The organism is Streptomyces sp. NPDC058239, assembly GCF_042882185.1.
Classification (GTDB): Bacteria; Actinomycetota; Actinomycetes; order Streptomycetales; family Streptomycetaceae; genus Streptomyces.
The window spans coordinates 56,853-113,127 of sequence record NZ_JBHVWS010000006.1 but is presented as its reverse complement, the minus strand read 5'-3'; the positions used below and the strand labels follow the sequence as shown (position 1 = coordinate 113,127).

The following is a 56,275-nucleotide window of genomic DNA, read 5'->3' as shown; positions in this document are numbered from 1 at the left end:
CCGGGGCCGGGTTCGTGTTCGTCTGTGTGCTCCTGCCGATCCTCGGAAGGGACGGCAATGACGAGCCCACAGGCATCGACAACGTCCTCATACCGCTGCTGTTGCTGGCGATGGCGGCCGCTTCCGCCTACTACCTGGTCGGGGACATCCGTCACTACGAACAGCTCACGAAGCAGAACCTCATGGGCGGTTACGCGCCCTCGGTGCCGGGGTACGGTTACGCGCCCACGGCGCCGATGCGTGTGCCCGCCCCCGCGCCCGTGCCCGTACAACAGCCGCCGCTGCGTCAGCCGATGCAGGCAAGGCAGCCGATGCAGCCGCCCGCCGCACCGCCTCAGCAGTACCAGCAGCCCCAGCCGCATCCTTCGGTTCACCCTCAACCGAGCCCCCAACCGCACTCCCAGCCGCACTCCCAACCGCACTCCCAACCGCACCCCCAGCCGCACCCCCAGCCCCAGCGCATCGACCAGGTCCGCGCCGAGCTCGACGAGTTGAGCGACTACCTCCGCAAGGAGGAGGGACGGTGAGCGGACGCCTCATCGGCGGGCGGTACCAGCTGGCGACCATCCTCGGCCAGGGCGGCATGGGCCAGGTCTGGACGGCCTACGACCAGCGCCTGGACCGCCGGGTCGCGGTGAAGCTGCTCCGCCCCGACCGGGTCACCGGCCCCATCGGCAGCGAGGCCGCGGGCGAGCTGCGCCGCCGCTTCGTCCGCGAGTGCCGGGTCACCGCCCAGGTCGACCATCCGGGCCTGGTCACCGTCCACGACGCGGGCAGCGACGGCGACGACCTGTACCTCGTCATGCAGTACGTGGAGGGCGCCGACCTCGCCGACCATCTCGCCGAGCACGACCCGTACCCCTGGCAGTGGTCCGTCGCGGTCGCCGCCCAGCTCTGTGCCGTCCTCTGTGCCGTGCACGCGGTGCCGATCGTCCACCGCGACCTCAAGCCCCGCAATGTGATGGTGCGTCCGGACGGCACCGTCACCGTCCTCGACCTGGGCGTCGCCTCCGTCCTGGACACCGACACCACCCGTCTCACCCACACCGGTTCGCCGATCGGCTCCCCGGCCTACATGGCTCCCGAGCAGGCGATGGGCGGTGCCGTCGGCCCGTACACCGATCTGTACGCACTCGGTGTGCTCCTTCATGAACTGCTCAGCGGCGACGTGCCGTTCGCGGGGTCGACCGCCCTCGGTGTGCTGCACCGCCACCTCTACGAGCCACCGCTCCCGGTCCGCCGGATCCGGCCCGACATCCCCGAACCGCTCGAAACGCTGGTGCTGCGGCTGCTGGCCAAGGACCCGCAGCATCGCCCGTCCGGCGCCCAGGAGGTGTACGAACACCTCGCCCCGCTGCTGCCCACCCGGGGCACAGGGCTCCCGACAGGACCTCTCGACCCGACCCGCCCCTTCCTGCGCCCGCACGCCCCGTGGCCCGACCGCGCGACCACCCCGCCCCCGCCTCCGGCCCCGCCCGCCCGGGCCGCAGCCCGGCCCGATGTCGCCGCCGCCGTCGACGACGTCAAGAAGCTGCTCGGCGAGGGCCGCATCACCCAGGCCGTGGACATCCTCGGCTCCATCCTCCCGGTCGCGGCCGAACAGCACGGTGAGGATTCCGCCGTGGTCCGCATCCTGCGCAAGCAGTACGCGGCGACGCTGATGGACGACGGCCAGTACCGCCGCGCCCTGCCCGAACTGCGCCGCCTCGCCGACGACCGCGCGGCGGAGGCCGGCCCGGCCGACGCCCAGACGCTCCAGTTCCGCTACGACGCGGCCCAGTGCCTGGAGCAGCTCGGCGAACCGGCCGCCGCGCTCGCCGAGTACCGCGCGGTTCTCCCGTACTACGAGAATCACCACGCCATGGGCAACGACCCGGCCCGCTCCTTCGAGATCCGCAACCGCATCGGGCACCTGCTGCTCGCGGTCGGCGACCATGTGGCGGCGCGCGTACAGCTGCAGGGGCTGCTGTACGACACGGAGCGGGCATACGGACCGCACCATCCGCTGCCGGTGGAGCTGCGCCGCCGCCTCGACCGCCAGGTGGAGGTGCACGGCGGCTGACGGGGCGGCGGAGCCGGCGACGGTCGCGACGAGGGCGAGTAATGGACACGCCAAGCTTCCGCAATGGATTGTCGTGGAGACCGCGGCCGGGGGCGAAGGCCGGCTCCGGCGTGAGACCGTGATCTGCCGCCGGGGCGGCTGACGACTCGCCTGCCCCGTCGGCCTCTCACTTCTTTCGAGCACTGTTGAGGTCTCTGTGCCTTCTCACCGCATATCCAAGAAGCACCGCCGCATCTCCATGGCCGTGGCAGGCGTGGCCGTTCTCGCCGGTGGCGCGTTCGCCGCCGAGGCCGCCACCGCCACCACGGTCTCCAGGCCCGCGCCGAAGATCTACACCGGGCATGTCTTCGACACCTGCACCGCACCGTCGCTGACCACCATGAAGGGCTGGTACAGCTCCTCCGTCTACCACGGTGCCGCCGTGTACGTCGGCGGGAAGAACCGCGGCTGCGCTCAGCCCAACCTCACCGCCTCCTGGGTGAAGTCCGTCAGCGCCACCGGATGGAAACTGGTCCCGCTGTACGTCGGCGCGCAGCCGCCGTGCCAGACGAGCGCCAACCCCGAGAAGATGACCGCCGCCAACGCCACCTCGCTGGCCGTCACCGATGCCAACGACGCGGTGGCGAAGGAGGCCGCGCTCGGGATGAAGCCGGGCAGCCCGGTCTACCTCGACATGGAGTACTTCGACCCGAAGAACACCTCCTGCGTGAACACGGTGCTCTCCTACATCCGGTCGTTCGACAAGACGGTCAAGGCCAAGGGGTACTGGTCCGGCTTCTACGGCTTCAGCAACTCCAGCGCCGCCGTCGTGGCCAGCGCCACGAACCGTACGGACCTGCCGGAGATCCTCTGGTACGCCCGCTACGACGACGTGTACTCCACCACCAAGGGCTTCCCGTACGCCTCGACGCTGTACACCGGGCACCGCCGAGGTCACCAGTACGCCGTCAACAAGAAGGTGACGCACACCGGGGGCACGCTCACGATCGACCGGAACGCCTGGGACGCCCCGGTCGCGATCGTGGGCTAGTTCCCTCAGGCCGGACCCCGCCGTCGCCGCCGCGCCCCCCACACCCCGGCCCCCAGCAGGACGAGCACCGCGCCCGCGCCCACCGTCGCACCCGCCCGCAGGCCCGGGGCCGGAACGTGCAGTCGACGGAGGTGCCGCGGGCGGGGGGCCGGGGTGGCAACCAGTCCGGACAGCACTGCGGGTTCATATAGATTTCTGTATTGTCGCTTCCGTGAGTGGTCCTTGGCGGCTTGAGATCGAGCCGGAAGTCCGACGTTGGCTGGAACTCCTTTCGGATGCCCAGTACGACAAGGCCGAACGGGCGGCCGACATGCTCGCCGCCCAGCCAACGACTCTGGGGGAGCCGTACTCGCGCCACCTCGGCGGCAAAGTACGCGAGCTGCGTTTCACCATGGACGGCAACGCCGTGCGCATCACGTACTGGCTGGCTCCTGACCGGCACATCGTGCTGCTGACGGTGTTCCGTAAGACCAGGCAGCGCGAGACGACCGAGGTCGAGCGCGCGCCAGGCACAGAAATCGTGCGAGGCGGACCACGGTCCTGCGGAGCACAGCTACGACCGGATCAAGGAGGAGAATCCGTGAACCACTCCCAGTGGAAGACCCGCCGGACGAGGAAGCTCCTGGGAGACTCGGTCGAGGAGTCCCCGGCCTACCGGGAAGCCGGGTATGCGTTCGCACTCGGCCAGGCCGTCTACGACCGCCGTGTCGAACTCGGTCTGTCGCAGACCGAACTGGCGCGGCGCGCAGGCATGACCCAGCCGCAGATCTCTCACATCGAGGGCGGCGACTCCGTGCCTACCCTGCAACTGCTCACTCGCCTCGCCAAGGCCCTGGACGCGTCGCTGACCATCGACCTCGACGGCGATACCTCAGCTTTCGTCTTCACCCCGCACGACGGCCGCGATCCTGACGAAGCGCCCCCGGGCAACCGCTCCACAGCGGCTTGACGTGTGACCAACCAGCGCCCGTAGAAGCCGCTGCCGCCTCGCATGACGTGGGAACCCCTGAGCGGGCGGGGACACCACCGGGGGCACGCTCACGATCGACCGGAACGCCTGGGACGCCCCGGTCGCGATCGTGGGCTGGTTCCCTCAGGCCGGACCCCGCCGTCGCCGCCGCGCCCCCCACACCCCGGCCCCCAGCAGGACGAGCACCGCGCCCGTGCCCACCGTCGCACCCGCCCGCAGGCCCGGGGGCCGGAACGTGCAGTCGACGGAGGTGCCGCGGGCGGGGACCGGTGCGGAGACCAGGCCCAGATAGCTGTCGGCGGGCCGCCCCTGGCAGCTCCAGCCCGCGATCCGGGGCGCGGCGATCACGACCGTTCCGGTGCTGCCGGGCGGCAGTTCGGCCCGTATGCCGTCGGCGGTGACATGGACGGCGGTCGCACCTGTGCGCTTCAGACCGGCGATCGCCGAGGCCAGCCGGGACCGGTCCAGGCAGCCGATCGCCTCGTGCGGCACGGTCCCTTCGCGCACGGAGGTCAGCGTGACCACCACCGGCGCGCTCCCGCCCGCCGTCCCCAGGCGCTCCATCGGGGCGCGGCGGGCCGGGAGCTGCCCCTTGAGTTCGACCTCCGGGCCCTTGCCGAGCCGTGCAGAGCCGAACAGGTCGGGCGTCCACAGATATGCCTCCGAGGCGGCCGGACAGTGGGCGGTCAGCGTGTACGTACCGCGTCCCACCCGGTAGTCGTACGCACCCCGGTCCGTCACCGCGCCACCCGCCGCCGCGCGCAGCACCGTCTTCGGGACCGTGTAGACCGCCGAGCCGAGCAGCTCCTCCTGGTTCCGGAACGGCGACCGGCCGAAGGGCACGGGCCCGCCCGGCCGTCGTACCGTCACCAGTGGCGGCGCCTCCTCGCGGCTCACCGTCACCGGCCGGTCGTCCGGGGCGTTCCACACCTGATACGGATCGCGCGGCCCGCGCACCCGCGCACCGACCGAGAAGATCGCGTCCGTGACGGGGTTGTCGAGGCTCTGCACGGCCCGGCCGTTCGACGTCCACCCGCCGCCCAGCGCCCGCAGCGTGCGGGTCAGCACGGCCGGGGTGTGGCTGCTGTAGTACGCGGCGCCCTGCCCGCCCACCAGCAGCGGATCGTTCGCGGTGGTCTGCTCCCGGCCGGGGTCCGTGCGATAGCGCGGCCAGCCGTCGGCGCCCGCTACTGCCGCCGCCTGTATCCGCTGCCGCTCGCCCCAGGGCGCGTAGTGGTCGAGCCGGTTCAGCTTCTGCCGGTCGGCGAACGCGGTGGTCGCGGCGGCCTGCCCGGCCTGTGCGCCGATCAGCAGCACGGCGGCGAGCACCGCGAACCTCCGGCCGCGCCCGACCAGCAGGAGCGCACCCACCGCCGCCACCAGACCGGCCGCGAACAGCGGATACGTCCAACGCGTGACCAGACCGCTGATGCCGGCTCCGGCCGCGAGCAGCACCAGCACCGTGCCGCCGCCGAGCAGCGCCCGCCATTTTGGCCAGTCGTACGCGACCGAGATCCAGGCGGCGATCACCACCAGTCCGGCCAGTACGAACGTCTGCCGGTACGGACTGCCGTTGGGTGTGGCGAACGCATGCCAGAGCAGATGCGTCGGCCCCCACTGCAACGACAGCGCGACCCCTGCCACCAGCCCCGCCCACGCCCACCGTTCGCGCCGCGGCACGGACCGCTGGAAGGCCAGCGCACAGGCCAGGAGCAGGGTGCCCGTGCCGAGGAAGAGAGCCGGGGTGAAGAAGCTGTACGTGTTGGGCAGCAGCCGGGCGAGCACATCGGGCCAGGCAGCGGGCGCGAACGTCCGGTCCCAGCCCGGGTAGGCATGCTTCGTCCCCAGATAGACGGGAATCAGGACGGGCGCCGCGAGACCGACGCCGACCCCGACCGTGCAGACCGCACGCACCAGCCCCCGGCCCACCGCCCGCCGGTCCTCCCGCTCCGTGAAGAGCCGGACCGCAAGGACCAGAGCGGCCCCGAGCGTCGCCATGTAGGCCGTGTAGAAGTTGGCCGCCCACACCACCGCGACGAGCAACGGCGCGGCGATGCGGTGCCGCCCCGTCCGGGCCCACTCGGCGGCCAGACAGAGCAGCGGCAGGGCGACCAGACCGTCCAGCCACATCGGGTTGTACGACGCCTCGACGACCGACCAGCCGCACAGCGCGTACGAACCACCGAGCACGCCCGCCGCCCACCAGCGACCGCCGCGCAGCGTCAGCAGCAACAGGGCCATGAGCGCCGCGGCCGACGCCATTTTCAGGACCGTCACCACATAGACCGCGAGGTCCATCCGGTCACGCGGGAAGACCCCGACGAGCAGGGCGAACGGGCTGGTCAGATAGGTGCCGAGATCCGGCAGAAAGCTGGTCCCGTACCCGGACGACCAGTTGAGCAGCACTCCGCCGTCGGCGCTCCCGTGCAGCAGGTCCCACAGCCGGGCGTGGAACGGCACGAACTGATTGCCCAGGTCGTTGACGCTCCGGGTGCGCGGCCCGAACGGAAAGCTGCGCGCCCAGGCATCACCCGCACAGACGGCGGCGACGGTGAGCAGCGCGGCGAGCGAGCCCGCGCGCAGGCGGGGACGGAGAGTCGGCATACGCAGGAATATGCCAGCCTCGAACGTATAAACCCCTGTCTAAATGGGTCAGTTCACTTGATGGACGCCCATCGGTCATATGAAGCATCGGATTCCGACATGTGGACGGGTTGATGTACATCCGTGCTGATCTCGCTGGTGGTGCCTTGTTTCAACGAGGAAGAGATCCTCGAACGTTTCCATGAACGCGTCACGGATGAAATGACCAGACTGGGACATGAATTCCAGCTGGTCTATGTCGACGACGGCAGCGCGGACCGGACCCTGGTGATCCTCCAGGAGCTGGCCGCCGCCGACCCGCGGGCCCGCTATGTCTCCTTCAGCCGGAACTTCGGCAAGGAGGCCGCCATGCTGGCCGGCCTCCAGCACGCCGAGGGCGACGCGGTCGTCATCATGGACGCCGACCTCCAGCACCCGCCGGAGCTCGTGGGCCGGATGATCCAGGAGCACGAGGACGGCTACGACCAGGTGATCGCCCGCCGCACCCGCAAGGGCGACCGCGTCACCCGCACCGTCAGCGCCCGCGCCTACTACTGGCTGATCAACCGCCTGGTGGACGTGGAACTGGTCGACGGCGTCGGCGACTTCAGGCTGCTGTCCCGCCGCACCGTCGATGCCGTGCTGGAACTCACCGAATACAACCGGTTCTCCAAAGGCCTTTTCGCCTGGGTGGGATTCCGCACCACGACCTTCAGTTACGAGAATGCCGTCCGCGAGCAGGGCCGTTCCGCCTGGACCTTCGGAAAGCTTCTCAACTACGGTCTCGACGGGCTTCTCTCCTTCAACAACAAGCCACTGCGCGCAGCGCTCTATCTGGGCATGCTGCTGCTGTCCGTCGCCTTCGCCTACGCAGCGTGGATCGTCGGCGTCGCGCTGGTGCGAGGCGTCGACACCCCCGGCTATGTCACCCTGCTCGTCGTGGTCACCGCCCTTGCCGGGGTCCAGATGGTGATGGTCGGGGTGGTCGGTGAGTATGTCGGCCGTATCTACTACGAGGTGAAGCGGCGCCCGCACTTCCTGGTGAAGGCCACGAACACCCAAGCGGCGCCGCAGCCGATACGGAAGCCCCAGGAGTTCGTACGCCGATGACGGTCAAGGCACAGATGGCCCGATTCGCCCTCGTGGGAGTCGTGAACACCGGCACCTACTACGGCTGCTACCTCGTCCTGCTGACCTGGCTGCCGTACATCGCCGCCCATGTGGTCGCTTTTGCGCTGAGCATGACCGGCTCCTTCTTCCTGAACTCCTACTTCACCTACAGGACCCGTCCGACCTGGCGGAAGTTCCTGCTCTTCCCGCTCACCAACGCCGCCAACTTCGTCATCACGACCGGCGGTGTCTATCTGCTGGTCGACCTCGCCGGGTTCAGCAGCCGGTACGCGCCGCTGGTCGCGGCCGCGGCGGCCATCCCGATCACATTCGTCGTCTCGCGCACGATCATGCTGCGCCCGGACAGCAAGGTCCCGGCGGCCGAACGCGTGTCCTGAGCGTCGCCGGGCACCCCTGAGAGGGCCCACATCCCCAACTCCTTCCGAATCGTTGGTCGAACCAGTGGCCCCAACCACATCCACTGCCTAACATCGATCACCGCAAGGTCTTGTGCACTGATGCACAAACTCTCCCCGGGAGGTTCCTTTGCACCGCCGCCGTCGCACCGCGCTCACCGTCTCCGCCGCCCTGCTCGCCGGCGCCCCACTTCTGACCGCCTGCGGCGGCCAGGCCCACCCGGGCGCCGCGGCCCTCGTGGGCGGGGACCGGATCGAGGTGTCCACGCTCCAGGGCCAGGTGGCGGCCGTACGCGAGGCCCAGCGTGATTCGAAGGACGCGTCCCAGCTCATCGACAAGTCCGGGCAGCTCAGCCGGGCCAAGCTGCACGGCATGATCTTCGACCGGGTCCTGGACCGGGCCGCGCAGGACGCGGGCGTGACCGTCAGCCGCAACGAGATCCAGCAGATGCGGAAGGCGGCGGCCGCCCAGTCCGGCGGAGAGGCGCAGCTGCGGACGGCGATGCTCCAGCAGAGCTGGGTCGCCCCCGGCCAGATCGATGCCGTCCTGCGCGAGCAGGTCCAGCTGACGAAGCTGGCCCAGGCGCTCGGCGCCGACCTGCAGCAGCCCGAGGGGCAGCAGGCCGTCGGCGATGCGCTCAGCAAGGCGTCGAAGGCACTGAAGGTCGACGTCAATCCGCGCTACGGCACCTGGGACAACAAGCAGACCCAGCTCGCCAACTACAAGGCTCCCTGGATCACCCAGGTCACCAAGCCCGCGGAGACGGGTGTCGGGGCCGGCGCCTAGAAGGCTGCGGAAAACGACGAGCGGACCGACCGGGGTAGATTCGAACGGTGAACGCTGAAGACCCCGGCCGTATCGTCCTGCTCACCGCCAGCCACCGCGTCGCGCCCGGACTTCTGTCCTGGCCCGCCTGGCAGACGCTGCACGCCGCCGACCGGGTGCTCTGCGCCGAGCAGGACCACCCGCAGCTGCCGTATCTGCGCGAGGCGGGCGTCGGCGTCGAGCATTCCGCGCCCACCGCGCAGGAGCTCGTCGACGCCTGCGCGGGCGGCCGGACCGTCGTGGTCGTCACCGGCGGCGAGGGCAACCAGCCGCTGACGGACGGGCTGGCCCGGCTCGCCGGTTCGGGCCGGGTGCAGATGCCGGACCTGGAGCTGCTGCCCGGTTCGTACGATCTGCCGGGCGCCCGGCTCCTCGATCTGGTCCAGGTCATGGACCGGATCCGGATCGAATGCCCCTGGACCTCGCAGAAGACCCACAAGGGCCTCGCCAAGTACGCCATCGAGGAGGCGTACGAACTCGTCGAGGCGATCGAGGACGGTGACCGCGACGAGCTGCGCGAGGAGCTCGGGGACGTACTCCTGCAGGTCGTCTTCCACGCCCGGATCGCCGAGGAGGCCGAGGACGAGCCGTTCTCCGTCGACGACGTGGCCGCGACCCTCGTCGAGAAGCTGATCCACCGCCACCCGCACGTCTTCGGCGACGAGAGTGCCGAGACCCCGGAGGACGTTCACGCCCACTGGCTGCGGACCAAGGCCATCGAGAAGCAGCGGGACTCGGTCACCGACGGAGTCCCGCTCGGCCAGCCCGGGCTGGCGCTCGCGGCGAAACTGGCCGGCCGGGTCCGTACCGCAGGACTCGATGTGCCGCTCCCCACGGGCGACGGCATCGGTTACGAGCTCCTCGCCCTCGCCGTACGCGCCGAACGGGACGGCGTCGACCCCGAAGCCGCACTGCGGGCCGCGGGCCGCGCCTACCGGGACGCCATCCGGGCGGCGGAGGGCAACGGATAACGTCGGGGGGTGAACCACAGCCCCGCCGACCGCCCAGCCGATCACCCCGCCGCCTGCCCCGCCGGCGCCCCCGAACTCTTCACCTGGGAGTTCGCCACCGACCCGTACCCGGCCTACGCCTGGTTGCGCGAGCACAGTCCCGTGCACCGGACCGCGCTGCCCAGCGGTGTCGAGGCCTGGCTCGTGACCCGGTACGCCGACGCCCGGCAGGCGCTCGCCGACACCCGGCTCTCCAAGAACCCGGCGCACCACGCCGAGCCGGCGCACGCGAAGGGCAAGACGGGCATCCCGGGCGAGCGCAAGGCGGAGCTGATGACGCATCTGCTGAACATCGACCCGCCCGATCACACCCGGCTGCGCCGCCTCGTCTCCAAGGCGTTCACCCCGCGCCGGGTCGCCGAGTTCGCGCCGCGGGTGCAGGAACTGACGGACCACCTCATCGACCGCTTCATCGCGGAGGGGAAGGCGGACCTCATCCACGACTTCGCGTTCCCGCTGCCCATCTACGCGATCTGCGATCTGCTCGGCGTCCCGCGCGAGGACCAGGACGACTTCCGGGACTGGGCGGGCATGATGATCCGCCACGGCGGCGGCCCGCGCGGCGGGGTGGCCAGGTCGGTGAAGAAGATGCGCGGCTATCTCGCCGAACTGATCCACCGCAAGCGGGAGAACCCGGGGGACGACCTGATCTCGGGGCTGATCCGGGCCAGCGACCACGGCGAGCACCTCACCGAGAACGAGGCCGCGGCCATGGCCTTCATCCTGCTCTTCGCCGGCTTCGAGACGACGGTCAACCTCATCGGCAACGGGGTGTACGCCCTGCTGCGCAACCCCGCGCAGCGCGAGCGGCTGCAGCACTCCCTCGACGCGCAGGAGAGCGATCTGCTGGAGACCGGGATCGAGGAACTGCTGCGGTACGACGGCCCGGTGGAGCTGGCGACCTGGCGGTTCGCCACCGAGCCGCTGACGCTCGGCGGGCAGGACATCGCGGCCGGCGACCCCGTACTCGTCGTACTCGCCGCAGCCGACCGCGACCCGGAGCGCTTCGAGGACCCCGACACGCTCGACCTCGCACGGCGTGACAATCAGCACCTCGGATACGGGCACGGCATCCACTACTGCCTGGGAGCACCGCTCGCCCGACTGGAGGGACAGACCGCGCTCGCGACGCTCATGAGGCGCCTTCCGGATCTGCGGCTTGCGGTGGAACCTACCGATTTGCGGTGGCGTGGTGGGCTCATCATGCGTGGACTGCGCACTCTGCCTGTGGAGTTCGCGCCGGGGTCCGCCCCGACGCAAAGTGACACTTCGTCAACTCTGTGACTTTCACGTGATCTGCGCTGCATCGACTTGTGACACACGTTCGAGTCCCGCTAGGTTCACCGTTCGACTCACCAGTCACTCGTCAGTCACACGGAAGGCAACCCCATGGGCTCCGCGAACGGCAGACACCGTCGCCCTCGTCAGGCACCCGCCATCGTCGTCGCCGCGGGCGTGACCGGATCGGCCATCGCCATCCCGCTGCTCGGCGCGGCCGGTGCGCACGCGGCCGAGGCCACGACCTGGGACCGGGTGGCGGAGTGCGAGAGCGGCGGCATGTGGAGCGCCGACCTCGGCAACGGCTTCTACGGCGGGCTGCAGTTCTCGCAGGAGACCTGGAAGTCGTACGGCGGCGAGGCGTACGCCCCGCGTGCCGACCTCGCCAGCCGCGCGCAGCAGATAGCCGTGGCCCAGAAGGTCCTGGACGACAAGGGCCCGCAGGCGTGGCCCAGCTGTGCGGTCATCTCCGGCCTCGCGGTGGACGGGACGCTGCCGGGTGTCGACCCGGGGTCCGCGCCCTCCTCCGAGCCGACGCAGAGCGCGGAGGAGGCTGACGGTGCGTCGGCGGCCCCGTCCGATGACGCCACGCCGTCGGACAGCGCCTCGGACGCTACGGGCGGCTCGAAGGGTTCGAAGAGCGCCGACAAGTCGGCCGGCAAGGCCAAGACGTCCGCGAAGCCTTCCGCCACCGCGTCGGCCACTCCGTCCACCAAGATGCCCGATTCATCCGGCTCATCCGATTCATCCGATGGTGTCGGTGGCAAGCACCGTGGCGCACCGGCTCCCGAAGCGAGTCAGGACGCGAACGGCGCCGACCGCGAGTCGGGCCGCCATGCCTCCCGCGGTGACGCCGACGCGCGCGACGCGGGCGCTTCGGCCGCCGACGGTACGTACACCGTGCACCCCGGCGACAACCTCTGGGCGATTGCTGACGCACAGAAGGTTGCCGGTGGCTGGCCCGCGCTCTATGAGGCCAACAAGGATGCCGTCGGCTCCGATCCGGACCTCATCCTCCCTGGCCAGAGCCTCGATCTCGATGTGAAGGCCGAGTGAGGACAGTCTGAAAATCGGTTAAAAGAGCCTCGAAAACTGGGGTAGTTCAGGGACCTATGTCCGCTTATGTGTAAGTGAGACATGGGTCTCTTTGCGTCAACTGGCGTGTCGCGCCTGGGGAACCCTTCCGCACCGCCCCCACCTGCGAAAACGACGGTTCCTCAGATGCAAGTAGGGGAAGATTGTCCGATGTGTCCGTCTTTGAATGTGAGGGTTGCGTATGTTTACGGTCGGAACCGCTCGCACCGCGGGCCCCGTCGACCGTCACGCCGAATCCTGCCGTCGGTCGAAGGGAACAGACGCGTAAAGCGCCGTAGGCAGGAGCGGGGGACCCAGGTAAGCGCCGGGCCCGATCGTCGAGAGACGCATCAGGACCGGCTTGGGGTGAAGTCGCGTGCTAGGACGTGCGACCGGGCAACTCACTTGGCCCGAACCCGACAGCTCACCTCGTAGGCGTCGGTGAGGAGAAGTTCCATGCTGTTTTCCAGCAAGGGCAAGCACCGCCGCCCGTCCAAGGCCGTCCGTATCGCCACGCTCGCCGGTGTCGCCGGTACCGCTGTCGCCGTACCGCTGATGGGCGCGACCGGCGCCTCCGCCGCCTCCGTCGCCACCTGGGACGCCGTCGCCCAGTGCGAGTCCGGTGGCAACTGGTCCATCAACACCGGCAACGGCTACTACGGCGGTCTGCAGTTCTCGCAGTCCAGCTGGGCGGCCGCCGGTGGTACGCAGTACGCCCCCCGTGCCGACCTGGCCACCAAGGCTCAGCAGATCACCGTCGCCGAGAAGCTCCTCGACATGCAGGGGCCGGGTGCCTGGGGCTGCGCCGGTGCCGGCAACCTGACCAATGACGGTGTCGACCCGGGCGTCGACGCCGGCTCCTCCTCGAACTCCACCTCCAGCTCCAACGCCACCGAGCAGAAGAGCACCCCGGCCGCGCCGAAGCAGGCCCAGCCGGAGAAGGCCGAGCGCACCGAGGCCCCGGCCGCCTCCCGCTCGGACCGCTCCGCCGCCCCGCAGGCCGAGTCGAAGAAGACCGTCACCACCCCGACCGGCGAGAAGGTCAAGAGGGGCGACGGCGAGTACAAGGTCGCCGCCGGCGACTCCCTGAGCGAGATCGCCGCCGACCACAAGGTCAAGGGCGGCTGGCAGCAGCTGTTCGAGCTGAACAAGGACATCGTCAAGGACGCCGACCTGATCTACCCGGGTCAGCAGCTCCACCTGACGAAGTAGTCCGGGCTCTCCCCCTGAGCACCCCGGCCCGGCGCGCAATCCCCCGTATGCGCCGGGCCGGGGTTTCCGCGTGACGCGTCACCTCTGTGTCGTCTGTCGAACAGGGACGCCGACTATGGGTGATCGTTCAACTGTTGTAGTTACTGACCAGTAAAATTCTGACCGTTTGTCAGGCAATGTGCGTTCTTGGGTCCTTTTTCGTCCCAGGGGGCGGGCGGTCGTCCGGCTGAGCGGGCCGGGCCGGTTAGGCTCTTGTCGCAAGGCCAAAGTGACCCTGCACAATCAGTGTCATATCCCAGAAGGAGATGCCTCGTGCCGTCCATCGACGTCGTCGTAGCCCGGGAAATCCTCGACTCCCGGGGGAACCCCACGGTCGAGGTCGAGGTTGGCCTCGACGACGGCAGCACGGGTCGTGCTGCTGTGCCGTCCGGCGCCTCCACCGGTGCGTTCGAGGCCATTGAGCTTCGCGACGGTGACCCCAACCGTTACCAGGGCAAGGGCGTCGAGAAGGCCGTCCTCGCCGTGATCGAGCAGATCGGCCCGGAGCTCGTCGGCTACGACGCGACCGAGCAGCGGCTGATCGACCAGGCGATGTTCGACCTGGACGCCACCGAGAACAAGGGTTCGCTCGGCGCCAACGCCATCCTCGGCGTCTCGCTGGCCGTCGCCCACGCCGCCTCCGAGGCCTCGGACCTGCCGCTGTTCCGCTACCTCGGTGGCCCGAACGCGCACCTGCTGCCCGTCCCGATGATGAACATCCTCAACGGTGGGTCGCACGCCGACTCCAACGTGGACATCCAGGAGTTCATGATCGCCCCGATCGGCGCGGAGTCCTTCTCCGAGGCCCTGCGCTGGGGCGCCGAGGTCTACCACACGCTGAAGAAGGTCCTGAAGACCAAGGGTCTTTCGACCGGTCTCGGCGACGAGGGCGGCTTCGCGCCGAACCTGGAGTCGAACCGCGCCGCCCTCGACCTCATCCTCGAGGCCATCAAGGAAGCCGGCTACGCCCCGGGCAAGGACATCGCGCTCGCGCTCGACGTCGCCGCGTCCGAGTTCTACAAGGACGGCAAGTACGAGTTCGAGGGCAAGTCCCGCTCGGCCGCCGAGATGACCGAGTACTACGAGGAGCTCGTCTCCGCGTACCCGCTGGTCTCCATCGAGGACCCGCTGTACGAGGACGACTGGGCCGGCTGGAACGTCATCACCCAGAAGCTCGGCGCCAAGGTGCAGATCGTCGGCGACGACCTGTTCGTCACCAACCCGGAGCGTCTGGCCCGCGGCATCGAGGAGGGCTCCGCCAACGCCCTGCTCGTCAAGGTCAACCAGATCGGTTCGCTGACCGAGACCCTGGACGCCGTCGAGCTGGCCCAGCGCAACGGCTTCAAGTGCATGATGTCCCACCGCTCCGGCGAGACCGAGGACGTCACCATCGCCGACCTCGCCGTCGCGGTGAACTGCGGTCAGATCAAGACCGGCGCCCCGGCCCGCTCGGACCGCGTCGCCAAGTACAACCAGCTGCTGCGCATCGAGGAGATCCTCGACGACGCCGCGGTGTACGCGGGCCGCTCGGCGTTCCCGCGCTTCAAGGGCTGAGCACCGGCCCTTCGAGGGCAGAAGTCCCCGGCCTCCGTCCGTCCCCGCACTCGGTCCCGTACCGTGTGCGGGGACGGACGTGCGTAATGGGGAGGCGGAGACATGGCCGCGAAGGACCGGGACCGGTTCTCCACCGCGACCCGGCTGCGGCTGCTCGGCGAGCAGACCGCCGCCCGCGTCTACCGGTCGCAGAGCCGCCGTCAGGCCCGCCGCTCCCGGCTCACCGGCCGGGCGGCCTTCCTCGCTCTCGTCGTCTGTTCCCTGGTGGTCGCCCTCGCGTACCCGATGCGGCAGTACGTGTCGCAGCGGGACGAGATCGCCGAACAGGAGCGTATGGCGCAGGAGGCCGCGGCCCGCACCGAGGAGCTGCGCGACGAGAAGGCGCGCCTCCAGGACGATGCGTACATCAGGCAGCTGGCCCGCAAGCACCTGCACTACCTTCTCCCCGGGGAGACCGGTTACACGGTGATCGACCCCGACGCGGTCAAGGAGCGCAACGGCAAGACGGACGAGTCCGGTCGGCCGTGGCACTCCAATCTCTGGGACGGCGTCGACAGCGCCGACCGCGACTGACTCTCTTCATCCATCTGCAGAACCGCAGTTCGAGCAGCCCGATCAGAACCTAGGCAGGCATGGAAACCCCCCCTCCGCAGACCGAGTCCACCGCGCCCACCGAGGCGGACATCGCCGCGTTCCAGCAGCAGCTGGGCCGCCCGCCGCGCGGGCTGCGCGCGATCGCGCACCGCTGCCCGTGCGGCAACCCGGACGTGGTCGAGACGCAGCCCCGGCTGGAGGACGGTACGCCGTTCCCGACGACGTACTACCTGACGTGTCCGCGTGCCGCTTCCGCGATCGGCACGCTGGAGGCGAACGGCGTCATGAAGGAGATGACCGAGCGCCTCGGTACGGACCCCGAGCTGGCCGCCGCGTACCGGGCCGCGCACGAGGACTACATCGCCCGGCGCGATGCCATCGAGGTCCTCGAGGGCTTCCCGAGCGCGGGGGGCATGCCGGACCGGGTGAAGTGCCTGCACGTGCTGGTCGGGCACTCGCTGGCCGCGGGGCCCGGGGTGAACCCGCTCGGCGACGAGGCGATCGCGATGCTGCCGGAGTGGTGGCGCAAGGGGCCGTGCGTGACGCCCTGCCAGTTGGCGGACGCGGGCGACGAGGCCTGACCGTTCCCGGGGGCTCCGGCCCCCGGCCCCCGCTCCTCGATCGCCGGAGGGGCTTGATTCCACAGGAGCATCCATGACTCGCGTGGCCGCCATCGACTGCGGTACCAACTCCATCCGTCTGCTCGTCGCCGACGCGGACCCGTCCACCGGTGAGCTCGTCGAGCTCGACCGCCGGATGGAGATCGTCCGCCTCGGCCAGGGCGTCGACCGCACCGGCCGGCTCGCGCCCGAGGCCCTGGAGCGGACGTTCGCCGCGTGCCGCCAGTACGCGGAGGTGATCAAGGAGCACGGGGCGCAGAAGGTGCGCTTCGTCGCCACCTCCGCTTCCCGCGACGCGGAGAACAGGGACGAGTTCGTCCGCGGCGTGCTGGACATCCTGGGCGTCGAGCCCGAGGTGATCAGCGGCGACCAGGAGGCGGAGTTCTCCTTCACCGGCGCCACCAAGGAGCTCGCGGGCCGAGATCACCTCGCGAAGCCGTATCTCGTCGTGGACATCGGCGGCGGCTCCACCGAGTTCGTCGTCGGCGACGACCATGTGCGGGCCGCGCGCTCCGTGGACATCGGCTGCGTACGGATGACCGAGCGGCATCTCGTGCACGACGGTGTCGTGAGCGATCCGCCGACCCTCGGTCAGATCACCGCGATCCGCGCCGACATCGACGCCGCCCTCGATCTCGCCGAGGAGAGCGTCCCGCTCACCGGGGCCGCCACTCTCGTCGGCCTCGCCGGGACGGTCACCACGGTCGCCGCGATCGCCCTGGGGCTCGACGTGTACGACTCCGAGGCGATCCACCACTCCCGGATCTCCCTCGGCCAGGTCCAGGAGATCACCGGACGGCTCGTCACCTCCACCCATGCCGAGCGTGCCGCGATCGGTGCGATGCATCCGGGACGGGTCGATGTGATCACCTCGGGAGCGCTGATCCTGCTCGCAGTGATGAAGCGGACCGGGGCACAGGAGATCGTCGTCAGCGAGCACGACATCCTCGACGGAATCGGCTGGTCGATCGCGTAGGTCCGCTCGTGCGCGGGAGGCGTGCGGCGGGCCTTCCGCAGGGTGGGAGAACAGTGCTCATGCGCACTCCGGCCTGCACTTTTGAGCCTTCGTGGGCCACTCGGGGGGCGCCTCGCGAGACACGTCGCAACGAAGTTCGTGAACTTCTTCACAAGGAATTCGGCCCCGCGGGGGGCAGTTCTGGTCCGTATGGGCATCCAGGGCCGCTCGCGGGGTCGTTCCGTGTCGATACGGGACTGTTCCGGACGCGTTGCCGGCGTGTGAATCGGGGCGGTGGTTCACCCGGCCCGGAGGCTCAAGGGCCAGCTCACAGGCGGTGAACAACGTTCGCCGCTGCACCGTGGTTCCCCTCCGGCGCCATGACCTCGGTCACGCGGGCGGCGAAGTGTAGCAGAGGGTGGGCCATACCTTGTGAAGGGGCTCACGAGCATGCCCTCCGAGGGGGGTGGATACTCGATGGCATGAGCACCACGGAGCGTCCCAGGATCCTCGTAGTAGGCGGTGGGTACGTAGGCCTGTACGCAGCTCGGCGCATTCTGAAGAAGATGCGCTACGGCGAGGCGACCGTCACGGTCGTCGACCCCCGGTCGTACATGACCTACCAGCCCTTCCTCCCCGAAGCCGCCGCCGGCAGCATCTCGCCTCGGCATGTCGTCGTCCCGCTGCGACGCGTACTGCCTAAGGCCGAGGTTCTCACCGGCCGCGTCACGACCATCGATCAGGACCGCAAGGTCGCCACGGTCGCGCCGCTCGTCGGCGAGGCCTACGAGCTGCCCTTCGACTACCTGGTCATCGCGATGGGCGCGGTCTCCCGCACCTTCCCGATCCCCGGCCTTGCCGAACAGGGCATCGGCATGAAGGGCATCGAGGAGGCCATCGGCCTGCGCAACCACGTCCTCGAGCAGCTGGACAAGGCCGACTCGACGACCGATGAGGACGTCCGCCGCCGGGCGTTGACGTTCGTCTTCGTGGGCGGCGGGTTCGCCGGTGCGGAGACCATCGGCGAGGTCGAGGACATGGCCCGCGACGCGGCGAAGTACTACACGAGCGTGAAGCGCGAGGACATGCGCTTCATCCTCGTCGACGCCGCCGACAAGATCCTTCCCGAGGTCGGCCCGAAGCTGGGCACCTGGGGCCGGGAGCACCTGGAGTCCCGTGGCGTCGAGGTCTTCCTCTCGACCTCCATGGACTCCTGCGTCGACGGTCATGTCGTGCTGAAGAACGGCCTCGAGGTCGACTCCAACACGATCGTGTGGACGGCCGGCGTGAAGCCGAACCCGGCGCTGGCCCGCTTCGGTCTGCCGCTCGGTCCGCGCGGTCACGTGGACACCTCCGAGAAGCTCCAGGTGCAGGGCACCGACTACATCTGGGCCGCGGGCGACAACGCCCAGGTTCCGGACATGGTCGGCCGCAAGGCCGGCAACCCGAACGCCTGGTGCCCGCCGAACGCCCAGCACGCGCTGCGTCAGGCCAAGGTCCTCGGTGACAACGTCATCTCCGGGATGCGCGGCTTCCCGCAGAAGGACTACAGCCACGCCAACAAGGGTGCGGTCGCCGGTCTGGGTCTGCACAAGGGCGTCGCGATGATCGTCATGGGCAAGATGAAGATCAAGCTCAAGGGCCGTCTCGCCTGGTACATGCACCGTGGGTACCACGGCATGGCGATGCCGACCTGGAACCGTAAGATCCGGATCTTCGCCGACTGGACCCTTGCGATGTTCCTCAAGCGCGAGGTCGTCTCGCTCGGCGCCATGGAGACGCCGCGCGAGGAGTTCTACGAGGCCGCCAAGCCGGCCCCGGCACCGGCCGTCGCCAAGGCCGAGGGCGAGAAGGCCAAGGCCTCCTAGTCCGCCCGCGGGTCCACTCGCCCGCGCAGTACGTGCACAACGCCCGAAGGGGCCGTCCGCCATCCGTGGTGCGGGCGGCCCCTTCGGTGTGTCGGGCCGCCGCGTGACGAGGCACGGTGCGGGGGCCCGATGGCGGCGCACCAAGTGATACATGTGCCATACAGGTATTTTGCCGTTCCATTGCGCTGTAGCGGGATGGTGCGTGCTCCGGCGACTGTTGACGGTGTAGTACCTCGTCGTGGCGCCGCGGGTGCTCGGCGTGGTTGCAGGCATGTTTGGACATGTTTGGGCACATTGGGAACACCATCACGGAGGTGTGCGCCATGGCAGACGCCGCATTGCGGCTGACCGCTCTCGCGGAGGAGTTGCTGGGAGAAAGGCTGCCGGTCCGTATCCGGGCCTGGGACGGCAGCGAATCCGGACCGCCCGGTGCCCCCGTCCTCGTCATCCACAGCCGCCGCGCGCTGCGCCGGCTGCTCTGGAAGCCCGGTGAACTGGGCCTGGCCCGCGCCTGGGTGGCGGGCGAACTCGACATCGAAGGTGATCTGTACGAGGCCCTGGATCTGATGGCCTCGCTGATCTGGGACCGGGGCGTGGAGGCCAAGGACAGCGTCCACCCGGTCCGCGACCCGAAGGTGCGGGCCTTCGCCAAAGGGCTGTTGCAGCTCGCCGGCCCCTGGCTCCCGCCGCCCCCGCCGCCCGAGGAGGTACGCCGCCGCACCGGCACCCTCCACACCAAGCGCCGCGACAAGGAGGCCATCAGCCACCACTACGACGTGGGCAATGACTTCTACGAACTGGTCCTCGGCCCGTCCATGGTCTACTCCTGCGCCTACTGGGAGGACGACGGGAATCTTGAGGACGCCCAGCGCGACAAGCTCGACCTGGTCTGCCGCAAGCTCGCGCTGAAGGAGGGCGACCGCCTTCTCGACGTCGGCTGCGGCTGGGGCTCCATGGCCATCCATGCGGCCCGCGAGTACGGTGCCCGGGTCACCGGAGTGACCCTCTCCGTCGAACAGGCCGCCTACGCCAGGAAGCGCATCGCGGAAAAGGGCCTGACCGACCGGATCGAGATCCGGGTCCAGGACTACCGGGACGTCAGGGACGGCCCGTACGACGCCATCTCGTCCATCGGCATGGCGGAACACGTCGGCTCGGTCCGCTTCCGCGAATACGCCGACGACCTCTACGCGCTCCTCAAGCCCGGCGGCCGGCTGCTCAACCACCAGATCGCCCGCCGCCCCGAGAAGGACGAGTCCGCGTACCACGTGGACGAGTTCATCGACGCCTATGTCTTCCCGGACGGCGAACTGGCCCCGGTGGGACGGACCGTGGCCACCCTCGAGGAAGCCGGCTTCGAGGCACGTGACGTCGAGTCGATCCGCGAGCACTACGCACTGACCCTGCGCAGCTGGGTCACCAACCTGGAGGAGAACTGGGACCGTGCGGTCCGGATGGCCTCGCCGGGACGGGCCAGGGTCTGGCGCCTCTACATGGCCGCCTCCGCCCTCTCCTTCGAACACAACAAGATCGGCGTCAACCAGATCCTCGTGGTGCGCCCGGCGGAGGGCGGGGCCGCCCGCATGCCGCTGCGGGCCCGCGACTGGAGGGCGTCGGCGACCGGCTGACACCGGCACCGGGAGACACCGGAAACGGCTGACACCGGCACCGGCACCGGGACGGACCGAGGGCCGGTACCCGCAGCTCCGTGCTGCGGGTACCGGCCCTCGGGCGCGTCCGGCGAAATGCCGCCCGGTTCGCTACTCGGTCTTGATCGCCGTCAGCATGTTCAGCTTCGCGGCGCTGCGGGCCGGCCAGAGCGCGGCCAGCACACCCACGACCCCTGCCAGCACCAGGAAGACCGCGATCCGGTCCCACGGGATGACCAGCGCGTACTCCGGGATCTCCGACGCCAGGGTCTGCCCGATCGCCCAGCCGAGGAACATGCCGAGCACGACACCGACCACCGCACCGAAGAGCGAGATGACCACGGCCTCCAGCCGGATCATGCGCTTCACCCTGCGCCGGTCCAGGCCGATCGCCCGCAGCATGCCGATCTCCTGCTGGCGCTCGAAGACCGACATCGCCAAGGTGTTGATGACCCCGAGCACCGCGATGATCAGGGCCATCGCCAACAGCCCGTACATGATGTTCATCGCGAGGTTGACCGAGCCGCCGAACATGTCGCGGATGTCCTGGCGGTCCATGATGCTCATCCCCGGGTTGTCACCCAGCGCCTTCACCAGGGCCTGCTCGTTGGCCTCGCTCGCGCCGCCGTCCATCTTCAGCCAGATCTCGCGGATGTCCGACATGCTGCCGTGCGCATCGGCGACGTTCTTCGGGACCAGGACCGGGGAGAGGAGCTCGTTCCCCTCGAAGACCGCCCCGACCTTCAGCTCGCCCTTCTTGTCGTCGTCGAACTTCACTCGGAGGGTGTCGCCGGTCTTCCAGCCGTTGGACTTGGCCGTCTTCTCGTCGACGGCGATCTCGCCCTTGTCCAGCGCGTCGATCGAGCCGGAGACGGTCGGCAGCGCGAAGAGCTTCTGCACATCGCCGGGGACGACGGCGGACGCGGAGTGGTACTCGCCCTTGACCTCGAGCGAGGTGGCCTGCTGCGGCGAGATCGCCGAGACCCCGTCGGCCTTCTGCAGGGCGGTGAGCGCCGACTCGTCGAGCGGACCGCCGCTCGCCATCGTCACCATGTAGTCGGCCTTGATGTTGTCCGTGGTCATCCGGTCGACCGCCTGGCCGAGGGTGACGCCGAGGACCGAGATGCCGGTGACCAGGGTGAGGCCGATCGCCAGCGCGGAGGCGGTGGCACCGGTACGGCGCGGGTTGCGGACCGCGTTCTGCGCGGCCAGCTTGCCGGAGACCCCGAACAGCCGCGTCAGCAGCGGGCGGACCAGTGCGATCACCGGCCGCGACAGCAGCGGGATCAGCACGATGACACCGATCAGCGTGAGGAAGGCACCCACGGCGATGACGGTCCGGCCGGTCGATCCGGACTTGGACGCGCCCGCCACGATCGCCGCGCCGCCCAGCAGGGTGAGCACCGCGCCGATCGAGTTGCGCAGCACCAGGGACTTGACGGTGGCCGTCGCGTGCACGCTGCTCATCGCCGCGACCGGCGGGATCTTGGCGGCCCGGCGGGCGGGCAGCCAGGCGGCCAGCACGGTGATCAGGACACCGACGGCGAACGCGGCGATGACCGCGGTGGGCGAGATGATCAGCGGTCCGGCCGGGATCTTTCCGCCGAACAGGCCCATCGCGGAGCGCAGTCCGGTGGCGAGGCCGAGGCCGAGGGCGAAGCCGACGACCGAGGCGATCACGCCGACGACGGCCGCTTCGAGGAGCACCGAGCGCTTGACCTGGCGGCGGGAGGCGCCGACGGCGCGCATCAGTGCCAGCTCCTTGGTGCGCTGGGCCACCAGCATGGTGAAGGTGTTGGCGATCAGGAAGACACCGACGAACAGGGCGATGCCGGCGAAGGCGAGCAGCATCCCGTTGAGACCGCTCAGACCGCTCTCGATCTGCTTGGCCTGATCGTCCGCGAGCGCCTGGCCGGTCTTGGCCTCGGCGTCCTTGGGCAGCAGCGGCTTCACTCCGGCCAGCAGCTTCTCGGCGGAGACGCCGGGCGCGGCGGACACGTTGGCGTCCCTGAACACGCCGGGCCTGAGGTAGAGCTTCTGGGCGACCTCGGTGTCGAAGAGGACCAGGCTGCCGCCCGCGTTGACCGCGCCGTCCTCGGTGGTGAAGACACCGGAGAGGGTGTACTCCTTCACCGGCCCGTTCGTGGCGACCCGGACCCGGTCACCGACGTGGTACTCGCCCCGCTTCGCGGTCTCCTTGTCGAGCGCGATCCGGTCGGCCGCGACCGGGCCCGTACCGTCGACGAAGGTGTACGCGGAGTCCTTGCCGTTCTTGCCGGGGGAGTAGTTCCCGCCGGTGTTCGACCAGCCGTTGCCGATCAGCTTGCCGTCGGGGTCGGCGACCCCGGCGAAGCCGGAGACCCGGCCGGTGGCGGTGTCGACGCCGTCCAGGCCCTGGATCTTCTTCAGGGTGGCGGCGGTGATGCCGGGCGTCTTCTCGTCGCGCTGGTCGGCGTAGGTGGTGACGGCCACGGCGACGCCGTCGTAACTCTTCGCCGACTGGTTACGGAGGGCGTTGCCGAGGGTGTCGGTGAAGACCAGGGTGCCGGATACGAAGGCCACGCCGAGCATCACGGCGAGGACGGTCATCAGCAGCCTGGCCTTGTGCGCGAGCACATTGCGCAGGGCAGTACGGAACATGTCTGTCAGTCCTGGGATGGGGAGGGGTTCCGGAGGAGGGCGCGGGGGAGGGCGGGTTTCAGCTGGTGCGGCCCTTGGCGTCGAACGCCTTCATCCGGTCGAGAACCCCGTCCGCGGTGGGGTGCATCATCTGGTCGACGATCCGGCCGTCCGCGAGGAAGATGACCCGGTCCGCGTAGGAGGCGGCCGCCGGGTCGTGGGTCACCATCACCACGGTCTGCCCCAGCTCGCGCACCGAGTTGCGCAGGAAGCCGAGGACCTCGGCGCCGGAGCGGGAGTCCAGGTTTCCGGTCGGCTCGTCGCCGAAGATGATCTCCGGCTGCGAGGCCAGGGCGCGGGCCACGGCGACGCGCTGCTGCTGGCCGCCGGAGAGTTCGGTCGGCCGGTGGGTCAGCCGGTCGGAGAGGCCCACCATGTCGATGACCTTGCGCACCCACTCGGCGTCGGGCTTGCGGCCCGCGATGTCCATGGGAAGCGTGATGTTCTCCAGCGCGGTCAGGGTCGGCAGCAGGTTGAACGCCTGGAAGATGAAGCCGATCTTGTCCCGGCGGAGCTGGGTGAGCTGCTTGTCCTTGAGGGAGCCCAGTTCCGTCTCGCCGATCCGTACCGAACCGCTGCTGAAGCTGTCGAGGCCGGCCACGCAGTGCATCAGCGTGGACTTGCCGGAGCCGGACGGGCCCATGATCGCGGTGAACTCGCCCCGCGGGAAGTCCACGGAGACCCGGTCCAGGGCCGTGACCCTGGTCTCGCCCTCTCCGTAGACCTTCGACAGATCCGTGGCGCGGGCAGCCACCGTGGTGACGCGGTGTGCGGTGGAAGTGGTGGTCACGGGAATCTCCTGATTCGGGGCTCCGGCCGAGGGCTTCGTCCGGGCTGCGTTCGGTTGTCTTTGGAACCCCTCCATCGTCACCGCCGTATTGCCTCAGGTCGTCAGACCCCGTGCCCGTTCCAGGGGCCGTCTTGAGTCGCACCGGGGAACCCCTGTGTCCTCCTGCGGTATGACACCGACCCTGAGGACATCGGCGCGACCCCCGTTGCCCGGCCGGGAGGGCGTGCCCATGGCGATCACTGGCGCGCGCCCGGCGAATGCGCCGTCCGGGTGCGGCGACTTTACGTCAATCCGGATTAGCGGTCGCCGCGCCCGCTACCCCGCCCAGGCATGTGGCGATGCCCCTCCGCAAGTGCTGACGACCCCTCAAACGGTCAATAAAATAAGACAACATCGCGCCACTGATCCGCTGATCGGGGGAAGCCCCCGGATAGGGTCATGTGCCAACGCGGAGCCGCGCGCCAGGCCCGGATGGTGGAATGCAGACACGGCGAGCTTAAACCTCGCTGCCCCTCGGGGGCGTACCGGTTCGAGTCCGGTTCCGGGCACCACTTCGCGCATGAGGCTGAGCGGGCGGGAGGGCGTGGCGGTCGCGTGCCGGATGCGGTCTTCGAGGTTTCGTCACGGTCAGGCGTTTGAAGCCGACCTCTTCGTGCAGCCGCTCCGGGACCGGGTACCCGCACCCGGCCGGTCCGCAGCTCCGGGCAGGCCGTGGGCCACCGGCTCCGGTGGCGATCTTGCTGGGCGATTCGTTCGGGTCGTTCGGATCACCCTGTCCGGGGTCCTCGCCGGCCGGGCCGCACTCCTGGCCGACCTGCGCGCCACCGACCCGGACAGACCAAAGGCCGCGTCCGGGTCGGGGTGCAGGGCGGGCGGCGCTCCGGCCGCCGGTTTCCATAAAGATCCTCCCCAAGCACTAGCCTGATTGTTTTGCCTACCCATTACTCTTGTGGGAAGGCCGCGCAGGGTGGCCATGGAGGAGTGAGATGAGGAGCAGCAACCCGGTCTTCTCGCGACGGGGCTTCAGCCGCGACAACGGATATGCGGGCTTCAACGCGGCGCCGCAGGCCGGGGCCCCCGCAGCGGGTGCCAACCCGTACGCGCAGGGCACCGCCGCCAACCCGTACGCCACCAACCCCTACGCCCAGCAGGACACCCAGTACGGCGTCCCGCAGGCACCGGCGCGTTCCGGTGCGATGACGATCGACGATGTCGTCACGCGCACGGCGCTCACGCTCGGCACCGTGGTCCTCGGCGCCGTGCTCGCCTGGGCCCTGCTGCCGGTCGACGAGGCCAACCTCGGCAAGTCCTACGGCATCGCGATCGGCGCCGCCCTGGTGGCGTTCGTCCTGTCGCTCGTCCAGTCCTTCAAGCGCAAGCCGGTCCCGGCGCTGATCATCGCGTACGCGGCCTTCGAGGGTGTCTTCCTCGGAGTGATCTCCAGCGCGGTCAGCACGTACATCGGGCCGGGCGTCGTGATGCAGGCGGTGATGGGCACCATGTGTGTCTTCGCCGGTGTGCTTCTCGCGTACAAGATGCGCTGGATCCGCGTCACCCGCCGCTTCTACGGCTTCGTGATGGCCGCCGCCATGGGCTTCATGCTCCTGATGGTGGTCAACCTGCTGTTCGCCGTCTTCGGCGGCGGTGACGGCCTGGGCTTCCGCAGCGGCGGCCTCGGCATCCTCTTCGGCGTCATCGGGATCGTCCTCGGTGCATGCTTCCTGGCTCTCGACTTCAAGCAGGTCGAGGACGGCATCGCGTTCGGCGCCCCGCGCGAGGAGTCCTGGCTGGCGGCCTTCGGCCTCACCATGACCCTGGTGTGGATCTACCTGGAGATGCTGCGTCTGCTCTCCATCCTCAGCGGCGACGACTGACGCACCACCCCGCAACGGGAACGGAACGGCCCGCAGGCACTGTGCCTGCGGGCCGTTCCCCTTTCTCACGTGCGCCTAGAGCAGCTTGCGCGCGGCCCTTCTGAGGTCGTACTCGTGGATGAGCGCCTTTGCGTGTCCGTAGGCGAGGTCGTGTTCGCTCCGCAGCCAGCTGACCTTCTCCTCGAAGCGGAGAGCGGGGCCTTCCTCCACGGTGCGGAGCCAGTCGGAGACTTCACGACCGGTGCAGCGGGGGATTCGGGAGAGCAGATTGCGATGGGTCTCTTCGGAGAAGACTTGGGACATCGGCGCCTCCGACGCATTGCGCGTTGCTGGTCCTTCCCGACACCGTGCCCGAGCATCGGCCCGTTGGCAACCATCCCGGGAGGGCGCGTAGGGTCGCGGAGTGCTCGATACGACCCCGCTGATCACCGCCGTGGACCGATTCGCCGACCGGCTGCGCGCCGCGCCGCAGAGCCGTCTGCAGCGCGGCGCGGCTGCCGAAGGACTGGCCACGGCCAGGGAATTGGCTCTGCGGGCCCAGCGCATCGAGGCGCCGGACCGGGAACCGCGGATCATGCCGGACGCCGGGATCTTCGCGATCGGCGACCAACTTGCCGTCGCGGGGCGCGACTTGGCGGTGGCACTGGAAACGGCCCCGTCGGCTGAGCTGGACGAGGCCGTGCAATTCGTGACGGAGGCCGCTGCGCGGGCGTTCGCGTAGCGGCGGGCGGGCGCCGGCCCGGGGGCAGGGGCCGGCGAGAGCCGCTCTGCCCGGATGCGCGGGGAGCTAGAACGAGGCGATGACGCGGTCGGCGAGGATGTAGACGTTCTCCTTGCCGCAGGAGAAGGTCAGGGCGTACGCGCCGGAGACGCCGGAGCCGCCCAGCAGTACCGGGTGCTCACCCGCGAGCAGCGACTTGGCGAGGCGCTCGGCCGTCTCGCGGTGGCCGGGGGTCATACAGAGCGTGGTGCCGTCGGCGAAGACATAGACGTCGAGAGTGCCGAGCGGGCCGGGGCGCACATCGGCGAGTTCCGTACGGCTGTCGGCAAGCTCTTCGAGGCGGTTCACGGTGCGCTCGTGGTCGGTGACGACCGGAGTCTGCACCGGAACGAAGTCGGGGTGCGAGGGGTGACGGCGACGGGCCGCGGCCAGCTCGGGGGAGTCCTCGGCGAACTCCGCCGTCTCGGGCAGCTCGGTCATGTCCGTCAGTTCGGCCAGCTCGGCCAGCTCCGTCAGCTCTTCGAGCGCCTCGGTGGCGTCGAGGTCCATCGCCTCAAGGCCCGCGAAGTCGGCCTGACGCGGCATGAAGAACGGCACGTCCTCGCCGATCCCGGTCAGTCCGCCCAGCAGGGACGGGGCGTCGGCGGCATCGCGCGCTTCCTGGGTGGCCCAGAAGGCGCGGGCCTCGGCGAGCTCGCGCTCCCGCTCCTCGGCGAGTGCTTCGGCCACGGCCGCGCGTATCTCGGCGGCCGGGGTCACGTCGTTGCGGCTCTGCGCGGGCACGGCGGCACCGTGGGCGCGGGCCACGGTCAGCTCCGTACGAAGGGCCGTGATCTGCTTGCGCAGCCCGTGAGCGGCGTGCAGAGCGGCAGCGCCGACGGCCGTGGCAGCGGCGGTGGTCAGCAACAGGGCAAGAGGCATGACGCTCACTGACATACTCCCGGTTTCAATCGATCCTCCGACTTCCTACCTCAGCTTGTCCTCTACCTGCGCCCGGTGTCAGTGCATTACGTCACGAATTGGACAGGTCTTTGTGCCTGGGGTTTAACCCTGTTACGGGTGTGACCTGCGGGAATGACTCTCCCCCAGGAGATAGGTCACATCCTGGGGGAGATTCGGTCACGGTCGGGGCTCGGAACCGGCCATGCCGTCGGCCGGGAACCGGCTGACGGCATGGCCGGGGGCCGCTGCGGCTCGGCTCAGTCGCTGGGGTTTGTGGTCGCGTTCGCTTCGCTTCCGCTGCGGGCAGGTGCCGCCTTCGTACCTCAGGCGACCCCTACCCTCCGCTACAGCTCAGCTCAGCCGCTCGATGACCATCGCCATGCCCTGGCCGCCGCCCACGCACATGGTCTCCAGGCCGAACTGCTTGTCGTGGAACTGCAGGCTGTTGATCAGCGTGCCGGTGATCCGGGCGCCGGTCATGCCGAAGGGGTGGCCGACGGCGATGGCGCCGCCGTTGACGTTGACCTTCTCCAGCGGGAGGCCGAGGTCGCGGTAGGAGGGGATCACCTGGGCGGCGAACGCCTCGTTGATCTCGGCCAGGTCGATGTCGTCGATGGTCAGCCCGGCGCGCTTCAGCGCCTGCTTGCTGGCCTCCACCGGTCCGTATCCCATGATCTCGGGGGAGAGGCCGGAGACGCCGGTCGAGACGATCCGGGCCAGCGGGGTCAGGCCCAGCTCGCGCGCCTTGGTGTCGGACATGATCACGAGCGCGGCGGCGCCGTCGTTGAGCGGGCAGCAGTTGCCCGCGGTGACCAGGCCGTCGGGGCGGAAGACCGGCTTCAGGCCCTGCACGCCCTCCAGGGTGACGCCCGCGCGCGGGCCGTCGTCCTTCGAGACGACCGTGCCGTCCGGGGTGGTGACCGGGGTGATCTCGCGCTCCCAGAAGCCGTTCTTGAGGGCTTCCTCGGCGAGGTTCTGCGAGCGGACGCCGAACTCGTCCATGTCCTGGCGGGTGACGCCCTTGAGCCGCGCCAGGTTCTCCGCGGTCTGCCCCATCGCGATGTACGCGTCCGGGACCAGGCCGTCCTCGCGCGGGTCGTGCCAGTCGTCGCCGCCCCGCTCGGCGCGGGCCGCGGTGCGGGCCTCGGCGTCGGCGAACAGCGGGTTGTGCGTGTCCGGGAGGCTGTCGGAGTTGCCCTTCGTGAAGCGGGACACCATCTCGACACCGGCCGAGATGAAGACGTCGCCCTCGCCGGCCTTGATGGCGTGCAGCGCCATCCGGCTGGTCTGGAGGGAGGACGAGCAGTAGCGGGTGACCGTACAGCCGGGAAGGTGGTCCATCCCCATCCGTACGGCGATGATGCGGCCCAGGTTGTTGCCCTGCTCGCCGCCGGGGAGGCCGCAGCCGAGCATCAGGTCGTCGATGTCCTTCGGGTCCAGCTCGGGCACCTTGGCCAGCGCGGTCTGGATGATCGTGGCGGTCAGGTCGTCCGCGCGCAGGTCCTTCAGCGAACCCTTGAAGGCCCGGCCGATGGGGGAACGGGCAGCAGAGACGATCACGGCTTCGGGCATCACGCGGCTCCATGAGGGCTGGAAGGCGGGTTCTGGCAGGTGCTGACTTGGAAGTTACCTGTACGTAGGTGCTGGGTCACCGGGCAGCGCATGTGACGCCGACCTCTTTTCTAAGCGACCGCTCAGTCAATCAATTGGCGGGCAGGTTGTGCGACTCCCCGTGCGACTCCCCGTACGTCTCCTTGTGTGTGTCCTTGTGTGCCTCCTCGTGCGAGTCCCCCTGTGGTTCCCCGCGCGTCTCCGGGGGGGCCTCCCCGGGCGTCTCCGGGTGCGGATGGGGCTCCGTGGCCGCGGGCAGGCGCCGCCGCCTGCGGTGCTTGAGGAGTGCCCAGGGCGCCCGTGCCCCCGTGACCTCCGTACCGGCCTCCCTGGCCGCCTGGGAGGCCGCCTTGGCCACCGGCAGCATGTCCTCGCGCCGGGCCCCGTCCAGACGGTCGGACTCCGGCCACAGTCCCAGCACCGCACAGAGCGTGGGCAGGACCGCCATCGCCGCCGTGGCGTACCCCTCCGCCGACGGGTGGTAGTTGTCCGGACCGAAGAGCTCCCGCGGATTCGCCTCGAACTCCGGCCCCAGCAGGTCGCCCAGCGACACCGTCCGCCCGCCCTGCTCCACCGAACCGATCGTCTGGGCCGCCGCCAGCTGCCGGCTCACCCGCCGGGCCAGCCAGCGCAGCGGCTGGTAGACCGGCTCGATCGTGCCGAGATCCGGGCACGTGCCGACCACCACCTCCGCACCCGCCGTACGCAGCCTGCGCACGGCGGTGGTCAGACAGCGCACCGACTGGGTGGCGGGCATCCGATGCGTCACATCGTTCGCCCCGATCATGATCACGCACACGTCGGGCGTACGGGACGGGTCGGCGAGCAGCAGCGACACCTGCCGCTCCAGATCGTCCGACCGGGCGCCCGGCTGCGCCACATTGCGCAGATCCACCGGCCGCTCGGACACCGCCGCGAGCCCCGATGCGAGCAGCGCCCCCGGTGTCTGCCCGGACCGGCGCACCCCCTGCCCGGCCGCCGTCGAATCACCGAGCAACCCCAGCCGCAACGGCTCCGCAGGGCCGGTGAACGCTACCCCGTACCGCCCGTCGGCGCTCGGCGGAACCGGTGCGATACCGCCGCCCACCTGCCGTTTCGCCAGCTGGACCTCCGCCAGCAGTACGCCTACCGCCGCCGCGCCGAGCAGCCCGATGCTGCCGCCGCCGTAGGCCGCGCCCGCTGCGATCCGCCGTGCCACCCTTGCCCTCGACACAGTCCGGTCCACCTCCTCGTTGCCGTACCGCCGTACATACAGCTAACTGCCCCGCAGCGACCGTTGCTCAATCGCTTCGCCCAATCCCGTGCCCGTACGCATACGCTTGCCGCACCATCTCGGAGACCCCGGAGTACACGGTGCAATTCCACGATTCGATGATCAGTCTCGTAGGCAATACCCCGCTGGTGAGGCTGCGCAGTGTTACGGCCGGCATCCAGGCGACGGTCCTGGCCAAGGTCGAGTACTTCAATCCCGGCGGTTCGGTCAAGGACCGCATCGCCCTGCGCATGATCGAGGCCGCCGAACAGAGCGGCGAGCTGCAGCCCGGCGGCACGATCGTCGAGCCGACCAGCGGCAACACGGGCGTCGGCCTGGCGATCGTCGCCCAGCAGAAGGGATACAAGTGCATCTTCGTCTGCCCCGACAAGGTGTCCACGGACAAGATCAATGTGCTGCGCGCCTACGGTGCCGAGGTCGTCGTCTGCCCGACGGCCGTTGACCCCGAGCACCCCGACTCGTACTACAACGTCTCGGACCGGCTGGTCCGCGAGACACCGGGAGCCTGGAAGCCCGACCAGTACTCCAACCCGAACAACCCGCGCTCGCACTACGAGACCACCGGTCCGGAGCTGTGGGAGCAGACGGACGGGAAGATCACCCATTTCGTCGCGGGTGTCGGCACCGGCGGCACGATCAGCGGCACCGGCCGCTATCTGAAGGAGACCAGCGGCGGCTCGGTCAAGATCGTCGGCGCGGACCCGGAGGGCTCTGTCTACTCCGGCGGCTCCGGACGCCCGTACCTCGTCGAGGGTGTCGGCGAGGACTTCTGGCCGAGCGCGTACGACCGTACGGTCACGGACGAGATCGTCGCCGTGTCCGACAAGGACTCCTTCCAGATGACCCGCCGCCTCGCCAAGGAGGAGGGCCTGCTGGTCGGCGGTTCCTGCGGCATGGCGGTCGTCGCCGCCCTGGAGGTCGCGAAGCGACTGGGCCCGGACGACGTGGTCGTCGTCCTGCTTCCCGACAGCGGCCGCGGGTACCTCAGCAAGATTTTCAACGACGAGTGGATGGCCGACTACGGTTTCCTGGAGGACACCGGCCCGTCCGCACGAGTCGGGGACGTACTCGACCACAAGGACGGCCCGATCCCGACGCTCGTCCACATGCATCCCGAGGAGACCGTCGGCGAGGCGATCGACGTCCTGCGCGAGTACGGCGTCTCGCAGATGCCGATCGTGAAGCCGGGCGCGGGCCACCCCGACGTGATGGCCGCCGAGGTCATCGGTTCGGTGGTGGAGCGGGAGCTGCTGAACGCGCTGTTCGCGCAGCACGCCTCGCTCTCCGACCCGCTGGAGAAGCACATGTCGCCGCCGCTGCCGCAGGTCGGTTCCGGCGAACCGGTCGCGGACCTGATGGCGGTGCTCGGCGGCACGAACGCGGCGGATGCGGCGATCGTGCTGGTGGAGGGCAAGCCGAAGGGCGTGGTCAGCCGGCAGGACCTGCTGGCGTTCCTCGCCAAGGACGCGGCGGCCGGCAAGCCGTAGCCGGCCGGGAGGGCCGGGCTTCGCGAAAACGGTACGAGCGCGACACGTACGCGCAGCACCGGCTTAACACGAGTCCGGCAGATTGATGGGTGTCGGCAGGGAAACCCGCCGACACCCGATACGGCGACACGGACTACGGAGCGGCTCCCGGACCTCCACCGTCGCCAGGACGCGGTGACCGGCCCTGACCCGGACCGTGTCCCTCGCGGGGACCGCCGTCGTCCCGCCCCCTGGGAAACCGGGGGTGCGGCGGTCCCCGCGATACATCCATGTGCGGCGGTCATCTGCGCGGACGTGTGCGACGGACAAGTGTCTGGACCGCCAGGGGCGCCGTTCGCTCACCCGGCGGCGCTCACCCGGCCGGTGCGGCCGCCCAGCTCGCCAGCAGCGCGATGCGTTCCGCGGTCTCGCTGCCGGGCTCCGGGGTGTAGACCACCAGGGACTGGCCGGGGTCGCCGGGCACACCGAGCGTCTCGTACGGGAGGGTCAGCTCGCCCGCGACCGGGTGGTCGATGCGCTTGACGCCGTAGGTCTTCGCCTTCACCTGGTGATCCGCCCACAGCCGGCGGAAGTCCTCGCTCTTCATGGACAACTCGCCCACCAGTGTGGCCAGTTGCTTGTCATCGGGGTGCAGCCCGGCGTCCAGCCGCAGATGTGCGACCGTCTCCGCCGCCACCGCGGCCCACTCCGGATAGAGCTCGCGCGCCACCGGGTCGAGGAAGACCTGGCGCGGGATGTTCAGTTCTGCCGGGGGCATCCGCGAGTAGCCGATTACCGCGTCCCCCAGCGCGTTCCACGCCAGTACGTCCATCCGGCGGCCCAGGATGAACGCCGGGGCCCCGCCGAGCGTGTCCAGCAGCAGGCGCAGGCCGGGGCGGACCCGCTGGGTTGCGGCCGGGGCCGAGGCGCGCGGCCCCGGGCGTGCCACCGTACGCAGATACGTGTGCTCCGTCTCGTCCAGCTGGAGCACCCGGGCGATCGCGTCGAGCACGGCGTCCGAGACGCTCGGGCCGCGCCCCTGCTCCAGCCGGATGTAGTAGTCGACGCTCACCCCCGCGAGCTGCGCGACCTCCTCGCGCCGGAGTCCGGGAACCCGCCGTCGGCCGCCGTACGCGTTCAGCCCCACGTCCTCTGGCTGTATGCGGGCTCGCCGTGAGCGGAGGAAATCACCGAGGTCGCCGTCCATGACACCGATCGTAGAAGAAGCGCGGGCTTTGAACCTGGTACTGGCAGACCCAGGAACAACGCATCCCTGGGTAGCCGGGCGGCAGCCGCGCAGAGTGGGACCAGGCCCGGGGAAACGCCCCGGTCCTGAGAACGCAAGGAGTACGGACATGTCGTACGGGACCCTCGCAGGCCGCACCGCCGTCATCACCGGAGCCGCCAGCGGCATGGGCGCCGCGACCGCCCGGCTGCTCGCCGCCCAGGGCGTCAGGGTCGCACTGCTGGCCCGGCGCGCGGAGCGGCTGGAGGAGCTGGCCGCCATGATCGAGTCGAAGGGCGGTGAGGCGCTCGTCGTCACTGCCGATGTCACCGACCAGGCGTCCGTGGACGCCGCGGCCGAGCGGGTGCACAGCACGTTCGGGCAGGTGGACCTGGTGGTCAACGCGGCCGGTGTGATGCTGCCGAACCCGGTGGACGAGGGCCGGAAGGACGAGTGGCAGCGGATGATCGACACCAATGTGACGGGCGCCCTGCGGATCATCCGGGCCTTCACGTCCGACCTGGTGGCGGTGGCCGCCGACGGCCGCACCGCGGACCTGGTGAACATCTCGTCCATCGGCGCGCACGTCGCGTTCCCCAACTACGCGGTGTACGGGGCGACGAAGGCCGCGCTCACCTACCTGTCGTCGTCGCTGCGCACGGAGTTCGGACCGCGCGACGTCCGCGTCACGAACATCGAACCGGGTCTCACCGACACGGAACTGGGTGGCCACATCGACAACGCCGAGCTGAGCGGGCAGCTCGACGGCATGTTCGACGCGATCGGGGCACTGTCGAGCGAGGAGATCGCCGATCTCGTGGCCTACGCCACCAGTCGCGCACGTCACATCAACCTGCGCCAGCTGATCGTGCTGCCCACCCGCCAGGCGTAGCGCCCCGTTTCCTCGGGCCCGGCCCGCGGCCCTCAGTCCTCCCAGTCGGACTCGGTGCGCCCGGAACGGTGCCGGAACCAGGGCCAGTTGCGGGCGGCGTGCACGGCATTGACGGCGACGATCCCGAGCCAGGCGACGACCAGGCCCCCGGTATGGGCGGCCGCAGCGCCGATCGCCGACAGCGGGATGGCCAGGATCAGCGAGATGATCCCGAAGCCGTAGCGCTCGCCGAAGTTCCCCATGGGCTGCGACGGCCGTGCACCCCTGGCGACGCTCACCTGCTGCTCGGCGAGATGGCGCCGGACACGACGGTCGAGCGTGGTGTCGAGACGCTGCTCGACCTTCTCCAGGAATGACTCGACGAGCGCGGACTCGTAATCCGAACCCAGCTCACTACGGGCATGCAGGGTGGCGTCGAGCTCGCTCTTGAGCTCAGGGTCACGGGTTTCCATGTCCTTTACGGTACGAATCGGGAGCGCCCCGGTCAGTGGGGCTACCCCCCCTCTTTCCGCCGGACACGGTGGAGCCGATGGTGCCGGGCCACGACGGCCCGTTGCGGGTTTCCCCGCACCACGGCCGTTGCGGCTACGCGCGGGCGGACGCCGTGCCGGCCCCGTTGTTCTCGCCTGCCGGTACCTGGGCGGGGAGGATCGTATGTTCCGGGATGTGCGTGGTGTCGCGGCGGGCGAGCAGCCAGTACAGCAGTGCCGGTACGACCAGGCCGACCACCCACGAGATGTCGGCGCCGCCCAGCGGCCCGACCAGCGGGCCGGTGTAGAAGTGCGTCACCAGGAACGGCAGCTGGGCGACCAGCCCGATCCCGTACACCGCCAGCGCGTCCCAGCGCCATGCGCCGTACCGTCCGCGCGGATCGGCAAGGGCCGGGATGTCGTACCGCTCCCGCGAGATCAGGTAGTAGTCGACCAGGTTGATCGCCGACCACGGGGTGAAGAAGGTCAGCAGGAAGAGCAGGAAGTCCTTGAAGGAGGCGAGGAAGCTGTCCTTGCCGAGCAGGGCCACGACGGTGCCGACAAGCATGATGCCCGTGATGTAGAGAGCCCGGCCGCGCGGGGAAAGGGTCTTTTGACCGCGGAAGCCGCTGATGCTGGTCACCAACGACATGAAGCCGCCGTAGGTGTTGAGGACATTGATGGTCAGCTTGCCGAGCGCGATCACGAAGTACAGGAACGAGGCGATCAGGCCGGTTCCGCCCAGGGCGACGACATAGCCGACCTGGCCCGCCAGGAAGGCGTCCCCGGCGGTGGCCGCGACCAGTACGCCGAAGACCATGGACCACTGGGAGCCGAGTGCCGAGCCGGAGAGCGTCCACCAGAAGGTGGCGCGGGCGCTGGTCGTACGCGGCAGATAGCGGGAGTAGTCGGCGACGTACGGGCCGAACGCCAGCTGCCAGGAGGCGGCGAGCGAGACCGCGAGCAGGAACATCGGCAGATCGAAGGCGCGGTCGGCGAGGACGGCTCCGAGATCGATGCGGTCGAGCAGCCGGATGCCGAGATAGACGAAGGCGACCGCGCAGATCACGCCGGCGACCCGGCCGAGCATATGGATGACGCGATAGCCGATCGCTGCCATCAGGGCGGTGACCAGCGCGAAGATGACGATGCCGGGCGTCTCGCCGAGGTGGGTGAGCTCCCCGACCGCCTGACCGGCCAGCACACTGCCGCTGGCGAAGAAGCCGACGTACATCACGATCACGAGGGCCAGCGGGACCACTGCGCCCTTGACCCCGAACTGCGCTCGGGACTGGATCATCTGCGGCAGTCCCAGGCGCGGGCCCTGCGCGGAGTGCAGGGCCATCACGGCTCCGCCGAGCAGATTGCCCAGCGCCAGGCCGATGACCGACCAGAACGGGCCGCCGCCGAAGACGACCGCGAGCGCGCCGGTGACCACGGCGGTGATCTGGAGGTTCGCGCCGAGCCAGAGCGTGAACTGGCTGAATGCGGTGCCGTGACGTTCGTTGTCCGGCACGACATCGATGGAACGCTGTTCGAGCAGGCCTGCCATCGGTCAGCTTCCCTTCTTGACGATGCCGTGCTGTTTCGCCCAGTCGTGTGCGACGTCCTCGGGGTCCTTCTTGTCCTTGTCGACCAGGCGGTTGAGCTCGGTGAGGTCCTCGGTGGTGAGTGCGGCGCCCAGCCGGGCCAGGGCCTTTCGGACCGTGGAGTCCGCGGCCCGGTCGGCGATCAGCGGGACGACATGCTGGCCGGGGACCAGGTTCTTGGGGTCGGAGAGGACCACCCAGCCCTCGGCCGCGATGTCGGTGTCCGTGGTGAAGAGGTTGGCGACATCGACATCGCCCTTCCGCAGGGCTCCCTTCACCAAGGGCCCGGAGGAGTCCAGCGACTTGAACTCCTTGAAGGTGACGCCGTACACGTCCTTCAGGCCCACGGCCCCGACGGTCCGCTTCTTGACCTCGGGGGCCGCGCCGATGACCAGCTTTCCGTTGTGCCTCGCCAGATCGGCGAGGGAGGACAGGCCGTACTTCCGGGCGGTCTCGCGGGTGACGGCGAAGGCGTCGGAGTCCTCGGCCATGCCGTACGGGAGGATCTGCAGACCGGCGGGCAGGGCAACGGCGAGTGCGTTCTGCATCTCGCCCTCCTCGGTGGCGCTCGCCTTCGGGTCGAGGTAGTGGAGCAGGGCGCCCTGGTACTCGGGCAGGAGGTCGATGTCGCCGCCCTTCAGCGCGGGGATGAGGATCTCGCGGGTCCCCAGGTTGGCGCGGACCGTCGTCTTCACACCGGCGGCGCCGAGGGCCGCGGCGTACAGATGGCCGAGGATCTGGTTCTCGGTGAAATTGGCGGTGCCGATGGTGATGCCGCCGGAGCTCGAACCGCCACCGCCGCTGCCGCCGCCATGTCCGTCGAGCGAGGTGATTCCGCTGCTGCAGGCGGCGAGTGCAGGGACGGAGGCCGCGGCGAGGAGTCCGCCGAGCAGGGTCCTTCGGTTCATGGGGGATGTGCGGGACATGCGAGTCATCGGTGGTTCTCCTCAGGCGGAGCGGTGGCGGAAGAGGACGCGCTGGAGCCCGGACAGCGCCAGATCGAGTACGACGGCGACGACCGCGACGAGGACCGCGCCGCCCAGCACCTGAACGAGGTCGCGCTGTGCGAGACCGTCGAAGACATAGCGGCCGAGACCGCCGAAGCTGACATAGGCGGCGATGGTGGCGGTGGCCACGACCTGGATCAGCGCCAGCCGCAGCCCGGTCATGATCAGCGGGAGGGCGAGCGGGAGTTCGACGTGCCACAGCACCTGGGGACCGCGCATGCCCTGGCCGCGTGCGGCGTCCTTCACATCGGGGTCGACGGCGGTCATCCCGGCGTAGGTGTTGGTGACGATCGAGGGGACGGCGAGGGCGACCAGCGCCACGTACACCGGGGTCATGGACAGGCCGCCGGCCAGGAAGACCAGCACCACCAGACCGACGGTCGGCAGGGCCCGGCCGAAGGACGACAGATTGATGGCGAGGAAGGCACCGCGTCCGGTGTGCCCGATGAGCAGGCCGATCGGGAGTGCGATCGCCGTGGCGATCAGCGTGGCGATCAGCGAGTACTGGAGGTGCTCGGCGAGGCGATGGGCGATGCCGTCCTGGCCGGTCCACTGCTCGCTGCCGGTCAGCCAGCGGCCGAGGTCCGCGAAGAGTTCGTACATGTCAGGCCCTCTGCTTCCGTGTCCACGGGGTGAGCGCGTACTGCACCGCGACCAGCGCCGCGTCCGCTACCAGCGCGAGGAGCAGGGTCAGGACCACACCGACGATCACCGGGGTGGGGAAGTTCCGCTGGAAGCCGTCGGTGAAGAGCTGGCCCAGACCGCCGTCGCCGATGTACGTGGCGACACTGACCAGCGAGATCGACATGACGGTGGCGATGCGTACACCCGCCATGATCACCGGGAGGGCGAGCGGCAGCTCGACCGTCAGCAGGATCCGCAGCGGGCGGGCCCCCATCGCCCTGGCGGCCTCACGCGTCTTCACGGGTACGGAGTCCAGTCCCTCGACGGTGTTCCGCAACAGCACGACCAGCGTGTAGATGGTCAGGCCGATGACGGTGGTGGTGCGGGTCAGCCCCGAGACCGGCAGCAGCAGGACGAAGACCGCGATGGAGGGGATGGTGAACAGGACGTTCGAGAGGCCGAGCAGGGCTCCGCGCAGCGGGCGCACGCGATGGGCGAGCACGGCCAGCGGCAGGGAGATCAGCAGCCCGAGGAGCACGGCACTCAGCGCGGCTTGGAGGTGGGAGACGGTGAGGGTGAACAGGTCGTTCGCGTGGTCGGATATCCACGCCCACTCGATGGTCATGAGCTGCCGTCCGCGGCCGGTGCCGCGACGGCCGACTTCTCTGTGCCGGCCTTCTGTACGGCGGCCGTGGTGTGGGCCGCGCCCGCAAGGTCGTGGATGGCCTCGCGCGCGGTGACCCCGGTAAGTACGCCGTCGGTGTCGACGCGGGCGATCAGACCGGTCGGTGAGGCGATCGACTCATTGAGCGCCGAGAGCAGCGAGTCCGTGTCGCGCAGAGGGCGTACGGGGAGCAGCGGGGCGTCGCCCGCAGGGCCCGCCGGTGCGGTCCGGCGCTCGAGCCATCCGAGCGGCTCACCCCTGGCGGAGACGACCAGCAGCCAGTCGGAGCCGTTGCCCCCGGCGGCGGCCGGTTCGCCGGCCCGCACCGTCGCCGGGGGCCGTTGAGGCAGAGCCGCGAGCGTGCTCAGCGACAGCAGCTTCAGTCCGCGCTCGGCACCCAGGAAGTCGGCGACGAAGTCGTCGGCCGGGCGGGCGAGCAGCTCGGCGGGCGGTGCGCACTGCACCAGATGGCCGCCGGTACGGAAGACGGCGATCCGGTCGCCGAGCCGTACCGCCTCGTCGATGTCATGGGTGACGAAGACGATGGTCTTGCCGAGCTCCTTCTGGAGACGCAGCAGCTCGTCCTGGAGCTGGGTCCGTACGACGGGGTCGACTGCGCCGAACGGCTCGTCCATGAGCAGCACCGGAGGGTCCGCGGCGAGCGCGCGGGCCACGCCGACCCGCTGCTGCTGGCCGCCGGAGAGCTGGTGCGGATAGCGCTTGGCGGCCTCGGCGGGCAGGCCGACCGTCTCCAGGAGTTCGGCGGCCCTGGCCCGGGAGGCCCTGCGCCCGTGGCCGAGCAGCAGGGGCACCGTCGCGATGTTGTCGAGCACCGTGCGGTGCGGGAAGAGGCCGGCCTGCTGGATGACGTATCCGATGCCTCGCCGCAGCTCCGCGGCGTCCGCTTCGAGGATGTCCTTGCCGCCGAGACGGATGGTGCCGGAGGTCGGCTCGACCATCCGGTTGATCATTCTCAGGGTGGTGGTCTTACCGCAGCCGGAAGAGCCGACGAGGACGGTGATACCGCCCTCCGGCATGGTGAGGCTGAGGTCGTGAACTGCCGTGGTGCCGTTCGGGAAGCGCTTGTTCACTGCGTCGAATTTGATCATCAGTCGTCCCTTGCCCCGGCTGCATATAGTCATGCAGAGTTCTTCGTTACTGAATAGGTTGTCAATGCCTCGGGGTAAAACACTGGTTACAGAGACCCGAAGAGCGAGACAAGGTGTCCGGATAGGAGGAGTTTGCGCATGATGTCGTCCCACCTGGTGGACTCCGAGGACTCCGTGTCAGGGACCGCCGGCTCTTCCGGAGCTCCCGGCTCCGTCGGCGTCGTCGTGCTCGACGGCCAGACCCTGCCGGTCTCCGACGTCGTCCGGCTCGCCCGCGGCACCGCCCGCCCCGTCCCCACCGACGAAGCGATGAAGCGCGTCGACCGCTCTTGGAGCGCCGCCCGGGAGCTGGCCGCCACCGGACGGGTCTACGGACGCTCCACCGGCGTCGGCGCCAACCGCAACGAGGATGTTCCCACCGAGGCGGCAGCCGGCCACGGGCTGCGGCTGCTGCGCAGCCACGCCGGAGCGATCGGCGAAGTGCTGCCCGCCCGCGAGGTCAGGGCCATGCTCGCCGTGCGAGCCAACCAGCTGCTCGCGGGCGGCGCCGGGCTGCGGCCGACCGTCGTCACCGCGCTCTGCGAGGCGCTGGAGGCCGGGGCGCACCCGGTCGTCAATGAATTCGGCTCGGTCGGCACCGGCGACATCGCGGCCCTCGCCCAGGCCGGCCTCGCCCTCGCCGGGGAACACCCCTGGCAGGGCCCCGGCGCCGCCCCCGAGCCCCAGCCGCTCGACAACAACGACGCCCTCGCCCTGATCAGCAGCAACGCCCTCACCCTCGGACAGGCCACGCTCGCTCTCGACGAGCTGCGCCGTCTGGTCACCGCCACCCAGGTCGTCGCCGCGCTCTCCCTGCTCGCGGTCGACGGCTCGTACGAGGCCTACGCGGAACCGGTCCATGCGGCCCGCCCCCACCCCGGTTCCTACGATGTCGCCGCCCGGATGCGGGAGCTGCTCGGCGTCCCCGAGCGCCCCGGACCACCGCTCGGCCGGATCCAGGACCCGTACGGATTCCGCTGCCTGCCGCAGATCCACGGGCCCGCGCAGGACGCCGCCGACGCCCTCGAACGGGTTCTCGCCGTCGAGATCAACGCCGCCGCCGAAAACCCGCTCATCTGCCCGGACGCCGGTGCCAACGACAGCCCGGCCGCCTACCACCACGGCGGCTTCTACCTGGCCCAGCTGGCCCTGGCACTCGACCACTTCAGGCTCGCCGTGACCCAGGTCGCCCGGCTCTCCACCTCCCGGCTCTCGGCACTCAACGAGCCGGCCCTGACCCGTCTGCGGCCCTTCCTCGCGGACGGCGAACCTGCCTCGTCCGGCGTGATGATCCTGGAGTACGCGGCCGGGGCCGCCCTCGGCGATCTGCGCACCTACTCCGCCCCCGCATCGCTCGGCCACGCCGTCCTGTCCCGCGGTGTCGAGGAGCAGGCCAGCTTCGCCTCGCTCGCCGCCCGTCAGACGTTGCGGGCCTGCGGCGCGTACCGGCAAGTCGTGGGCTGCGAACTGGTCGCCGCCGTAAGGGCGTTGCGCCAGCGGGATCTGCGCCCCGATCCGGATCTTCCGGTGGGCCGTGCCTTCGTGCTCGCCGATTCTCTGCTCAACGACGACCTCACGGACCGGCCGCTCACCGATGATGTAAAGGTCGCGGCCGGGGAGCTGCTCGACCACTACACAGAACTTTGGAGGGGGACGGTATGAGCGAGAGCAGCCCTGCCGCACGACTGCAGCAGCTCTTCGAGGGGCACCGGCTGACACCGACGCAACGGCGCATCGCGCACTCCATGGTGCGCAGGGCTGCCGAGGTGCCGTTCCTGTCGAGCGTCGAGCTGGCCGAACTGGCCGGGGTCAGTCAGCCGTCCGTCACCCGGTTCGCCGTCGCCCTCGGATTCGACGGCTATCCGGCGCTGCGGAGGTATCTGCGGGATGTCGCGCCGGGGCCCGCCGAGCCGGGTGAGGGGGCGGGCGAACGTGCGTACAACGAATACCAGCAGGCTGTCCTCGGTGAGATCGAGAATCTGCAGCACCTCGCCGGGCTGCTCGCCGACCCCGGCCCCGTCGAGCGGGCGGGGCGCCTGCTCGCCGCCTCCCGGCCGCTCCCCGTGCTCGGACTGCGGGCCGCCTCCTCCCAGGCACGCGGGTTCGGGTACTTCGCGGCCAAGGTCCATCCCGATGTCCGGGTGCTCGACGAGGGCGGCAGCATGCTGCACGACCGGATCGACGCCGCGCGGCGGGCGGGCGCCACAGCGCTGATCTGTTTCGCGCTGCCCCGGCATCCGAAGGAGGTCGTGGACGCCCTCGCGTATGCGCAGGAGCAGGGGCTGACCGTGGTGTCGGTCGCCGATTCGGCGTTCGCTCCGGTGGCCAAGCACAGCGACCTGCTGATCCCGGCCGCCGTCGGCACCGGGCTCGCCTTCGACACGGCGTGCGCGCCCATGTTGCTGGGCCGGGTGCTGCTGGAGGCGATGTGCGACGACCTTCCCGATGCGCAGGCGCGCTTGGAGGAGTTCGACGCGCGGGCGGTGGCGCGGGGGCTGTTCGTCGAGTGACCGGTGGCGGCGGCCTGATGGGGATCAGATCCCGTGGGCGGCCCCACCGGCCTCGACGATTCTCAGGCATCGCTCATTTACGGCTATTAATCTCCGGGCCCAGAAGGATCAGAAGGAGCTGCGGAGAGGGGTACGGACGTGGGGCGCGGAGCGCAGTCGTTGGCGAGGGTGGCCGTGATCGTACGGGCCGGAGCCGCACCGCTGTGGTGGCCGGGGCTGCTCGCCGCGGCGATCGGCGCACTGGTGCCCGGGCTCACCGGACGCCGGATCGGGCTGCTGGCCGGAGCGGCGCTGTTCCTGGTCACCGCGGCCTCGGTGGCGCTCGTACGCGGCCGGCGGTACGCGGAACTGGCCAGGGGTGCCACCCGCGCCGGGCGGTCCGACTTTCTCCAGGACCGGGCCGTGACCGTACGCAACTGGCGACGCGGGCACCGGTGGTGGCTGCTCGGGGCGTTCCTCGTGGCGGTGGCGAGCTCGTTCCTGCTGCCCGGGGCCGGCGGGATGGTGCTCGCGGGCGCGGGGGCCGGGCTCTGGACCAAGGCCGTCAGGATCGGGCAGCGTGAGCGCCGGGACGACGCCCTGTACTGGGTGCGGACCGACTGGGTGGAGCGCGGACGGCCCGCCGGCAAGCAGGTGAAGGGGTATCGGACGACGGGGCCGATGGCGGGTGACGCCGCGCCCGGCGGGGCGCGGCGCCGACGCTGAGACCGCCGGGTCAGACCTCCAGCTCGGCCTCGATCCGCTTCAGCTGGTGGCGGGCCATGGCCAGGTTGGCGCGGCCCTTGTCCAGCACCAGGTACAGGAAGAGGCCGTTGCTGCCGCGCGCCTTGAGCAGCCGGATCAGGTGGTACTGGCCGCCGAGCGTGATCAGGATGTCCTCGATCTCGTCCTGGAGGCCGAGGTGCTCCATCGTGCGGAGCTTGGCGCGTACGACATCGGTGTTGCCCGCGGCCGCGACCTCCAGGTTGAAGTCCTTGCCGCCGCCGAGGGTGCCCAGCGCCATTCCGCTGGTGTAGTCGACGAGGGCGACACCGAGGGTGCCCTCGATGGACGTCATCGCTTCCTTCAGTGACGCTTCGGCGTTCGCCATGAGTGCTCGATTCCTTTCCTGGCCGGCCGGGACGACCGGATCCGTGGGTTGTTTCCGGGGTATGTGGTGTTACGTGCGGTGAGGCAGCGGCCCGGGCTGTGCGGGGCGCTGCTCGGGGGCGCGGGCCGGGGGCGCCGGCTGTGCGGCGCGTTCCAGTGCGGTGTCGATCAGTTCGCCGATACGGGTGCCTGCCCGGCGGCCCTCCAGATGGAGCCTGCCGACGTTGATCCGGTCCTCGGCCAGCAGTGTGAGAACGGCCGAGGAGCCGGCGGCATACGTCGCGATGTAGCCGGTCTCGCCCCGTACGAGAAGTTCACGGAAGCCGCCCCGGCAGGTCGCGTCCGCCATCCGGATCGCGACACCGAGCGCGGCCGCGGTCAGTGCGGCGACGCCCTCCGCCTCCACGCCGGGGGTGTCATGGGCCAGGACGAGGCCGTCGGTGCTGGCCGCCAGGGCACCGGAGAGGAGCGGGACCCGGGCCCGTAACCGCTGGAGCTCGGCCAGGACGTCCTGCACTTCGGCCTCGGGCACCATCAGCTGTCTCCTCCCGGCACGCTGTCTGAGCGCGCGTATCACAGGGCCTCCAATGCGTCTCGGAGCCGGCGCAGCAGGGCGACGTCGGGGTCGGCCGTGACCTCGGGAAGCGCGATCCGGCCGGGGGTGGTCACGGCCTGCAACTCCCGTACCGCTTCGACCAGTCCGGCCGCGGCCAGGCGCCGCAGGCCGACCAGTACGTGGAACGCCGGCCTGCCCAGCTCCTGGGCGATGTCCGATGCCGTACGCACCCCGTCCACGAGATCGAGCACGCGGCGCCGGCCCGGCGGAACGGGTGCGTCGACGGGACGGGCCGTCCGTACGAGCGGTGCGCTGTCGGTCACCGCATCGGGCCAGATCCGCTCCAGCAGCTCCCGGCGCCGGAGCGTCTCGCGCTGCACGGCATCGACGGGGACGGGGCGGACGGGGCCGATCCAATGGGAGACCCCGTAGCGGAAGCGGGCCGGGGTCCGGGTGGGGGCGAGCGCGAAGAACGCCGCGTCGTACAGCGCGCCGAGGTGGCACAGCTCCAGCGCCCCGCCCGGCACCCGCCCGCTGTCCACCAGATAGCGGCCGACCCGCTGCCCGGCGCCCGCCCTGGCGACCGCCTCCCACCAGCCGTCGCGGTGCAGGGCGCCGCCCGTGGTGAGCAGGACGTCTATACCGGGCGTCGCCGGGCTCTCGGCGTGCACCACCTGGCCCTCGGCGAGATAGAGGGTGCCGCGGTCGCGCATCAGGGCGCCGGTGGCGCCTTCGTCGGCGAGGCGCTGCAGCATGGGGGAGAGGGCCGTGACCGGGGCGGGGGCGGTTCTCATGCAAGGACCAGCCGCTCGGCCGTCTCGCCCAGCCGTATCCGGGCGAGGGCCAGATTGCCCTCCGCGCGGTCGAGCCACAGATGGACGAAGACGCTGCTGTCGAAGGCCGTCTCGACGAAACGGAGGATGTGGTACCCGGTGCGGGTGGTGACGATGACGTCCTCCACCGGCGGCGCTCCCGTAACGGCCCTTTCCGGTAACGCGGTTGATGATGCGGTGGTCGTCGGTGCGAAGGCCGGCTGCTCGGCAGCCATCCTGGCGACCTCGGCCGTCTCCGCGGCGGTGGCCTCGTGATCGCCGTTGGGCGATTCGCCGATGGTGCCGAGGGCGAGGCCGCTCATCCAGTCGACCACCGCGGCGCCGCGGGCGCCGGGCAGCCTCATGACTTCGAGCAGGCACTCGTCGATTCCGGGCACGCGCACTCCCCTCCCGACGTGGCGTACGGCTGTGACCCAGAGGCTACGCAACGTGCTCGCCCCAGGTGGGGGTTCTGGCATTTTCCATAGGTACATGCGCAAGGGATCTTCGAAGGGCGTGCCGGAGGTGCGCCCGGGCGCCCTGTGTGAGGGGCGGCCGGGTGCTGTTCGTCCAGCTGTCGGCGCGGAGCTGTTGACTACGAGTATTCAGACCATCAGGATGTGAATAGAAGATTTACAAATTGCGAGGAGGCATCGCCATGTCAGGACCCCGCCCCGTACGGGCACCGCGCGGTACGGAACTGAGCGCCCTGGGATGGCAGCAGGAGGCCGCCCTGCGCATGCTGCAGAACAACCTCGACCCCGAGGTCGCCGAGCACCCCGACAAGCTCGTCGTCTACGGCGGCACCGGCAAGGCGGCCCGCGACTGGCGCTCGTTCGACGCGATGGTGCGCACGCTGCGGACGCTCAAGCAGGACGAGACGATGCTCGTCCAGTCCGGGCGTCCGGTCGGCGTCATGCAGACGCACGAGTGGGCGCCGCGCGTACTGATCGCCAACTCCAACCTGGTGGGCGACTGGGCGAACTGGGAGGAGTTCCGTCGCCTGGAGGCGCTCGGGCTCACCATGTACGGCCAGATGACCGCCGGCTCGTGGATCTACATCGGTACGCAGGGCATCCTGCAGGGCACGTACGAGACGTTCGCCGCCGTCGCGGCGAAGAAGTTCAACGGGACGCTGGCCGGCACGATCACCCTGACCGCCGGACTCGGCGGCATGGGCGGCGCCCAGCCGCTCGCCGTGACCATGAACGACGGTGTCGCGATCTGTATCGACTGCGACCCGCGCGCCATCGAGCGCCGGATCGAGCACCGCTACCTGGACGTGCGCGCCGACTCCCTGGAGCACGCGCTCCAGCTGGCCACCGAGGCCCGGGACGCCCGCAAGCCGCTCTCCATCGGTCTGCTGGGCAACGCGGCGGAGCTGCTGCCCCGGATGCTCGCCGAGGGCGCCCCGATCGACATCGTCACCGACCAGACCAGCGCGCACGACCCGCTCGCGTACCTCCCGATCGGTGTCGACTTCGACGACATGGCCTCGTACGCCGCCGAGAAGCCCGCCGACTTCACGCAGCGGGCCCGCGAGGCAATGGCCAAGCACGTCGAGGCGATGGTCGGTTTCATGGACGCCGGGGCCGAGGTCTTCGACTACGGCAACTCGATCCGTGGCGAGGCTCAGCTCGCCGGATATGCACGGGCCTTCGACTTCCCGGGCTTCGTTCCCGCCTACATCCGGCCGCTCTTCTGCGAGGGCAAGGGCCCGTTCCGCTGGGCGGCGCTCTCCGGTGAGGCGTCCGACATCCACAAGACCGACAAGGCGATGCTCGAACTCTTCCCGGAGAACGAGTCCCTGCACCGCTGGATCAAGATGGCCGGTGAACGCGTCCACTTCCAGGGGCTGCCCGCCCGGATCTGCTGGCTCGGTTACGGCGAGCGCGACCGGGCCGGTGAGCGGTTCAACGACATGGTGGCCTCCGGCGAGCTGGCCGCTCCGCTGGCCATCGGGCGCGACCACCTGGACTGCGGCTCCGTGGCCTCCCCGTACCGGGAGACCGAGGCCATGCTCGACGGGTCCGACGCGATCGCCGACTGGCCGCTGCTGAACGCCATGGTCAATGTGGCGTCGGGGGCCTCCTGGGTCTCCATCCACCACGGCGGCGGCGTCGGGATGGGACGCTCCATCCACGCCGGGCAGGTGTCCGTCGCCGACGGTACGAAGCTGGCGGGCGAGAAGATCCGCCGGGTGCTCACCAACGACCCGGGCATGGGCGTCATCCGGCACGTCGACGCCGGGTACGACATCGCGGAGTCCGTCGCCGCGGACAAGGGCGTGCGCGTACCGATGACGGAGGGGCAGTGACCCGGGAGGACGTCGGTGGGGCGGTGACCCGGGAAAGGGACGGCGTCGGCGGCGGCGCACCGTCGTTCCACGCCATGTGGCGGGAGCTCCTGCCGATCGGCCGGCATCAGGACAGCGGGGGCTACCGCCGCTACGCCTGGACCGGGGCCGATGCCGACTGCCGTGCCTGGTTCCGGGCGCAGGCCGAGGCGCGCGGGCTCACCTACGAGGTCGACCGGAACGGCAATCAGTGGGCCTGGCTCGGCGACCCCCTCGCGGGGGACGCCGTGGTCACCGGATCGCACCTCGACTCCGTACCGGACGGCGGCGCCTTCGACGGGCCGCTCGGTGTGGTCTCCTCCTTCGCCGCGCTCGACGAACTTCGCCGCAGGGGAGCGGAGTTCACCCGGCCGCTCGCCATCAGCAACTTCGGTGACGAGGAGGGGGCCCGCTTCGGGCTCGCCTGTGTGGGCTCCCGGCTCGCCGCCGGACAGCTGACCGTCGAGGCGGCACACCGGCTCCGCGACGGTGACGGCATCACCCTGCCGCAGGCCATGGAGGCGGCCGGATACGACCCCGACGCCATCGGCCCCGACCCCGAACGGCTCGCCCGAATCGGTGCGTTCGTCGAGCTCCATGTCGAGCAGGGGCGCGCCCTCGACCTCACCGGTGACCCGGTCGGCATCGCTTCCGCGATCTGGCCGCACGGGCGCTGGAGGTTCGACTTCCGGGGCGAGGCCAACCACGCGGGCACCACCCGGCTGGTCGACCGGCGCGACCCGATGCTCACGTACGCCGAGACCGTGCTGGCCGCCCGCCGCGAGGCGGAGCTCGCCGGAGCCCTCGCCACCTTCGGCAAGATCAGCGTCGAGCCGAACGGTGTCAACGCCATCCCCTCCCTCGTCCGCGGCTGGCTCGACTCCCGCGCCGCCGACCAGGACCGCCTCGACGCCGTCGTCGGCGGCATCGAGCGGGCCGCCCGGGAACACGCCGAGCGGGCCGGGATCGACCTCGATGTCGTACGGGAGTCCTTCACGCCCGTAGTGGAGTTCGAGCACGCCCTGCGCGACGAGCTCGGCAAGATCCTGACGGGCCGGGGCGACGCCGATCGCGCCGTACCCGTCCTCGGCACCGGCGCCGGACACGACGCGGGTATTTTGTCCGCTTCAGTCCCTACCGCCATGCTGTTCGTACGGAACCCCACCGGGATCTCGCACTCGCCGGCCGAACACGCCGCCGAGGACGACTGCGTGGCCGGGGTGATCGCTCTCGCCGATGTACTGGAAGGTCTCGCGTGCAGCTGACATCGGAACCGACGGGCACGCCCGGCACCGTGACGTACTGGTTGTCCCATGCCTGGCTCGGCACCCATGTCGAGCCGGGCGTCGCCCTGGACGTGTCCGGCGGGATCGTCGCGGGCGTCCGCACCGGCGTCGCCACCCCGCCACCGGGCGCCACCGTGCTGCGCGGGCTCACCCTTCCCGGGCTCGCCAACACCCACTCGCACGCCTTCCACCGCGCCCTGCGCTCCACCGTCCAGGTCGGCTCCGGCACCTTCTGGACGTGGCGCGAGACCATGTACCGGATCGCCTCCCGGCTCACCCCCGATTCGTACTTCGACCTCGCCCGTGCCGTGTATGCCGAAATGGCTCTGGCAGGTATCACCGCGGTCGGCGAATTCCACTATCTGCACCACGCTCCGGGCGGCACCCCGTACAGCAACCCGAACGCGATGGGCGAGGCACTGATCGCGGCGGCGGGCGAGGCCGGTATCCGGATCACGCTGCTGGACACCGCCTATCTCTCCGCCGGATTCGGCCGGCGCCCCACCCAGTACCAGGAGCCCGACCAGCACCAGCTGCGCTTCTCCGACACCACCGCGGACGCCTGGGCCGAACGCGCCTCCCTCCTCAAGGGCAGTGACCACGCCCTGATCGGCGCGGCCGTCCACTCCGTACGCGCCGTCCCCGCCGCGCAGCTCGCCACCGTGGCCGCCTGGGCCGAGGAGCGGCAGGCCCCGCTCCATGTCCACCTCTCCGAACAGACCGCGGAGAACGACGCCTGCCTCGCCGCCCACGGCTGCACGCCCACCCGGCTCCTCGCCGACCACGGGGTCCTCGGCCCGCGCACCACCGGCATCCACAACACCCACCTCACCGGCGAGGACATCACGCTCCTCGGCTCCTCGGCGACCGGCACCTGCATGTGCCCCACCACGGAACGCGACCTCGCCGACGGAATCGGTCCGGCCGTCGCCCTCCAGCGCGCCGGCTCGCCGCTCTCCCTCGGCAGCGACAGCCATGCCGTGATCGACCTCTTCGAAGAGGCCCGGGCGATGGAGCTCGACGAGCGGCTGCGCACCCGGACGCGCGGTCACTGGACGGCGGCCGCCCTGCTGCGCGCCGCGACCGTCGACGGACATGCCGCGCTCGGCCGGCCTCGGGCGGGCATCATCGAACCCGGTGCACCCGCCGATCTGGCGACCGTTGCCCTGGACTCCGTCAGAACTGCGGGGCCGGTGCCCCGGCTCGCTGCCGAAGCAGCCGTATTCGCCGCCTCCGCAGCCGATGTGCGGCACACGGTCGTGGCAGGCCGGCACATCGTCCGTGACGGGCAGCACACTCTGGTCGAGGATGTCCCCGCAGCGCTCGCCTCGGCCATCGGGGCACTGCACCGCTGAGCCCACCGCCCCGGAGACCGTAGATCCGGAGACCGCCGTGCGGGGCGCCCCGACCGGCGCCCCGCAGGCCCACCGACGGGCCGCCCCGCAAGCCGATACACAAGGAGAGCAGTCTCCCGATGACGACGACCGCCATCACCAACATCGCCAGTCTGGTCACCAACGACCCCTCCCTCCGTGCGGATTCCCCCCTGGGTCTGATCCGGGACGCGGCCGTCGTCATCGAGGGCGACCGGGTCGTGTGGACCGGTGAGTCGAGCAAAGCACCCACCACTGACAACGCCGTCGACGCCGGCGGCCGGGCGGCGATCCCCGGCTTCGTCGACTCCCACTCCCACCTCCTGTTCGCGGGCGACCGCACCGAGGAGTTCAACGCCCGGATGTCCGGCCGCCCCTACAGCGCGGGCGGTATCAGGACCACGGTCGCCGCCACCCGCGCCGCCACCGACGACGAACTCTCCGCCAACGTCGCCCGCTACCTCGCCGAGGCACTGCGCCAGGGCACCACCACCTTCGAGACCAAGTCCGGCTACGGCCTCACCGTCGAGGACGAGGCCCGCGCCCTGCGCATCGCGGCTCAGCACACCGAAGAGGTCACCTACCTCGGCGCCCACATCGTCTCCCCGGACTACGCCGACGACCCGGCCGGCTACGTCGACCTGGTCACCGGCGCGATGCTCGACGCCTGCGCCCCGTACGCGCGTTGGGTCGACGTCTTCTGCGAGAAGGGCGCCTTCGACGGCGACCAGGCCCGCGCCATCCTCACCGCCGGCCGTGCCAAGGGCCTGCACCCCCGCGTCCACGCCAACCAGCTCGGCCACGGCCCCGGGGTCCAGCTGGCCGTCGAGCTCGACGCCGCGTCCGCCGACCACTGCACCCATCTCACCGATGCGGACGTCGACGCCCTGGCCCAGGGCAACACCGTCGCCACCCTGCTTCCCGGTGCCGAGTTCTCCACCCGCGCCACCTGGCCCGACGCCCGCCGCATCCTCGACGCGGGCGCCACCGTCGCGCTCTCCACCGACTGCAACCCGGGCTCGTCGTTCACGTCCTCCATGCCCTTCTGCATCGCCCTCGCCGTACGCGACATGGGCATGACCCCGGACGAGGCCCTCTGGTCCGCCACCGCGGGCGGCGCGGCGGCCCTGCGCCGTACGGACATCGGCCGCATCACCCCCGGCGCCCGCGCCGACCTGGTCCTCCTCGACGCACCCAGCCATGTCCACCTCGCCTACCGGCCGGGCGTCCCGCTGGTCCACGCGGTCTGGCAGCACGGCGAGCGCGTCGTCTGAGCGCCGGCCGACACAGCACGGCGTCTGTGACAAGGCGTTCATGACACCTCGTCAAACATGCGGAAGGACCCGCCCTTTGCCGGGCAGGTCCTTCCGCAAGGGGCTCGCGCTGCGCCGTGCGGTTGTTCCGCGGGCGCGCGATATGCCCGTCACTCCTCCAGCGTCAGGCCCTTCCGGAGCTTGACCAGCGTGCGGGAGAGCAGCCGCGACACATGCATCTGGGAGATGCCCAGCTCCTCACCGATCTCCGACTGCGTCATATTGGCGACGAACCGGAGCGAGAGAATGGTGCGGTCGCGGCCCGGCAGCGAGGCGATCAGCGGTTTCAGGGACTCGACGTACTCGATGCCTTCGAGTCCGTGGTCCTCGTAGCCGATACGGTCTGCCAGCGCGCTTTCGTGCTCGTCCTCCTCGGGCTTGGCGTCCAGCGAACTCGCGGTGTACGCGTTGCTCGCGGCCATGCCCTCGACGACCTCGTCGTTGGTGATGCCGAGGCGGTCGGCGAGCTCGCCCACGGTGGGTGAACGATCCAGCTTCTGGGCGAGCTCGTCGCCCGCCTTGGCCAGGTCGAGCCGCAGCTCCTGCAGCCGGCGCGGTACGCGCACGGACCAACTGGTGTCGCGGAAGAAGCGCTTGATCTCGCCGACGATGGTCGGCATCGCGAACGTCGGGAACTCCACGCCCCGGCTGAGCTCGAAGCGGTCGATCGCCTTGATCAGGCCGATGGTGCCGACCTGGATGATGTCCTCCATCGGTTCGCTGCGGGAGCGGAACCGGGAGGCGGCGAACTTGACCAGGGCCAGGTTCAGTTCGACGAGCGTATTGCGGACGTACGAGTACTCGTGGGTGCCCTCTTCGAGGGATTCGAGCCGCGCAAAGAGCGTCTTCGACAGGGCTCTGGCGTCCAGCGGCCCCACTTCGTCGTAGGGCGGGATCTCGGGAAGTCCTTCGAGACCTTCGGTGACGCCGTAGTTGTCGACGCTGTCGACGGCGGTGCTGCTGGTGCTGCTGCTGCGCGTGCCGTCCGAGGCGTTCGCGGCAGGGGAGTCTGAGTGGGTCAGTCCCTGAGGACATGCTGACGTCGCGTCGTGGGTACGCGGTCCGTCGAGCCGGGGTGACATGATCGCCTCCATCGTTCTCGGCATATGGCTGCCGATGCCCATACGTGTTTCCTGCGGTGAAGCGGCGCCTCCAAAGCCGGCCGTGTTTTGGTGTCCCCCTACCCTTACCCGGTTCGGATGGGCAGTTACAAGCTCCAATTGGGGCCATATGTCCGGTTTGTTGGTGTCTTCGGGTACCACGTGGCGTACGGAACGCGTACTGTTTCAAGAACGTCAGCGACGGCTAGAACGAATCTGCGCACGCTGAGGCGCAGGCAGTGACGACGGCGAAGAGGGACGGGCATGGACCGCGGGACGGTCGGCAGTGCGAACCGGGGTCGACTTCAGGTCGAGGCCCGTACCGAGGGGCGCAGCGAGGTCGTGACGCCGGTGGGTGAGCTGGATCACCACACGGCGGATCTGCTGCGGGAACCCCTGGAGAGCGCGGTCGAGCAAGGGCGAGTACGCCTGGTGGTCGACTGCTCGCGACTCGAATTCTGTGATTCCACCGGGCTCAATGTGCTGCTCGGTGCCCGCCTCAAGGCGGAGGCGGCCGGGGGAGGGGTCCATTTGGCCGGAATGCTGCCGGTGGTGGCGCGGGTCTTCGAGATCACCGGGGCCGAGGCGGTCTTCACCGTCCACGACTCCCTGGAAGCGGCCCTGGACGCATGATCGTGGCGCGTTTCGCGGCCCCGGGTGCCTCATGTGTTGCCCGTGTCACGCGATCCGCGTAGACGAAGTGGGTGTTGTCACGATTCGGCCGGGCAGGAGACACCCGGCGGAGTCGTGGGCGGCCCGCGCACTCTGTATCTGTACTTGTAACTGATCAATGGCGACATGGTGAATCGGTGAGGTGAAGCGCTGATGAGCACCACCCGGCAGCATCCGCCGGGCGACCGCGGCCGCGAGCCGGAGGACGCCGGCGTGGGCGCACGCGCGGACGCGGGCGCCGGCGCGGCCTCCCCCGAGACGGCCGAGCGGCAGTGGCGCACGTTGTCGCTGCGGGGGGTCGGCGGCATCGTGCCGACGGCCCGCGACTTCGCCCGCCAGGCGCTTCACGACTGGGGCTGGCTCCCTGCGACGAGCGCCGACGGACGGGCCGCCGCCGAGGACGTCCTGCTGGTCGTCTCCGAGCTGGTCACCAACGCCTGTCTGCACGCGGACGGTCCCGAGGAACTGCGTATCGCATGCACGGCCAAGGTGCTGCGGGTGGAGGTCGTCGACGGAGGTGCGGGACAGCCCGCACCGCGCACCCCGCACCGGGCCGGCCGGCCCGGAGGGCACGGCATGTTCATCGTGCAGCGGCTCTGCCTGGACTGGGGCGTCCTGCGGGTGGCGGGCCGAGCAGGCAAAACCGTCTGGGCGGAGCTGGCCGCCCCCGCGTAGTTGCCGGTTCGGGACATGGGGGCGCATGGCCCCGCATTTGCACCTTTGAAGAGCGCGCCGGATCGGCGCGCTCTTTGTCTTCCCTCCACAAGGCCCCAGGCGTACCTTGAGCGCCCGATCTGATGTGTCGTCAGTAACTTGCGTCGGTGAGAGACGGCGCGCGGCGACTTCCGGCATGAGGGGAACTCAAGGTGTCCTACCAGAAGCGAACAGCTCTCGCGCTGGCGTCCGCGCTGGCGGGCACGGTGGTGCTGATGGCCGCGCCCGCCGCCCACGCCACGGTCGTGGACGTCGACTACCGGTGCAAGACCCCGATCGGGGACAAGAGCGCCGTGTCTCCCATCGACATCAAGAGCGTCAAGAGCGGCGGCGGCTACAAGCTCACGATGTCCTTCCAGAAGGGCGTCTCCTCCAGCCCCGTCGAACTGGGCAAGGGCGCGATGAACCCCAGCGCGGTCATCAAGGTGGGGGGCGCGGACTCGGGCCAGGTCCAGGTCTCCGGTGCGCCGAACTCCGCCGCCATCCCCGCCAACACCCCCATCAAGATCAGTGACCTGTCGGGTACGTACACCCCGAAGAAGAGCGGCAAGGTCGACTTCACCGCCGGTGTGCTGACCATCAAGGCGCTGGGTACGACCACGACCTGCACCCCCTCCAACAACCCGGGGCCGTCGCTCCAGCTCGATGTGACGGCCGCGGGCAACGCGCAGAGCACCCCGGACAACGGCGGGCAGCTGCCGAAGACCGGTCCGCTCGACTCGGCCGTGGCGCTCGGCACGCTCGGCGGCACGGTGCTGCTGACCGGTGCGGCCGGGGTGCTCTGGCTGACCAGGCGCGGGCAGGGGGCCGTGCGCCGATAGGGCGTCTCCTCCGGATCGGGCCGGATCCGGAAGAAAGGCCCCGGCCCCCACGATCCCGCCGCCGCCGTCACGCACCAGGGAGCTGCCCATGCCGTCGCCGACCGGTCACGCCGCCCGACTCGTCCTCGCCGTACTGCTGTTCACCTTCGCCATGACTCCGGTGGCCGGTGCCGCGGCCCGGAGGCCGACGCCCGCGAGCGCCGCGTCGTGGACGGCGCAGCCCGCGGTGAGCGGTTCCCGGACGGACGGCGGCAGACCGTACTTCTACCTGGAGGGCCCGCCCGGCACCGTTCTCCAGGACCGGCTCTCCGTCATCAACTCCGGTACGGCCCCGGTCACCGTGCGGCTGCGCGGCGCCGACGCGTACAACGCCGAGGACGGCGACTTCGCGGTACGCGGTGGCAAGGGCTCCACCGGGACCGGTGCCTGGCTGCGAACCGCCGCCGCCGAGGTGACCGTGCCGGCCCGCACCCGCGCCGATGTGCCGTTCTCCGTCACGGTGCCGACGGGCGCGAGCCCCGGCGACCACCCCGGTGCGATCGTCGTGCGGAGCGGCGACCGCTCGGTGGGCGTACGGCTCCAACTGCGGGTCGGCGGGCCGACGCTGGCCGCGCTCACCGTCGAGGACGTCACCGTGTCCGGGCAGGCCATCCACTACACGCTGGTCAACCGCGGCAACACGGTGCTGGCGCCGCGCATCGCCGTCGGCGCCGACGGAGTGTTCGGGACGCTGCTGCGGCGCGAGGCGCGCACGCTGCCGGTGGAGCTGCTGCCCGGACAGCGCGTCAGGCTCGGCGAACCGTGGCGGGATGCCCCGGCCCTCGACTCGGTGACCGTGCGGCTGAGCGTCACGGCGGCGGGCGGCGCGCACAGCGAGGCGACGGCCCGTGCGGCCTTCGTCCCGTGGGCGCCGGTGACCGGCGGCGCACTGCTGCTCCTGGCCGCCGTCGCCGCGGGCGCGTACCGGCTCCGGCGCTCACGCAGACGGTCACCGGACGACGGCGGGCCCGGACAGTCATCGGGAGATCAACGGCACTCGGAGAGAAGGCACTTGGTGAAGGCGGGAGCGGAATCGTGACTGGACAGGCCGGACCGGCATCACTCCGGAGCGGCAGCCACCGGTGGGCGGCCGCGCTGCTCGGCGCCCTGCTGCCCGCACTGCTGATGCTCTCCGCGGCCGGAGCCGACGCGGCGGGTACGAGGGCCGCGGACGCGAAGCCCGCGGTCACCCTGTCCAAGCAGCAGGCGGGCAAGGGCGGTGACATCACCGTCAAGGGCAGCGGCTGGCGCCCGAACACGCTGCTGATGATGCTGATCTGCGGACAGTCCACGCCGGACCGCGGTGTGATCGGCGGCACCAACTCCTGTGCCAACGCCGAGGGGCGTGCCGTCACCACCGGCACCGAGGGCGACTTCAGCAAGAAGATGCCGGTCGCCGAGCCGCCCGCACCCTGCCCCTGTGTGGTGCATGTCGCCACCGTCACCGGGGAACAGGCCACCGCCGACGCCGTGTTCGTCGTCGCCGGCCACCCGGTCGCCGCGCTGCCGAAGGAGAGCGAGGGGGGCAGGCTCGCGGTGCTGGCCACCACCCGGCTCGAGGGCGACAGCGGAATCCTCACCTGGTTCGGCGCCCCGCCCTCCCGGCAACTGGTCTTCACCGTGGGCAATCTGGGCTCCGCTCCCGTCAAGGATCCGGTCTTCCGGATCGGCACCGCGCACGGCGTCTTCGCCCCGCAGTGGGACGAGCGGCAGTGGCGCGGCACCATCGAGTCCGGCCGCAAGGCGCAGATCAGGCTGCCGGTCGAACTGACGGCGGGCGCCCACGGCGACTACCAGGTCTCGCTGAAGTACGGCGGCAAGGTGCTGGCC

At 70.2% G+C, this 56,275-nt stretch carries 52 protein-coding genes, 1 tRNA gene, 1 pseudogene and 1 riboswitch (2 of these 55 only partly in view); of the genes and pseudogenes, 35 read left to right on the top strand and 19 right to left on the bottom strand.

Going from position 1 to position 56,275, the window contains the following annotated elements:
• From ACFVYE_RS10495 to ACFVYE_RS10475, 5 genes and pseudogenes are all read left to right on the top strand, one after another.
• On the top strand, window positions 1–527 hold the 3' portion of the coding sequence (locus ACFVYE_RS10495; protein ID WP_389605016.1) for a hypothetical protein. It extends 175 nt beyond the left edge of the window; only the last 527 of its 702 coding nucleotides appear in the window; its start codon lies beyond the left edge, outside the window; the stop codon is at window positions 525–527.
• Window positions 524–2,062 (top strand): protein kinase, encoded by a 1,539-nt coding sequence (locus ACFVYE_RS10490; protein WP_383960565.1) that lies wholly within the window; start codon window positions 524–526, stop codon window positions 2,060–2,062. The genes ACFVYE_RS10495 and ACFVYE_RS10490 overlap by 4 nt, the downstream gene beginning before the upstream one ends.
• A 196-nt stretch (window positions 2,063–2,258) precedes the next feature.
• A complete protein-coding gene (locus ACFVYE_RS10485) occupies window positions 2,259–3,092 on the top strand; it encodes a glycoside hydrolase domain-containing protein (protein ID WP_383960563.1) in 834 nt (277 codons plus the stop codon).
• A 211-nt stretch (window positions 3,093–3,303) separates the two neighbouring features.
• Window positions 3,304–3,676: pseudogene (locus ACFVYE_RS10480) on the top strand (type II toxin-antitoxin system RelE/ParE family toxin).
• Window positions 3,673–4,041: a helix-turn-helix domain-containing protein gene (locus ACFVYE_RS10475; RefSeq protein ID WP_389605014.1), complete on the top strand. Its 369-nt coding sequence runs from the start codon at window positions 3,673–3,675 to the stop codon at window positions 4,039–4,041. Before ACFVYE_RS10480 ends, ACFVYE_RS10475 begins: the two are co-directional and overlap by 4 nt.
• Before the next feature lie 144 nt (window positions 4,042–4,185).
• On the opposite strand, the gene ACFVYE_RS10470 is transcribed toward ACFVYE_RS10475, so the two are convergent.
• A complete protein-coding gene (locus ACFVYE_RS10470) occupies window positions 4,186–6,666 on the bottom strand; it encodes a YfhO family protein (protein ID WP_389605012.1) in 2,481 nt (826 codons plus the stop codon).
• A 123-nt stretch (window positions 6,667–6,789) separates the two neighbouring features.
• Between ACFVYE_RS10470 and ACFVYE_RS10465 the strand changes: the two genes are divergently transcribed.
• The 13 genes from ACFVYE_RS10465 to ACFVYE_RS10405 all read left to right on the top strand — a co-directional run bounded on the left by ACFVYE_RS10465 (window position 6,790) and on the right by ACFVYE_RS10405 (window position 20,829).
• Window positions 6,790–7,755, top strand: a complete 966-nt coding sequence (locus ACFVYE_RS10465) for a glycosyltransferase family 2 protein (RefSeq protein ID WP_383960555.1) — start codon at window positions 6,790–6,792, stop codon at window positions 7,753–7,755.
• Window positions 7,752–8,153 (top strand): GtrA family protein, encoded by a 402-nt coding sequence (locus tag ACFVYE_RS10460; protein WP_383960554.1) that lies wholly within the window; start codon window positions 7,752–7,754, stop codon window positions 8,151–8,153. Before ACFVYE_RS10465 ends, ACFVYE_RS10460 begins: the two co-directional genes overlap by 4 nt.
• 148 nt (window positions 8,154–8,301) lie before the next feature.
• Window positions 8,302–8,958 (top strand): SurA N-terminal domain-containing protein, encoded by a 657-nt coding sequence (locus ACFVYE_RS10455; RefSeq protein ID WP_383960551.1) that lies wholly within the window; start codon window positions 8,302–8,304, stop codon window positions 8,956–8,958.
• Window positions 8,959–9,005: 47 nt separating this feature from the next.
• The gene (locus ACFVYE_RS10450) at window positions 9,006–9,968 is read left to right on the top strand and encodes a nucleoside triphosphate pyrophosphohydrolase (protein WP_383960548.1); all 963 of its coding nucleotides are present in this window, start codon (window positions 9,006–9,008) and stop codon (window positions 9,966–9,968) included.
• 9 nt (window positions 9,969–9,977) lie between these two features.
• Window positions 9,978–11,291 (top strand): cytochrome P450, encoded by a 1,314-nt coding sequence (locus ACFVYE_RS10445; protein WP_383960546.1) that lies wholly within the window; start codon window positions 9,978–9,980, stop codon window positions 11,289–11,291.
• Window positions 11,292–11,396: 105 nt separating this feature from the next.
• Complete coding sequence (locus ACFVYE_RS10440) at window positions 11,397–12,341, top strand: transglycosylase family protein (RefSeq protein WP_383960543.1); 945 nt, start codon at window positions 11,397–11,399, stop codon at window positions 12,339–12,341.
• Window positions 12,342–12,640: 299 nt separating this feature from the next.
• A riboswitch (cyclic di-AMP (ydaO/yuaA leader) is annotated at window positions 12,641–12,812 on the top strand.
• 3 nt (window positions 12,813–12,815) lie between these two features.
• The gene (locus tag ACFVYE_RS10435) at window positions 12,816–13,571 is read left to right on the top strand and encodes a transglycosylase family protein (protein WP_383960541.1); all 756 of its coding nucleotides are present in this window, start codon (window positions 12,816–12,818) and stop codon (window positions 13,569–13,571) included.
• A 312-nt stretch (window positions 13,572–13,883) separates the two neighbouring features.
• Window positions 13,884–15,164, top strand: coding sequence for a phosphopyruvate hydratase (gene eno, locus ACFVYE_RS10430; RefSeq protein WP_030926869.1), 1,281 nt, complete (start codon window positions 13,884–13,886; stop codon window positions 15,162–15,164).
• Between the two features lie 102 nt (window positions 15,165–15,266).
• Window positions 15,267–15,737, top strand: coding sequence for a septum formation initiator family protein (locus ACFVYE_RS10425; protein ID WP_383960538.1), 471 nt, complete (start codon window positions 15,267–15,269; stop codon window positions 15,735–15,737).
• Between the two features lie 59 nt (window positions 15,738–15,796).
• Window positions 15,797–16,339: a DUF501 domain-containing protein gene (locus tag ACFVYE_RS10420; RefSeq protein WP_389605007.1), complete on the top strand. Its 543-nt coding sequence runs from the start codon at window positions 15,797–15,799 to the stop codon at window positions 16,337–16,339.
• Between the two features lie 73 nt (window positions 16,340–16,412).
• The gene (locus ACFVYE_RS10415; protein ID WP_383960532.1) at window positions 16,413–17,354 is read left to right on the top strand and encodes an exopolyphosphatase; all 942 of its coding nucleotides are present in this window, start codon (window positions 16,413–16,415) and stop codon (window positions 17,352–17,354) included.
• 461 nt (window positions 17,355–17,815) lie between these two features.
• Complete coding sequence (locus tag ACFVYE_RS10410) at window positions 17,816–19,201, top strand: NAD(P)/FAD-dependent oxidoreductase (RefSeq protein WP_383960530.1); 1,386 nt, start codon at window positions 17,816–17,818, stop codon at window positions 19,199–19,201.
• Window positions 19,202–19,524: 323 nt separating this feature from the next.
• Window positions 19,525–20,829: a class I SAM-dependent methyltransferase gene (locus ACFVYE_RS10405; protein ID WP_383960527.1), complete on the top strand. Its 1,305-nt coding sequence runs from the start codon at window positions 19,525–19,527 to the stop codon at window positions 20,827–20,829.
• Window positions 20,830–20,961: 132 nt separating this feature from the next.
• Here the strand turns inward: ACFVYE_RS10405 and ACFVYE_RS10400 are convergent, their stop codons facing one another.
• Together ACFVYE_RS10400 and ACFVYE_RS10395 are read right to left on the bottom strand one after the other, a co-directional pair.
• Window positions 20,962–23,490, bottom strand: coding sequence for an ABC transporter permease (locus ACFVYE_RS10400; protein ID WP_383978951.1), 2,529 nt, complete (start codon window positions 23,488–23,490; stop codon window positions 20,962–20,964).
• Window positions 23,491–23,548: 58 nt separating this feature from the next.
• The gene (locus tag ACFVYE_RS10395; RefSeq protein WP_383978949.1) at window positions 23,549–24,319 is read right to left on the bottom strand and encodes an ABC transporter ATP-binding protein; all 771 of its coding nucleotides are present in this window, start codon (window positions 24,317–24,319) and stop codon (window positions 23,549–23,551) included.
• Window positions 24,320–24,784: 465 nt separating this feature from the next.
• Here ACFVYE_RS10395 and ACFVYE_RS10390 point away from each other — a divergent pair.
• Together ACFVYE_RS10390 and ACFVYE_RS10385 are read left to right on the top strand one after the other, a co-directional pair.
• Window positions 24,785–24,870, top strand: a tRNA-Leu gene (locus ACFVYE_RS10390).
• 435 nt (window positions 24,871–25,305) lie between these two features.
• Window positions 25,306–26,193 carry a Bax inhibitor-1/YccA family protein gene (locus tag ACFVYE_RS10385; RefSeq protein ID WP_383978946.1) on the top strand — a complete coding sequence of 296 codons (888 nt, stop codon included), beginning with the start codon at window positions 25,306–25,308 and terminating at the stop codon, window positions 26,191–26,193.
• A gap of 75 nt (window positions 26,194–26,268) precedes the next feature.
• On the opposite strand, the gene ACFVYE_RS10380 is transcribed toward ACFVYE_RS10385, so the two are convergent.
• Window positions 26,269–26,496, bottom strand: coding sequence for a DUF4287 domain-containing protein (locus ACFVYE_RS10380; protein WP_266361054.1), 228 nt, complete (start codon window positions 26,494–26,496; stop codon window positions 26,269–26,271).
• Window positions 26,497–26,596: 100 nt separating this feature from the next.
• On the opposite strand from ACFVYE_RS10380, the gene ACFVYE_RS10375 reads away from it, so the two are divergent.
• The gene (locus ACFVYE_RS10375) at window positions 26,597–26,914 is read left to right on the top strand and encodes a hypothetical protein (protein ID WP_383979803.1); all 318 of its coding nucleotides are present in this window, start codon (window positions 26,597–26,599) and stop codon (window positions 26,912–26,914) included.
• Window positions 26,915–26,980: 66 nt separating this feature from the next.
• Here ACFVYE_RS10375 and ACFVYE_RS10370 read toward each other — a convergent pair whose 3' ends face one another.
• From ACFVYE_RS10370 to ACFVYE_RS10360, 3 genes are all read right to left on the bottom strand, one after another.
• Window positions 26,981–27,820 carry a hypothetical protein gene (locus ACFVYE_RS10370; protein ID WP_389605123.1) on the bottom strand — a complete coding sequence of 280 codons (840 nt, stop codon included), beginning with the start codon at window positions 27,818–27,820 and terminating at the stop codon, window positions 26,981–26,983.
• A 387-nt stretch (window positions 27,821–28,207) separates the two neighbouring features.
• On the bottom strand, window positions 28,208–29,428 hold the full coding sequence (locus ACFVYE_RS10365; RefSeq protein ID WP_389605003.1) for an acetyl-CoA C-acetyltransferase: 1,221 nt from the start codon (window positions 29,426–29,428) through the stop codon (window positions 28,208–28,210).
• Between the two features lie 130 nt (window positions 29,429–29,558).
• The gene (locus ACFVYE_RS10360) at window positions 29,559–30,665 is read right to left on the bottom strand and encodes an SGNH/GDSL hydrolase family protein (RefSeq protein WP_389605121.1); all 1,107 of its coding nucleotides are present in this window, start codon (window positions 30,663–30,665) and stop codon (window positions 29,559–29,561) included.
• Between the two features lie 155 nt (window positions 30,666–30,820).
• Here ACFVYE_RS10360 and ACFVYE_RS10355 point away from each other — a divergent pair, with 155 nt between their 5' ends.
• Window positions 30,821–32,227 carry a cystathionine beta-synthase gene (locus ACFVYE_RS10355; protein ID WP_383979197.1) on the top strand — a complete coding sequence of 469 codons (1,407 nt, stop codon included), beginning with the start codon at window positions 30,821–30,823 and terminating at the stop codon, window positions 32,225–32,227.
• 352 nt (window positions 32,228–32,579) lie between these two features.
• Here the strand turns inward: ACFVYE_RS10355 and ACFVYE_RS10350 are convergent, their stop codons facing one another.
• Entirely contained in the window at window positions 32,580–33,413 is an 834-nt protein-coding gene (locus tag ACFVYE_RS10350; RefSeq protein ID WP_389605001.1) for a helix-turn-helix transcriptional regulator, read from the bottom strand.
• Window positions 33,414–33,561: 148 nt separating this feature from the next.
• Here ACFVYE_RS10350 and ACFVYE_RS10345 point away from each other — a divergent pair, with 148 nt between their 5' ends.
• Window positions 33,562–34,323, top strand: a complete 762-nt coding sequence (locus ACFVYE_RS10345) for an SDR family oxidoreductase (protein ID WP_389604999.1) — start codon at window positions 33,562–33,564, stop codon at window positions 34,321–34,323.
• 32 nt (window positions 34,324–34,355) lie between these two features.
• Here ACFVYE_RS10345 and ACFVYE_RS10340 read toward each other — a convergent pair whose 3' ends face one another.
• The 6 genes from ACFVYE_RS10340 to ACFVYE_RS10315 all read right to left on the bottom strand — a co-directional run bounded on the left by ACFVYE_RS10340 (window position 34,356) and on the right by ACFVYE_RS10315 (window position 39,786).
• Complete coding sequence (locus ACFVYE_RS10340; RefSeq protein ID WP_383969567.1) at window positions 34,356–34,775, bottom strand: hypothetical protein; 420 nt, start codon at window positions 34,773–34,775, stop codon at window positions 34,356–34,358.
• Window positions 34,776–34,908: 133 nt separating this feature from the next.
• Window positions 34,909–36,345 (bottom strand): purine-cytosine permease family protein, encoded by a 1,437-nt coding sequence (locus ACFVYE_RS10335; RefSeq protein ID WP_383969564.1) that lies wholly within the window; start codon window positions 36,343–36,345, stop codon window positions 34,909–34,911.
• Window positions 36,346–36,348: 3 nt separating this feature from the next.
• Entirely contained in the window at window positions 36,349–37,290 is a 942-nt protein-coding gene (locus ACFVYE_RS10330) for an ABC transporter substrate-binding protein (RefSeq protein WP_389605119.1), read from the bottom strand.
• Between the two features lie 39 nt (window positions 37,291–37,329).
• On the bottom strand, window positions 37,330–37,992 hold the full coding sequence (locus ACFVYE_RS10325) for an ABC transporter permease (protein ID WP_266361061.1): 663 nt from the start codon (window positions 37,990–37,992) through the stop codon (window positions 37,330–37,332).
• 1 nt (window position 37,993) lies between these two features.
• Window positions 37,994–38,638: an ABC transporter permease gene (locus ACFVYE_RS10320; protein ID WP_266361062.1), complete on the bottom strand. Its 645-nt coding sequence runs from the start codon at window positions 38,636–38,638 to the stop codon at window positions 37,994–37,996.
• The gene (locus ACFVYE_RS10315) at window positions 38,635–39,786 is read right to left on the bottom strand and encodes an ABC transporter ATP-binding protein (protein ID WP_389605117.1); all 1,152 of its coding nucleotides are present in this window, start codon (window positions 39,784–39,786) and stop codon (window positions 38,635–38,637) included. The genes ACFVYE_RS10320 and ACFVYE_RS10315 overlap by 4 nt, the downstream gene beginning before the upstream one ends.
• Window positions 39,787–39,927: 141 nt before the next feature.
• Between ACFVYE_RS10315 and ACFVYE_RS10310 the strand changes: the two genes are divergently transcribed.
• From ACFVYE_RS10310 to ACFVYE_RS10300, 3 genes are all read left to right on the top strand, one after another.
• A complete protein-coding gene (locus tag ACFVYE_RS10310) occupies window positions 39,928–41,487 on the top strand; it encodes an aromatic amino acid ammonia-lyase (RefSeq protein ID WP_383969583.1) in 1,560 nt (519 codons plus the stop codon).
• A complete protein-coding gene (locus ACFVYE_RS10305) occupies window positions 41,484–42,335 on the top strand; it encodes a MurR/RpiR family transcriptional regulator (RefSeq protein WP_383969558.1) in 852 nt (283 codons plus the stop codon). The genes ACFVYE_RS10310 and ACFVYE_RS10305 overlap by 4 nt, the downstream gene beginning before the upstream one ends.
• A 168-nt stretch (window positions 42,336–42,503) precedes the next feature.
• On the top strand, window positions 42,504–43,040 hold the full coding sequence (locus ACFVYE_RS10300) for a hypothetical protein (RefSeq protein WP_383969580.1): 537 nt from the start codon (window positions 42,504–42,506) through the stop codon (window positions 43,038–43,040).
• Window positions 43,041–43,050: 10 nt separating this feature from the next.
• On the opposite strand, the gene ACFVYE_RS10295 is transcribed toward ACFVYE_RS10300, so the two are convergent.
• The 4 genes from ACFVYE_RS10295 to ACFVYE_RS10280 all read right to left on the bottom strand — a co-directional run bounded on the left by ACFVYE_RS10295 (window position 43,051) and on the right by ACFVYE_RS10280 (window position 45,190).
• Window positions 43,051–43,425, bottom strand: a complete 375-nt coding sequence (locus ACFVYE_RS10295) for a hypothetical protein (RefSeq protein WP_383969555.1) — start codon at window positions 43,423–43,425, stop codon at window positions 43,051–43,053.
• A gap of 69 nt (window positions 43,426–43,494) precedes the next feature.
• On the bottom strand, window positions 43,495–43,959 hold the full coding sequence (locus tag ACFVYE_RS10290) for a roadblock/LC7 domain-containing protein (protein WP_383969552.1): 465 nt from the start codon (window positions 43,957–43,959) through the stop codon (window positions 43,495–43,497).
• A gap of 38 nt (window positions 43,960–43,997) precedes the next feature.
• Complete coding sequence (locus ACFVYE_RS10285; protein ID WP_383969549.1) at window positions 43,998–44,774, bottom strand: winged helix-turn-helix domain-containing protein; 777 nt, start codon at window positions 44,772–44,774, stop codon at window positions 43,998–44,000.
• Window positions 44,771–45,190 carry a hypothetical protein gene (locus ACFVYE_RS10280; RefSeq protein WP_383969546.1) on the bottom strand — a complete coding sequence of 140 codons (420 nt, stop codon included), beginning with the start codon at window positions 45,188–45,190 and terminating at the stop codon, window positions 44,771–44,773. The genes ACFVYE_RS10285 and ACFVYE_RS10280 overlap by 4 nt, the downstream gene beginning before the upstream one ends.
• A gap of 260 nt (window positions 45,191–45,450) precedes the next feature.
• Between ACFVYE_RS10280 and hutU the strand changes: the two genes are divergently transcribed.
• From hutU to hutI, 4 genes are all read left to right on the top strand, one after another.
• Window positions 45,451–47,109, top strand: a complete 1,659-nt coding sequence (gene hutU, locus ACFVYE_RS10275; RefSeq protein WP_383969544.1) for a urocanate hydratase — start codon at window positions 45,451–45,453, stop codon at window positions 47,107–47,109.
• Window positions 47,110–47,183: 74 nt separating this feature from the next.
• Window positions 47,184–48,392 (top strand): allantoate amidohydrolase, encoded by a 1,209-nt coding sequence (locus ACFVYE_RS10270; RefSeq protein ID WP_383969578.1) that lies wholly within the window; start codon window positions 47,184–47,186, stop codon window positions 48,390–48,392.
• Entirely contained in the window at window positions 48,383–49,768 is a 1,386-nt protein-coding gene (locus tag ACFVYE_RS10265; protein ID WP_389604994.1) for a formimidoylglutamate deiminase, read from the top strand. The genes ACFVYE_RS10270 and ACFVYE_RS10265 overlap by 10 nt, the downstream gene beginning before the upstream one ends.
• A 119-nt stretch (window positions 49,769–49,887) precedes the next feature.
• Window positions 49,888–51,060, top strand: a complete 1,173-nt coding sequence (hutI, locus tag ACFVYE_RS10260; RefSeq protein ID WP_383969538.1) for an imidazolonepropionase — start codon at window positions 49,888–49,890, stop codon at window positions 51,058–51,060.
• A 149-nt stretch (window positions 51,061–51,209) separates the two neighbouring features.
• Here the strand turns inward: hutI and ACFVYE_RS10255 are convergent, their stop codons facing one another.
• The gene (locus ACFVYE_RS10255; RefSeq protein WP_383969535.1) at window positions 51,210–52,181 is read right to left on the bottom strand and encodes an RNA polymerase sigma factor SigF; all 972 of its coding nucleotides are present in this window, start codon (window positions 52,179–52,181) and stop codon (window positions 51,210–51,212) included.
• Between the two features lie 282 nt (window positions 52,182–52,463).
• Here ACFVYE_RS10255 and ACFVYE_RS10250 point away from each other — a divergent pair, with 282 nt between their 5' ends.
• From ACFVYE_RS10250 to ACFVYE_RS10230, 5 genes are all read left to right on the top strand, one after another.
• Entirely contained in the window at window positions 52,464–52,832 is a 369-nt protein-coding gene (locus tag ACFVYE_RS10250; protein WP_383969532.1) for an STAS domain-containing protein, read from the top strand.
• A 192-nt stretch (window positions 52,833–53,024) separates the two neighbouring features.
• Window positions 53,025–53,546, top strand: a complete 522-nt coding sequence (locus ACFVYE_RS10245; protein WP_383969529.1) for an ATP-binding protein — start codon at window positions 53,025–53,027, stop codon at window positions 53,544–53,546.
• A gap of 191 nt (window positions 53,547–53,737) precedes the next feature.
• Window positions 53,738–54,406: a peptidase gene (locus ACFVYE_RS10240; protein WP_383969526.1), complete on the top strand. Its 669-nt coding sequence runs from the start codon at window positions 53,738–53,740 to the stop codon at window positions 54,404–54,406.
• An 88-nt stretch (window positions 54,407–54,494) separates the two neighbouring features.
• Window positions 54,495–55,484 carry a hypothetical protein gene (locus tag ACFVYE_RS10235; RefSeq protein WP_389604991.1) on the top strand — a complete coding sequence of 330 codons (990 nt, stop codon included), beginning with the start codon at window positions 54,495–54,497 and terminating at the stop codon, window positions 55,482–55,484.
• Window positions 55,481–56,275, top strand: the 5' portion of a protein-coding gene (locus ACFVYE_RS10230; RefSeq protein WP_383969520.1) for a hypothetical protein. 336 nt of this gene lie beyond the right edge of the window; only the first 795 of its 1,131 coding nucleotides appear in the window; its start codon is at window positions 55,481–55,483; the stop codon falls past the right edge of the window. Before ACFVYE_RS10235 ends, ACFVYE_RS10230 begins: the two co-directional genes overlap by 4 nt.

Excerpts from the sequence above, each read along its gene's own strand:
- ACFVYE_RS10470 (WP_389605012.1), bottom strand. The coding sequence starts at position 6,666 with ATGCCGACTCTCCGTCCCCGCCTGCGCGCGGGCTCGCTCGCCGCGCTG.
- ACFVYE_RS10460 (WP_383960554.1), top strand. The coding sequence starts at position 7,752 with ATGACGGTCAAGGCACAGATGGCCCGATTCGCCCTCGTGGGAGTCGTG.
- ACFVYE_RS10440 (WP_383960543.1), top strand. The coding sequence starts at position 11,397 with ATGGGCTCCGCGAACGGCAGACACCGTCGCCCTCGTCAGGCACCCGCC.
- ACFVYE_RS10435 (WP_383960541.1), top strand. The coding sequence starts at position 12,816 with ATGCTGTTTTCCAGCAAGGGCAAGCACCGCCGCCCGTCCAAGGCCGTC.
- ACFVYE_RS10425 (WP_383960538.1), top strand. The coding sequence starts at position 15,267 with ATGGCCGCGAAGGACCGGGACCGGTTCTCCACCGCGACCCGGCTGCGG.
- ACFVYE_RS10420 (WP_389605007.1), top strand. The coding sequence starts at position 15,797 with ATGGAAACCCCCCCTCCGCAGACCGAGTCCACCGCGCCCACCGAGGCG.
- ACFVYE_RS10415 (WP_383960532.1), top strand. The coding sequence starts at position 16,413 with ATGACTCGCGTGGCCGCCATCGACTGCGGTACCAACTCCATCCGTCTG.
- ACFVYE_RS10410 (WP_383960530.1), top strand. The coding sequence starts at position 17,816 with ATGAGCACCACGGAGCGTCCCAGGATCCTCGTAGTAGGCGGTGGGTAC.
- ACFVYE_RS10405 (WP_383960527.1), top strand. The coding sequence starts at position 19,525 with ATGGCAGACGCCGCATTGCGGCTGACCGCTCTCGCGGAGGAGTTGCTG.
- ACFVYE_RS10400 (WP_383978951.1), bottom strand. The coding sequence starts at position 23,490 with ATGTTCCGTACTGCCCTGCGCAATGTGCTCGCGCACAAGGCCAGGCTG.
- ACFVYE_RS10385 (WP_383978946.1), top strand. The coding sequence starts at position 25,306 with ATGAGGAGCAGCAACCCGGTCTTCTCGCGACGGGGCTTCAGCCGCGAC.
- ACFVYE_RS10380 (WP_266361054.1), bottom strand. The coding sequence starts at position 26,496 with ATGTCCCAAGTCTTCTCCGAAGAGACCCATCGCAATCTGCTCTCCCGA.
- ACFVYE_RS10365 (WP_389605003.1), bottom strand. The coding sequence starts at position 29,428 with ATGCCCGAAGCCGTGATCGTCTCTGCTGCCCGTTCCCCCATCGGCCGG.
- ACFVYE_RS10350 (WP_389605001.1), bottom strand. The coding sequence starts at position 33,413 with ATGGACGGCGACCTCGGTGATTTCCTCCGCTCACGGCGAGCCCGCATA.
- ACFVYE_RS10345 (WP_389604999.1), top strand. The coding sequence starts at position 33,562 with ATGTCGTACGGGACCCTCGCAGGCCGCACCGCCGTCATCACCGGAGCC.
- ACFVYE_RS10340 (WP_383969567.1), bottom strand. The coding sequence starts at position 34,775 with ATGGAAACCCGTGACCCTGAGCTCAAGAGCGAGCTCGACGCCACCCTG.
- ACFVYE_RS10335 (WP_383969564.1), bottom strand. The coding sequence starts at position 36,345 with ATGGCAGGCCTGCTCGAACAGCGTTCCATCGATGTCGTGCCGGACAAC.
- ACFVYE_RS10330 (WP_389605119.1), bottom strand. The coding sequence starts at position 37,290 with ATGAACCGAAGGACCCTGCTCGGCGGACTCCTCGCCGCGGCCTCCGTC.
- ACFVYE_RS10325 (WP_266361061.1), bottom strand. The coding sequence starts at position 37,992 with ATGTACGAACTCTTCGCGGACCTCGGCCGCTGGCTGACCGGCAGCGAG.
- ACFVYE_RS10320 (WP_266361062.1), bottom strand. The coding sequence starts at position 38,638 with ATGACCATCGAGTGGGCGTGGATATCCGACCACGCGAACGACCTGTTC.
- ACFVYE_RS10315 (WP_389605117.1), bottom strand. The coding sequence starts at position 39,786 with ATGATCAAATTCGACGCAGTGAACAAGCGCTTCCCGAACGGCACCACG.
- ACFVYE_RS10310 (WP_383969583.1), top strand. The coding sequence starts at position 39,928 with ATGTCGTCCCACCTGGTGGACTCCGAGGACTCCGTGTCAGGGACCGCC.
- ACFVYE_RS10305 (WP_383969558.1), top strand. The coding sequence starts at position 41,484 with ATGAGCGAGAGCAGCCCTGCCGCACGACTGCAGCAGCTCTTCGAGGGG.
- ACFVYE_RS10295 (WP_383969555.1), bottom strand. The coding sequence starts at position 43,425 with ATGGCGAACGCCGAAGCGTCACTGAAGGAAGCGATGACGTCCATCGAG.
- ACFVYE_RS10290 (WP_383969552.1), bottom strand. The coding sequence starts at position 43,959 with ATGGTGCCCGAGGCCGAAGTGCAGGACGTCCTGGCCGAGCTCCAGCGG.
- ACFVYE_RS10285 (WP_383969549.1), bottom strand. The coding sequence starts at position 44,774 with ATGAGAACCGCCCCCGCCCCGGTCACGGCCCTCTCCCCCATGCTGCAG.
- hutU (WP_383969544.1), top strand. The coding sequence starts at position 45,451 with ATGTCAGGACCCCGCCCCGTACGGGCACCGCGCGGTACGGAACTGAGC.
- ACFVYE_RS10270 (WP_383969578.1), top strand. The coding sequence starts at position 47,184 with ATGTGGCGGGAGCTCCTGCCGATCGGCCGGCATCAGGACAGCGGGGGC.
- hutI (WP_383969538.1), top strand. The coding sequence starts at position 49,888 with ATGACGACGACCGCCATCACCAACATCGCCAGTCTGGTCACCAACGAC.
- ACFVYE_RS10255 (WP_383969535.1), bottom strand. The coding sequence starts at position 52,181 with ATGTCACCCCGGCTCGACGGACCGCGTACCCACGACGCGACGTCAGCA.
- ACFVYE_RS10250 (WP_383969532.1), top strand. The coding sequence starts at position 52,464 with ATGGACCGCGGGACGGTCGGCAGTGCGAACCGGGGTCGACTTCAGGTC.
- ACFVYE_RS10245 (WP_383969529.1), top strand. The coding sequence starts at position 53,025 with ATGAGCACCACCCGGCAGCATCCGCCGGGCGACCGCGGCCGCGAGCCG.
- ACFVYE_RS10235 (WP_389604991.1), top strand. The coding sequence starts at position 54,495 with ATGCCGTCGCCGACCGGTCACGCCGCCCGACTCGTCCTCGCCGTACTG.